The 56,431-nt window shown below is 72.6% G+C and carries 50 protein-coding genes and 1 tRNA gene (2 of these 51 only partly in view); 25 read left to right on the top strand and 26 right to left on the bottom strand.

All coding sequences use genetic code 11. From position 1 onward, the window contains the following. A protein-coding gene (locus ACFYUS_RS28570; RefSeq protein WP_388858082.1) for a phospholipase D-like domain-containing protein crosses the window boundary here: on the bottom strand, positions 1–78 show its beginning. Its footprint begins 1,509 nt before the window's first position; 78 of the gene's 1,587 nt are visible here — the first part of the coding sequence; the start codon lies at positions 76–78; the stop codon falls past the left edge of the window. 451 nt (positions 79–529) lie between these two features. Between ACFYUS_RS28570 and ACFYUS_RS28565 the strand changes: the two genes are divergently transcribed. Then, the gene (locus tag ACFYUS_RS28565) at positions 530–1,030 is read left to right on the top strand and encodes an STAS/SEC14 domain-containing protein (RefSeq protein ID WP_388858079.1); all 501 of its coding nucleotides are present in this window, start codon (positions 530–532) and stop codon (positions 1,028–1,030) included. On the opposite strand, the gene ACFYUS_RS28560 is transcribed toward ACFYUS_RS28565, so the two are convergent. From ACFYUS_RS28560 to ACFYUS_RS28535, 6 genes are all read right to left on the bottom strand, one after another. Beyond that, on the bottom strand, positions 1,011–1,532 hold the full coding sequence (locus tag ACFYUS_RS28560; protein ID WP_388858076.1) for a DUF6529 family protein: 522 nt from the start codon (positions 1,530–1,532) through the stop codon (positions 1,011–1,013). The genes ACFYUS_RS28565 and ACFYUS_RS28560 overlap by 20 nt on opposite strands. Before the next feature lie 64 nt (positions 1,533–1,596). After that, complete coding sequence (locus ACFYUS_RS28555; protein ID WP_388858073.1) at positions 1,597–2,142, bottom strand: hypothetical protein; 546 nt, start codon at positions 2,140–2,142, stop codon at positions 1,597–1,599. A gap of 193 nt (positions 2,143–2,335) precedes the next feature. Next, on the bottom strand, positions 2,336–3,547 hold the full coding sequence (locus tag ACFYUS_RS28550) for an MFS transporter (protein WP_388858070.1): 1,212 nt from the start codon (positions 3,545–3,547) through the stop codon (positions 2,336–2,338). Positions 3,548–3,781: 234 nt separating this feature from the next. Beyond that, positions 3,782–6,631 (bottom strand): type 2 lanthipeptide synthetase LanM family protein, encoded by a 2,850-nt coding sequence (locus tag ACFYUS_RS28545; RefSeq protein WP_388858067.1) that lies wholly within the window; start codon positions 6,629–6,631, stop codon positions 3,782–3,784. Between the two features lie 154 nt (positions 6,632–6,785). Further along, the gene (locus ACFYUS_RS28540) at positions 6,786–6,989 is read right to left on the bottom strand and encodes a DUF6229 family protein (RefSeq protein ID WP_086827200.1); all 204 of its coding nucleotides are present in this window, start codon (positions 6,987–6,989) and stop codon (positions 6,786–6,788) included. Positions 6,990–7,376: 387 nt separating this feature from the next. Further along, complete coding sequence (locus tag ACFYUS_RS28535; RefSeq protein WP_388858062.1) at positions 7,377–8,837, bottom strand: purple acid phosphatase family protein; 1,461 nt, start codon at positions 8,835–8,837, stop codon at positions 7,377–7,379. A 272-nt stretch (positions 8,838–9,109) separates the two neighbouring features. Between ACFYUS_RS28535 and ACFYUS_RS28530 the strand changes: the two genes are divergently transcribed. The 3 genes from ACFYUS_RS28530 (at position 9,110) to lanL (ending at position 12,193) form a co-directional block, all read left to right on the top strand. Next, the gene (locus ACFYUS_RS28530; protein WP_388858059.1) at positions 9,110–9,346 is read left to right on the top strand and encodes a hypothetical protein; all 237 of its coding nucleotides are present in this window, start codon (positions 9,110–9,112) and stop codon (positions 9,344–9,346) included. Positions 9,347–9,482: 136 nt separating this feature from the next. Next, positions 9,483–9,665, top strand: a complete 183-nt coding sequence (locus ACFYUS_RS28525; protein WP_388858056.1) for an SflA family class IV lanthipeptide — start codon at positions 9,483–9,485, stop codon at positions 9,663–9,665. Between the two features lie 2 nt (positions 9,666–9,667). After that, a complete protein-coding gene (gene lanL, locus ACFYUS_RS28520) occupies positions 9,668–12,193 on the top strand; it encodes a class IV lanthionine synthetase LanL (protein ID WP_388858053.1) in 2,526 nt (841 codons plus the stop codon). Between the two features lie 359 nt (positions 12,194–12,552). Here the strand turns inward: lanL and ACFYUS_RS28515 are convergent, their stop codons facing one another. Then, positions 12,553–13,791 (bottom strand): pyroglutamyl peptidase, encoded by a 1,239-nt coding sequence (locus ACFYUS_RS28515; protein ID WP_388858050.1) that lies wholly within the window; start codon positions 13,789–13,791, stop codon positions 12,553–12,555. Between the two features lie 243 nt (positions 13,792–14,034). On the opposite strand from ACFYUS_RS28515, the gene ACFYUS_RS28510 reads away from it, so the two are divergent. Then, positions 14,035–15,555: an MFS transporter gene (locus tag ACFYUS_RS28510; protein ID WP_388858047.1), complete on the top strand. Its 1,521-nt coding sequence runs from the start codon at positions 14,035–14,037 to the stop codon at positions 15,553–15,555. Continuing rightward, positions 15,552–16,145: a TetR family transcriptional regulator gene (locus ACFYUS_RS28505; protein WP_388858043.1), complete on the top strand. Its 594-nt coding sequence runs from the start codon at positions 15,552–15,554 to the stop codon at positions 16,143–16,145. The genes ACFYUS_RS28510 and ACFYUS_RS28505 overlap by 4 nt, the downstream gene beginning before the upstream one ends. 124 nt (positions 16,146–16,269) lie before the next feature. Here the strand turns inward: ACFYUS_RS28505 and ACFYUS_RS28500 are convergent, their stop codons facing one another. Together ACFYUS_RS28500 and ACFYUS_RS28495 are read right to left on the bottom strand one after the other, a co-directional pair. Continuing rightward, positions 16,270–16,974 carry a response regulator gene (locus ACFYUS_RS28500; protein ID WP_388858040.1) on the bottom strand — a complete coding sequence of 235 codons (705 nt, stop codon included), beginning with the start codon at positions 16,972–16,974 and terminating at the stop codon, positions 16,270–16,272. A gap of 17 nt (positions 16,975–16,991) precedes the next feature. Next, a complete protein-coding gene (locus tag ACFYUS_RS28495) occupies positions 16,992–18,170 on the bottom strand; it encodes a sensor histidine kinase (protein ID WP_388858037.1) in 1,179 nt (392 codons plus the stop codon). 324 nt (positions 18,171–18,494) lie between these two features. On the opposite strand from ACFYUS_RS28495, the gene ACFYUS_RS28490 reads away from it, so the two are divergent. Continuing rightward, positions 18,495–19,280, top strand: a complete 786-nt coding sequence (locus ACFYUS_RS28490) for a DUF4232 domain-containing protein (RefSeq protein WP_388858034.1) — start codon at positions 18,495–18,497, stop codon at positions 19,278–19,280. Positions 19,281–19,380: 100 nt separating this feature from the next. On the opposite strand, the gene ACFYUS_RS28485 is transcribed toward ACFYUS_RS28490, so the two are convergent. Next, positions 19,381–19,908: a DinB family protein gene (locus ACFYUS_RS28485; RefSeq protein ID WP_388858031.1), complete on the bottom strand. Its 528-nt coding sequence runs from the start codon at positions 19,906–19,908 to the stop codon at positions 19,381–19,383. Positions 19,909–20,044: 136 nt separating this feature from the next. Here ACFYUS_RS28485 and ACFYUS_RS28480 point away from each other — a divergent pair, with 136 nt between their 5' ends. Continuing rightward, a complete protein-coding gene (locus tag ACFYUS_RS28480) occupies positions 20,045–20,503 on the top strand; it encodes a group II truncated hemoglobin (protein WP_388858028.1) in 459 nt (152 codons plus the stop codon). 129 nt (positions 20,504–20,632) lie between these two features. On the opposite strand, the gene ACFYUS_RS28475 is transcribed toward ACFYUS_RS28480, so the two are convergent. Beyond that, entirely contained in the window at positions 20,633–21,271 is a 639-nt protein-coding gene (locus tag ACFYUS_RS28475; protein ID WP_388858025.1) for an SMI1/KNR4 family protein, read from the bottom strand. Between the two features lie 110 nt (positions 21,272–21,381). Beyond that, entirely contained in the window at positions 21,382–23,151 is a 1,770-nt protein-coding gene (locus ACFYUS_RS28470; RefSeq protein WP_388858022.1) for a lysyl oxidase family protein, read from the bottom strand. 413 nt (positions 23,152–23,564) lie between these two features. Between ACFYUS_RS28470 and ACFYUS_RS28465 the strand changes: the two genes are divergently transcribed. The 7 genes from ACFYUS_RS28465 to ACFYUS_RS28435 all read left to right on the top strand — a co-directional run bounded on the left by ACFYUS_RS28465 (position 23,565) and on the right by ACFYUS_RS28435 (position 31,236). After that, positions 23,565–24,839 carry an extracellular solute-binding protein gene (locus ACFYUS_RS28465; RefSeq protein ID WP_388858019.1) on the top strand — a complete coding sequence of 425 codons (1,275 nt, stop codon included), beginning with the start codon at positions 23,565–23,567 and terminating at the stop codon, positions 24,837–24,839. A 320-nt stretch (positions 24,840–25,159) separates the two neighbouring features. After that, the gene (locus ACFYUS_RS28460) at positions 25,160–26,041 is read left to right on the top strand and encodes an alkaline phosphatase family protein (RefSeq protein ID WP_388858016.1); all 882 of its coding nucleotides are present in this window, start codon (positions 25,160–25,162) and stop codon (positions 26,039–26,041) included. A gap of 1 nt (position 26,042) precedes the next feature. Continuing rightward, positions 26,043–27,347 carry an MFS transporter gene (locus ACFYUS_RS28455; protein WP_388858013.1) on the top strand — a complete coding sequence of 435 codons (1,305 nt, stop codon included), beginning with the start codon at positions 26,043–26,045 and terminating at the stop codon, positions 27,345–27,347. Next, on the top strand, positions 27,344–28,369 hold the full coding sequence (locus ACFYUS_RS28450; RefSeq protein WP_388858010.1) for a TolB-like translocation protein: 1,026 nt from the start codon (positions 27,344–27,346) through the stop codon (positions 28,367–28,369). Before ACFYUS_RS28455 ends, ACFYUS_RS28450 begins: the two co-directional genes overlap by 4 nt. A 55-nt stretch (positions 28,370–28,424) precedes the next feature. Further along, entirely contained in the window at positions 28,425–29,015 is a 591-nt protein-coding gene (locus ACFYUS_RS28445; protein WP_388858007.1) for a YdcF family protein, read from the top strand. A 115-nt stretch (positions 29,016–29,130) separates the two neighbouring features. After that, a tRNA-OTHER gene (locus tag ACFYUS_RS28440) sits at positions 29,131–29,249 on the top strand. Positions 29,250–29,418: 169 nt separating this feature from the next. Further along, positions 29,419–31,236, top strand: a complete 1,818-nt coding sequence (locus ACFYUS_RS28435) for a glycoside hydrolase family 15 protein (RefSeq protein ID WP_388858004.1) — start codon at positions 29,419–29,421, stop codon at positions 31,234–31,236. A 63-nt stretch (positions 31,237–31,299) separates the two neighbouring features. On the opposite strand, the gene ACFYUS_RS28430 is transcribed toward ACFYUS_RS28435, so the two are convergent. Both ACFYUS_RS28430 and ACFYUS_RS28425 read right to left on the bottom strand, forming a co-directional pair. After that, entirely contained in the window at positions 31,300–32,415 is a 1,116-nt protein-coding gene (locus ACFYUS_RS28430; RefSeq protein WP_388858001.1) for a MerR family transcriptional regulator, read from the bottom strand. Between the two features lie 74 nt (positions 32,416–32,489). After that, positions 32,490–33,269 carry an NAD(P)H-dependent oxidoreductase gene (locus ACFYUS_RS28425; protein ID WP_388857998.1) on the bottom strand — a complete coding sequence of 260 codons (780 nt, stop codon included), beginning with the start codon at positions 33,267–33,269 and terminating at the stop codon, positions 32,490–32,492. A 138-nt stretch (positions 33,270–33,407) separates the two neighbouring features. Here ACFYUS_RS28425 and ACFYUS_RS28420 point away from each other — a divergent pair, with 138 nt between their 5' ends. Next, on the top strand, positions 33,408–34,301 hold the full coding sequence (locus ACFYUS_RS28420; RefSeq protein WP_388857995.1) for a helix-turn-helix transcriptional regulator: 894 nt from the start codon (positions 33,408–33,410) through the stop codon (positions 34,299–34,301). Here ACFYUS_RS28420 and ACFYUS_RS28415 read toward each other — a convergent pair. Together ACFYUS_RS28415 and ACFYUS_RS28410 are read right to left on the bottom strand one after the other, a co-directional pair. Then, positions 34,271–34,549 (bottom strand): hypothetical protein, encoded by a 279-nt coding sequence (locus ACFYUS_RS28415; RefSeq protein WP_388857992.1) that lies wholly within the window; start codon positions 34,547–34,549, stop codon positions 34,271–34,273. The genes ACFYUS_RS28420 and ACFYUS_RS28415 overlap by 31 nt on opposite strands. Before the next feature lie 62 nt (positions 34,550–34,611). Further along, positions 34,612–36,264: an acyltransferase gene (locus ACFYUS_RS28410; RefSeq protein WP_388857989.1), complete on the bottom strand. Its 1,653-nt coding sequence runs from the start codon at positions 36,262–36,264 to the stop codon at positions 34,612–34,614. Between the two features lie 131 nt (positions 36,265–36,395). On the opposite strand from ACFYUS_RS28410, the gene ACFYUS_RS28405 reads away from it, so the two are divergent. Beyond that, positions 36,396–37,016: a phosphoribosylanthranilate isomerase gene (locus ACFYUS_RS28405; RefSeq protein WP_388857986.1), complete on the top strand. Its 621-nt coding sequence runs from the start codon at positions 36,396–36,398 to the stop codon at positions 37,014–37,016. 12 nt (positions 37,017–37,028) lie between these two features. Here the strand turns inward: ACFYUS_RS28405 and ACFYUS_RS28400 are convergent, their stop codons facing one another. Next, positions 37,029–37,544 carry a hypothetical protein gene (locus ACFYUS_RS28400; protein WP_388857983.1) on the bottom strand — a complete coding sequence of 172 codons (516 nt, stop codon included), beginning with the start codon at positions 37,542–37,544 and terminating at the stop codon, positions 37,029–37,031. Then, positions 37,544–37,789 (bottom strand): helix-turn-helix transcriptional regulator, encoded by a 246-nt coding sequence (locus ACFYUS_RS28395; RefSeq protein ID WP_388857980.1) that lies wholly within the window; start codon positions 37,787–37,789, stop codon positions 37,544–37,546. Before ACFYUS_RS28395 ends, ACFYUS_RS28400 begins: the two co-directional genes overlap by 1 nt. 306 nt (positions 37,790–38,095) lie before the next feature. On the opposite strand from ACFYUS_RS28395, the gene ACFYUS_RS28390 reads away from it, so the two are divergent. Then, complete coding sequence (locus tag ACFYUS_RS28390) at positions 38,096–38,959, top strand: D-alanyl-D-alanine carboxypeptidase family protein (protein ID WP_388858249.1); 864 nt, start codon at positions 38,096–38,098, stop codon at positions 38,957–38,959. Between the two features lie 66 nt (positions 38,960–39,025). On the opposite strand, the gene ACFYUS_RS28385 is transcribed toward ACFYUS_RS28390, so the two are convergent. Genes ACFYUS_RS28385 through ACFYUS_RS28375 form a run of 3 tightly spaced genes read right to left on the bottom strand, consistent with a single transcriptional unit; the run spans position 39,026 to position 40,268 of the window. Further along, positions 39,026–39,280: a DUF6332 family protein gene (locus tag ACFYUS_RS28385; protein WP_388857977.1), complete on the bottom strand. Its 255-nt coding sequence runs from the start codon at positions 39,278–39,280 to the stop codon at positions 39,026–39,028. A gap of 29 nt (positions 39,281–39,309) precedes the next feature. Then, on the bottom strand, positions 39,310–39,852 hold the full coding sequence (locus ACFYUS_RS28380; RefSeq protein WP_388857974.1) for an anthrone oxygenase family protein: 543 nt from the start codon (positions 39,850–39,852) through the stop codon (positions 39,310–39,312). Then, the gene (locus ACFYUS_RS28375; RefSeq protein ID WP_388857971.1) at positions 39,849–40,268 is read right to left on the bottom strand and encodes a nuclear transport factor 2 family protein; all 420 of its coding nucleotides are present in this window, start codon (positions 40,266–40,268) and stop codon (positions 39,849–39,851) included. Before ACFYUS_RS28375 ends, ACFYUS_RS28380 begins: the two co-directional genes overlap by 4 nt. Positions 40,269–40,353: 85 nt before the next feature. Here ACFYUS_RS28375 and ACFYUS_RS28370 point away from each other — a divergent pair, with 85 nt between their 5' ends. From ACFYUS_RS28370 to bla, 3 genes are all read left to right on the top strand, one after another. Continuing rightward, positions 40,354–40,977: a TetR/AcrR family transcriptional regulator gene (locus ACFYUS_RS28370; protein WP_388857968.1), complete on the top strand. Its 624-nt coding sequence runs from the start codon at positions 40,354–40,356 to the stop codon at positions 40,975–40,977. 106 nt (positions 40,978–41,083) lie between these two features. Beyond that, the gene (locus ACFYUS_RS28365; RefSeq protein ID WP_388857965.1) at positions 41,084–41,548 is read left to right on the top strand and encodes a GNAT family N-acetyltransferase; all 465 of its coding nucleotides are present in this window, start codon (positions 41,084–41,086) and stop codon (positions 41,546–41,548) included. A gap of 133 nt (positions 41,549–41,681) precedes the next feature. Next, positions 41,682–42,671, top strand: a complete 990-nt coding sequence (gene bla, locus ACFYUS_RS28360; RefSeq protein ID WP_388857962.1) for a class A beta-lactamase — start codon at positions 41,682–41,684, stop codon at positions 42,669–42,671. A 96-nt stretch (positions 42,672–42,767) separates the two neighbouring features. Here the strand turns inward: bla and ACFYUS_RS28355 are convergent, their stop codons facing one another. After that, on the bottom strand, positions 42,768–44,369 hold the full coding sequence (locus ACFYUS_RS28355) for a M4 family metallopeptidase (protein ID WP_388857959.1): 1,602 nt from the start codon (positions 44,367–44,369) through the stop codon (positions 42,768–42,770). Between the two features lie 369 nt (positions 44,370–44,738). Next, positions 44,739–45,722 carry a LysR family transcriptional regulator gene (locus tag ACFYUS_RS28350; RefSeq protein ID WP_388857956.1) on the bottom strand — a complete coding sequence of 328 codons (984 nt, stop codon included), beginning with the start codon at positions 45,720–45,722 and terminating at the stop codon, positions 44,739–44,741. Positions 45,723–46,192: 470 nt separating this feature from the next. On the opposite strand from ACFYUS_RS28350, the gene ACFYUS_RS28345 reads away from it, so the two are divergent. From ACFYUS_RS28345 to ACFYUS_RS28330, 4 genes are all read left to right on the top strand, one after another. Beyond that, positions 46,193–47,587, top strand: a complete 1,395-nt coding sequence (locus tag ACFYUS_RS28345) for a rhodanese-like domain-containing protein (RefSeq protein WP_388857953.1) — start codon at positions 46,193–46,195, stop codon at positions 47,585–47,587. A 99-nt stretch (positions 47,588–47,686) separates the two neighbouring features. Then, positions 47,687–48,271, top strand: a complete 585-nt coding sequence (locus ACFYUS_RS28340) for a rhodanese-like domain-containing protein (RefSeq protein WP_388857950.1) — start codon at positions 47,687–47,689, stop codon at positions 48,269–48,271. Then, on the top strand, positions 48,268–49,158 hold the full coding sequence (locus ACFYUS_RS28335; protein WP_388857947.1) for a sulfite exporter TauE/SafE family protein: 891 nt from the start codon (positions 48,268–48,270) through the stop codon (positions 49,156–49,158). The genes ACFYUS_RS28340 and ACFYUS_RS28335 overlap by 4 nt, the downstream gene beginning before the upstream one ends. Before the next feature lie 98 nt (positions 49,159–49,256). Continuing rightward, positions 49,257–52,718: a hypothetical protein gene (locus ACFYUS_RS28330; protein WP_388857944.1), complete on the top strand. Its 3,462-nt coding sequence runs from the start codon at positions 49,257–49,259 to the stop codon at positions 52,716–52,718. A 27-nt stretch (positions 52,719–52,745) separates the two neighbouring features. On the opposite strand, the gene ACFYUS_RS28325 is transcribed toward ACFYUS_RS28330, so the two are convergent. Both ACFYUS_RS28325 and ACFYUS_RS28320 read right to left on the bottom strand, forming a co-directional pair. Continuing rightward, positions 52,746–53,432 carry a DUF4232 domain-containing protein gene (locus ACFYUS_RS28325; RefSeq protein WP_388857941.1) on the bottom strand — a complete coding sequence of 229 codons (687 nt, stop codon included), beginning with the start codon at positions 53,430–53,432 and terminating at the stop codon, positions 52,746–52,748. Positions 53,433–54,313: 881 nt separating this feature from the next. Beyond that, positions 54,314–56,431 carry the 3' portion of an HAD-IIB family hydrolase gene (locus ACFYUS_RS28320; protein ID WP_388857938.1) on the bottom strand. 6 nt of this gene lie beyond the right edge of the window, so only the last 2,118 of its 2,124 coding nucleotides appear in the window; its start codon lies off the right edge, out of view; it ends in the stop codon at positions 54,314–54,316.

Here is a 56,431-nt window from a genome sequence, read left to right as displayed (position 1 = left end):
GGCGAACGCCGGGGCGGCGGACAGCAGGAGGGTGGAGAGGGCGAGCGGAAGGGCCGTCGTACGGATGGTGCGGGCCAATGCGGTTCCTTGCTTTTCTGGGGGGGGGTGGCTCGGGCCGAGGGCTCCGCGGAGGGGACCTCGACCTTGATCAACTCACGTAAGTTACCAGCGCGTATCTCCTGGTTCACCCCAACCCACGCTGCTTTCAGCCGTAATCGCGCCCTGCACCGTCGTCGAGGCTTCCCGGCTATGGCCCCTGTCGGGGCGCGGCCGTGGAAGCCGGTCTCCTCGCCGACCTCCTCCGACGGCTCGCCCGGGGCGGCGGCGTAGCCGTGCGGGTACGGGCGGGCAGCCGGTGGCCCTGCGGCAGGCTGGTCTCGCGAAGGCCGAGCTGCCGGTACACCAGGTCGCGCAGCAGCGACTCGTGCGGGCACCCCACGGCCTGTTCGGCCGTCAGCGCGACCGCGACGTCGTCCGAATGCGATCAGCCGTGGCGGCTGTCGGACCGAAAGGCGAGGTCCTGGTCGGCATGGATGCCGCCGCCGAACCGGTCGGCACGGCTCCGGCCGCAGGGGCCGCGGCCAACGCCCGCCGGGCGGTACGCCGACCGATCCGGACCGTGGGGCGGATGCGGATGTGGGCGCGTGTCGCCTCCTCGAGCACGGTGATGGACGCCCGCGGGGCGCGACGGGGGCCGCTGCACCCGGCATCGGCGCCCTCCCCCACCGTCTCGGTCATGGACGCGGCGCAGGGCAGCGACATGCGGTTCCTGCTCGTCGTCCGCGACTTCGGCGGCATGACGAGTGGCGCCGTGCGGCAGGACCTCAAGGTCGGCGTCGAGCGTCTGCGGACCTGGAAGCGCATCGCGCTGGTCACCGATCTCGACCGGATGACCCGTCTCAGCGCGTTCTTCGGCTGGATGACGCCCGGCGGAACGAAGGCCTTCCCGCTGGCGGCGCGCGAGGAGGCGTCCGCCCGGGCGTCCGGCCGGGATCCGGACGCCCGGCCGGCTAGAGGCCCGGCGCGTTGAAGGTGTTGAGGTACCAGAAGGCCGCCGAGTACCAGAGCAGTGCGATCGTCAGGACCAGGGCGCCGCCGGCCACGGGCAGGACCCAGCCCGGCAGCCGGCGGTGCCGGACGACGATCACCTTGGCGACGAAGGCGCCGTAGAGGAAGCAGCCGCTCAGCGAGTGCAGGGCGGTGCGGGCGTCGGTCAGCTCCACCCCGTAGGCGACCAGGCAGTGCCGGGCGATCGGCAGGGAGAGCAGGAAGGCCGCGAGGCCGACGAGTCGGTGGATCCGCCCGACCGGCCGTGGCGCCGTCCCCAGGCCGGGCAGCCGGCCGTACAGCCAGAGCGCGAGCAGCAGCTGGACCAGCGCGAGGCCGAGGAGGGCGGTACCGAGCTCGGCCTTCAGCTGCTGGGCGTCGCCGAAGCGGGCGCCGAAGAGGCTGGCGGTGTAGGCCGGAGTGTGCGCGCGTCCGAACCAGTACACGCCGACCACCGTCGCGACCGGCAGAAGCGCCCAGAGCACGACCCGTACCGCCCGCCCGCGCCGCGCCCCTCCTCGCACCGGGCGTTCGTCGCCGGTCACCGGATCAGTCGCCCTCGACCTTGTTGCCGGCCGGGTTGACCACGTACCACTTGGCGCCGAAGGCGCTGGATTCCTCGCCGTTGGTGTCCCCCTTGGCCTGGTCGCCCTCGAAGTAGTACAGCGGGTGGCCGTTGTAGACGATCTGGGTCTTGCCGTCGGTGCGCGCGGTGGTGGACAGCTTGGCCTGGTCGGCGCCGTTGACGGCGGTGGGTGCGCCCGTGGTGAGGGCGGGCGGCCAGGCCGTGGCGCAGGCGTCGTAGCAGGTGGAGGTGGTCGAGGTGTCCTTCTCGAAGAGGTAGAGGGTCTTACCCTGGGAGTCCACCAGGATGTCGCCGAACTTGCCGACGGACGCCACGGCGACGCTCGCCCCTCCGCCCGCCGCGGTGGAGGCGCTGGGCGACGCGCTCACGGACGTCGTCGCGGACTGCGTGGTCGCGGGGGACGAGCTTGCCTGGCCGGTGCTCTTCGTGCTGCTGGAGCAGCCACCGCACACCGCGGTGCACAGGGTGACGGCGGCGAGCGAGACGGCCGCGAGGCGACGCTGGTGCATGGGGTTCTCCGGCAGATCGGGGATTGCCTGTCCCCCTCACTAGGGCCGCTACCGCCCGCCGCCGCCACGGTGGCGCGCCGCAGGGTCAGCGCGACGGGGGACACGGATGGGGCCGCCCGGGCGATGGCGTGTGCCGGACGGACGAGCACGGCTGCCGGGCTCGCGGCGTACGGGCCCCGCGGCATCGGCGTGATCAACGCCGCGGGGCGCGGGTGACGATCAGCAACACCACGGCGAGCACCTGGACGGCCACGACCACGGTGATCAGCAGGGGGATCGAGTAGCCGTACAGGCCGCCGATCAGCACGCCGCCGGCCAGGCTCGCGGCGCCGACCACGCCGGCGAACAGGCCGTACGCGGTCGCCCGCCGGCCGCTGGGCACCAGGTCCGCGACCGTGGCGCGCAGGGTGGACTCCTGGATGCCCATGGCCGCACCCCACACCAGCGATCCGGCGACCGCGATCCCCAGCGTGTCGGTGAACGCCAGCATCCCCACACCCGCCGTGAGCACCGGCAGGGCGATCAGGACGCGGGGGCCGTGGCGGTCGTACAGCCATCCGGTGGCCAGCGCCGCCAGGGCGTCCACGACCATCGCCGCCGCGTACAGCACCGGCACCCACGCGGCGGACAGCAGGTGCCGTTGAACCAGGTGGAAGGAGAGGATGCCGAAGGTGGCGAGCCCGGCCGTGGTGGTGGCCGTGAACGCGGCGTACGTCCAGAACTCCCTCGGCAGACGCCGGTCCCCCGCCTGATGGTCCGACGCCGGTACGGCCGTGGCGGCCGCCTCGCGCTCGTAGGCTTCCGGCTCCGGCACCCGGGCCCGCAGCCGGTACAGGAGTCCCAGCACCGCGAGGCCGGGCAGGGCGAGCACGCCGAGCGCCGGACCGTAATCGCCGCCGGTCAGCGCCAGCACCCCGGCCACGAGCAGGGGACCGATCAGTGCGCCGACCTGGTCCATCGCCTCGTGCACGGCGAAGCCCCGCCCCCGTCCCGTCGCCGCCGCGGCGTGGGACAGGAGGGTGTCCTTCGCCGGGGAGCGGACGGCCTTGCCGACCCTCTCGGCGATCACGAGGGCACACGCCACCCACAGCGCCCCGGCCGCACCCAGCAGCGGCACGGAGGCGACGGTCAGTGCGTATCCGGCGATGGTCAGGCCCCAGAAACGGCGGGTGCGGTCCGCCAGCGGGCCCGACACCAGCCGCAGCCCGAGCGCCGCCGCCTCACCGGCGCCCGTGACCACGCCGACGACCAGCGCCGAGGCCCCCAGCGACGCCAGCAGCGGCCCGGTGACCGAGCGGGCCCCCTCGTACACGACGTCGGCGAGCAGGCTGACCGTGCCGAACCACAGCACGAACCGCCACGGCCCCATCCCCACCGGCCCCGTCTCCACGGGCCGCGGTCCCACCGAGCGTCTCCCTTTCATGGTCCCCTCCCTCGGTGGAGCAGCAGGAGTGTCGGACAGGGTACGGAGCTCGGCCTCCCGCGCCGGCGGCGGGAGGATTCCATGCCGATGGTGCCGATGGTACGGCGAGGCCGCCGACCGACCACGGCTCTGTCGACGGCGGCCGGTCCGCGAGCGGGGCACTCCCACCCGCTCGCGGAGTCCGCCGCCGTTCGACATCCGAGGCGGGAGATCGCGTCAGGTGGTGTCCGGCCCCTCCGGGTGGGCCAGGAGGAGAGGCGAGCTCAGGCGTGCGTCGGGGTGCATCCGGAGCAGGTGGTGCACCACCCCGGACAGCCCGGGGAGCAGACCCGGTGCGAACGCCTCCTTGGCGAGGCCACCGACCGGACCGCGCTGCTCGATGCCGGTGATCAACTCTGCGTCGGCCCGTGCGGCGGACGGGCCCTCGTACCCCTTCAGGCCGCGCAGGTGGTGCAGGAGCTCCCAGAGTCCGAGGTCGCCGTGACAGAGGGTGTGGCTCCAGCCGAACCCCTCGCGCAGGCCGGCCGGCCCCGAGCGGAGCGCGGTGTCCAGGTGGCGGGGATCGCCCGTGCGCCGGTGGAGGTCGAGGGCGGCCAGGCCGATGCCCGTGCTGCCGTGGCACCACGCGGTGGGATGGTCGACGTCCCCTCCGATCCGCGCGTCGACCCAGGCGCCAGCCTCCGGCGCGTACAGCGACTCCTCGAAGTCGTGTGCCAGCGTGCCGAGTTCGTACCACCGGCGCCGATCGACCGGGCTCCCGGCGGACGAGAGGGCGAGCCTGGTGAGCGCCCACCCGGCGCCGGTGGCGCCATGGGCGAATCCGCCGATGCCCTCGGGGAACATCACCGTGGACCACCGCGCTCCGCGGTCGTCGACGACCGCGGTCCGCTCCAGATGCCGGCCGGCCTCCGCGGCGGCTTCCGACCACCGCTCCTCGCCGGTGAGTTCGGCGAGGTCGAGCAGGGGGACGACCACGCCGGCCGCGCCGCTGAGCACGTCGAGGGCGCGGTCCTCGGCGATGGCCTCCGGGGTCAGCAGCGCGGCCCTGGCGCGGGCGCGGTCGAGCAGCCCGGGCGCGCCGAGGAGGCGGTGCAGGGCGGCCCAGGTCCACACCTGCGAGGCGATGCCGGTGAACCCGCCGAGCTGACGGGTCGGCGTGGTGTCCTCGGTGGCGGACAACACCTCCAGGGTGCCGGCCAGCACGGACTCGACCCCGGCCACCGGATCGGCTCGGCCGGCCCGCTGCTCCCGCCGGTACTCCGCGAGGGCGAGGGCGACGCCGCCCTGCCCGGTGTAGAGGTCCGCGCCCAGCGGGCGGACGGCCCAGCCGTAGTCCGTGAGCACGGGACTGATCCAGGTCGCGGTGGCGTCGGCGCCGCGCACGGCCGCCTCGCAGACCGTCCGCACGGCCTCGGCCGCCAGCGTGCGGCGCCGCCGGTCCAGGTCCTCGGCGTGCGGCGCGCGGGCGGGCGTCCGTACCCGGTCGGGAAGCCTGCGTTCGTTCAGGTAGGCGCCGACCAGGGCGCTGCGGATGGTGTCGCGCTCACGGGTGAGGTCCGCCCGCCGCCACCCGGCGAGGAAGGCGTCAAGGCGCTGTCCGTCCACCCGCTCGCCGAACGCGGGGATGTCTCCGACCAGGAGGTCCGCCACCTCCTGGTCGATCACGGCCGGTTCGCGGGGCGCGCCCGGGGCGGCGAGGGCGTTGCGGTGGAGGATGTCCCTGGCCCGGGCCAGGGCGGCGTCGGGGTCGTGCAGCGAAGCCGGGTGCCAGAGCATCCGGCCGATGTCCGTGTACGTCTGCGTGGGCCGCCGGATCCTGCGGACCCGGCAGCCGTCGAACACCCGCAACAGCGCGTCGAGTCCACCCTCCGCGTCGAGCTCCGCCAGGGCCGCGGTGAGCCCGTCGAAGCCGGTCAGCACCTGGTCCCAGTGGCGGATCAGCACCGGCTCGGGGCTGGGGTGGTTGCGGGCCGGCGGCAGGTCCACCGCGGCGATCTCCATGCGGGCGGTGTCCCGTCCTCCGTCCGTGATGACCGGGACGCGGATCTGCGGCTGCTGACCGGGCAGACCACCGGCGGCCGAGAGGTCCACGCCGGCGAGGGCGTAGCCGTCGGTGCGCAGCGGGAGGATACCGGTGCGCAGCACGGTGTTGCGGATCGTCCGGGCCGCCCGGTCCACGGCGTCGCCGCGCCCGCTCGGCGGAACCTCGACATCGGGGGTGAACAGGGCCTCGGCGTCGACGACGGCGGGCACCGGGCCGTGGGCCACCAGGTTCTCGGCGTGCAGGTCGGTCCCGCCGAGGAGCCGCATCACCGCCAGCCAGCCGCCCAGGGCGCGGTAGAAGCGGGCGAGTTCCGCCTCGCCTCGGCAGTAGCGGTGATCGAGGTGCTCGGCCCAGCCGTAGCCGTCCCGTACCACCACCCTCGGTACGCCCAGGTCCTCGGCGCCGGGGACGGCGGCGACGAAGGAGCGCAGCGCGGCGTCCACCTCCACCGGTCGCGGCTTGTACATGACGCGGGCGGTCTCGAAGACCAGCATCGCCACCGCCCGGCCACCGTGGTGGGTGTCCCCTCGGGCGAGCTCCAGGGCGCGCAGCGGTCCGGGATCGCCCCCGAGCAGACCGGCGACGGCCCGCCGGTCCGCGGCGAGCCGCGCACCCAGCTCCAGGGCGCCCTCGGTCAGCAGACGTCCGGAGGCGAAGGCCCGTCGGCGCAGCGCCGGGTAGCGCCGGTGCAGGGTCTCGGAGAAGTCGGGCCCGGAGGCCTGCCGGAGGAAGGCGTCCCACCGCGCGGACGGGTCCGTGCCGGGCAGGTCGCCGGCGAGGGCGGCAGCCCGCAGCTCCAGCAGGAGCACCCGGTTGAGCCTGAGCTGGAGGGTGCGGCGGAGAGCCTCGCGCGTCGCCTCGCGCAGGACTTCCCGCTCGTCGGAGGCCAGCCCGGCCGTCCCTGGGATCCGGTCGTCCAGCTCCGCGAACAGCGGGGCCGCGAAGGCGTCCACGGGGCCCGCGAACCATCCCTCGGGCGGCGGTCCGTCGGCCGCGCGGGCCGCTGCCACCGGTTCCACCATGCTGAGTCCTCTCCTGACGTCTGGGTCGGGTTTCCGCACACGGGGGCCGGGCCTGCACATGGCCGGGCCTCGCCGGGCCTCGCCGGGCCTCGCCGGGCCGGGGAGCCCCTTGAGGGCTCCCCGGGTGGTGCGTCCGGTGCCGTACGGCGGTTCGTCAGCAGCAGTAGCTGTGCAGCGAGCCCGTACAGCTGCTGCACCCGGTGAGCAGCGCCTCGGTGCCGTCGGTCAGCGCGGCCTCTCCGGCCGCACCGCCCACGTAGAGCGGACCGGCCGGGTTGTCGGCGCCGAAGGCCGTCTCGGCGCCCTGGAGCCAGGCGGTGACGATCTCGTCCGCGCGGGTGGTGGACATGATGGACATGCGGTACCTCCTACGATTCGCCGGAAGTGCACGGAGCTACAGAATCCACCGGAGGTGGTCCGTCCGGGATCTGCCAGAACCGGCCAATCGTCGAGCGGGATTCCGGGCGCGTCCGGCCCGGTCCGGGGGCCGCCGGCGCGCGGCCGGAACGATGGCCGCCGGTCGGCGCGCCGCGGACGTCGGCCGTGGTCGCGGGCGATGTCGGCCCCCGGTGCGTCCGGGTCGGAGCGGCACCGCCGCGGGGCGCGAGGGGGACTGCGACGGCGTCCGTCAAGGGGCGCGGCCCCAGCCCATTCGGCCATTCCGCCCGTGGTGACGGCGCGTACGGGGCGGTGCCCGTCCGCGCACGACGGGCGCCACGGGCAACGGCTCGCGCCCCGGCCGGCGTCAGTCCCGGGCGTCCGCGCCGGGGCGTTCCAGAGTGAAGGTGTCGACCGGGGTCAGCTCTCCGTAGGGGCCGTCGAAGGTGTAGTACGTGACGTGCATCCGGGTGCGTCCGGTGCCGCGGGTGCCCGGGTCGACGTCGAAGGCGGCGAAGCCATGGGAGTGGACGCGGTCCTGGACGGCACGCCAGGGGGCGTCCTCGGTGGTGTAGACCGCCTTGCGGTGGCGGCCCTCGGGCACCTTGCCCACGTCGACGACGACGCGACCCTTGGGTTCCTCGAACAGGTCGTCCTGGGTGGTGGCGAAGTTGCCGCCCCCGCCGATGACCATGTGCACGGTGCCCTTCGCGGTGTCGGCGACATCGGTGCCGGTGGAGACCGGGATGGGGGTGCGGACCTCGTTCGGCAGGGTGCCGCGGAGCGGCAGCGAGCGCTCGTAGTAGTGCTCGTGGCCGCAGAGCACCAGGTCGACGCCGTACGCGTCGAAGAGCGGGCCCCACTCCTGGCGGACTCCGAGGTCGGCCCCGCCGCTGCGGTGGCTGGAGATCATCGGATGATGCATGAAGACGACGATCCAGTCGACAGCGGTACTTGCTCGCGCCGCCTGCAACTCCCTTTCCAGCCAGCGACGTTGCGCACCGCCGGAGTAACCGCGCAGATAGATGTCGCCGCTGTCCACGATCGCCACGTCGTCGTTGGCCAGGCTGATGAAACGGACCGCGCCGACGGTGAAGGCGTACCACAGACCACGGGTCTCGGCATCGGTGGCCGTCGTCGCGTCCGGCAGCGCGAAGTAGGTCTGGTAACCCGTGACGCCCAGGGGTCCGTTGCCCTTCTCGGTCTCGCCGTTGCCCACACAGGGCATCCAGGGGCGCAGCCGCGCCGAGCGGCTGTTGCTGATGAACCAGTCGGCCCAGGTCGCGACACGGTCCTCGCCGATGGCACCGGCCACGCCCGCGTAGCAGAGGTCGCCGTTGATCAGGTTGAACAGCGGACCGACCCGTTCCACCGCGGCCACGATGTCGGCGGACGCCTCGGTGCCGCCCTGGGTGCTGGTGTAGAGCGGGAAAGGACCGAGGGGCGGCGGCGTGTCCTCCGTGGGCCACTTGAGGGACCGGCGCAGGTTGGGCGTGCCCTGGTCGCCGAAGCTGGTGAAGGTGAAAGCGGCACGACCGCGCGGTGCCGTGGTGAAGGACCCGGTCTCCTGCGCGGTGCCGTCGTGGCCGGCCGAGTACAGGTAGGTGGTGTCCGGCCGCAGTCCTGTGATGCGGGCGTGATGGACGTACACCTCTCGCTGAGAGAGCCCGTCACGGTAGGTACGGGTCTCGGCGTCGACCACCCGCCCGGTGCCACCGTCCGGCGACCCCAGGTGTATCCGCGGACGCCGGACGGACTGGGGGCTGATCCAGGAGACGGTCATCTCGGTGGCGGGATCGGCGCCGAACTGCAGGTGCAGCCCGGCCACGCCCGGCACCCCGAGACGACTGGGCGTGCGCTGCAGCAACGGCGACGCCACGGCCGCCGACCCGTCGGCTGCTTCGGCGCTTCCCGCACCCCCGACGGCGGCGGCAGCCACGCCTGCCGTCGAGCCGGCGAGTAAGGACCTGCGCGGAATCGACATGAAGTTCCCTTTTCTCGAAGGAAGTTGATCGCGTGAACCCTAGGGCGCGCATCGAGCCGTGATCAATCCACGGGGCGCGCCTTCATGGCACGGCTCGTCCCGCCACACCGTCTGACGTGACGCGACGACAAATGACCGACGCGGAGCGGGAATTCATCGATCCACACCTGCCGATCGGCGCGTACGGCTCGTACCCGAGCGGCTGCGACAACAGTCCGAGGACGCCATCTGGCGGTTCGGGACGGCCGGGCGGTGGCGAGCCGCCGACCGAGTCCGGCGCCTGGTCGACCGTCCACGACCGCTTCCGGCAGCGGCGTGCCGCCGGGGTCGGTGCCGGGGTGGGAGTTCTCTAGAGCAGTCCCGCCCGCCCCCTTGTCAGCGGGTCCACCCCTCCCTACTTTTGTTCAGCGAGTCCCTGGCCCGGCGGGTCCACCGGCCCGCTTCGGCCATTGCCTGCTCCTCAGCGCACGACAACCCTGGAGGCGTCACATGCCCGTAGCCGTGCCCGAACTTCTGGAAGTCGACGGAATCCGCGACGCGGGTCCGCTGGAGATCGACGACGAGGCGATCGCGTTCGAGGACGACGACCGCAGCGACCGCGAGTACACCGCGTGTCTCGCCGACCCCTGGGTGACCGCCACCACCCGCTTCGCCTGTGACCTGAACTCGTAGCGGTGGCCGTTTCCATCGCCGGCCGCAGCGGTTGGTCCGATGACACATGGTCGTACCTGAACGATCCGCGGATGCCGGCGATGGAACACGGCTGGAAACTGCACGTCTCGGCGCGCCCCGGAGAGCTCGACGCCGTGACCCGGCTCGTCCTGCCGGTCCTGGCGCGGCACGTCTGCCACGCGAAGTTCGCCCGTGACCCGGAGACGCTGCGCCGCCTCAACTCCGGGGTGGTGAGCGCCGGAGCCGTCGGCAAGGCGGTCACCGTCTACCCCCTGGCCGACGCCGTGGTCGAGCTCGGCCGGGAACTCGCCGCCGTACTGCGGGACCGGGAGGGCCCTCGGATCGTCAGCGATCGGCGGGTCGACCGGAGGGCCCCGGTCTACTACCGCTACGGCCCCTTCACGGGCGACTACCGGACCGGCCGGAGCGGGCGGCTCGAATCCATCATGACCGGGCCGGACGGCCGGATCTTCGACGGCCTGGCCGTCGGCCGCTACAAGTGCCCGCCCTGGGCCGAGGACCCCTTCGCACGCGACTCCGGACACGGTGACGAGCCGTCCGCGGCCGGCTTCGGCGGCGGACGCTACACGGTCACCGCCGGCATCGCGCGTGCGCCCGGGGGCAACGTCTACCGCGCGGTCGACCGCACTCTCGGGCTGCCGGTGGTGGTCAAACAGGCGAGGGCCTTCGTGGGCGAGGACGAATTCGGTACGGACGCCCGCCACCGGCTGCGCAACGAGCGCACGGTCCTCACCGCGCTCGACGGCGTCACGGGTGTGCCCCGCGCACTGGACTACTTCGCTCACCGGTCGGACGAGTACCTGGTGATGAGCAGCTGCGGCGACCGGGACCTGCGCAGGGAGGTGCTGCGGAACGGCCCCTACCGGGACGACGACACCCGGCCGGCGCGCGCCCTGTCCGTCCTCGCCTCCCGGCTCCTGCGCGTCCTGGACGCGATCCACGGCCGGAACGTGGTGGTCCGCGATCTCAAGCCCGACAACGTCGTGCTCGACGACTCGGGCCCCGGCCACTGCCACGTGATCGACTTCGGGATCAGCGAGTGCGACGGCGCCGGCCCGGGTGGGGCGACCCCCGGATACAGCGAGCCGGTTCTGCGCGCGACCGGACCGGCCGCCCCCGCCGACGACTACTACGCCCTCGGCGCGACCCTCTTCTTCGCCGCCACCGGCATGGATCCGGTAATCGTCGACACCGACCACGGGGTCAACCGGGACCGGACCCTGGCCTGCCTGGCATCGGCGCTGCCCGGGCGCGCCCACCGGGAGATCCGGTCGTCGATCACCGGCCTCCTGAGCTTCGACCCGGCCGTACGGACCACCGCCGCCGACCGCCTGCGCACCGGCACGGCCGTCGCCGCGCCCCGGCCCGCGCGCCCCCGGATCGACAGCGACCTGCTGGACGAGATCATCGAGCACACGACCTCGTTCTGCGTCGGCGAAGCGCACGCGATCGTGGACCCGGTGCAGGCCGCACAGCTGAACGTCCCGACCTCGATCGACGTCTACGGCGGCAGTTCGGGACTCGGACTGGAACTCCTCCAGCATGCGCACCGGCCCCATGTGCGTTCTGCCGTCGACGAGTTGGCGCGGTGGACGGCGGAACAGTCCAGGAACCTGTCACCCGGCTTCTACACGGGGCGCACCGGCGTCGAGCTCTTCCTCGCGGAGGCGGGGCTGGAGGTGGGGTCGGATCACCCCGTCCTGCCGGAGCGCGCACCGGACGGCGGACCTCCGGAGGCAGACCTGATCGCGGGCGTCGCCGGAATCGGCCTCGGCCGGCTGCTGCTCGCCCGACACGCCCTCCGGTCCGGTCACCGACACGCCGCGGACCGGCACCTCGCCATCGCCGCCGACTGCGACCGGATGCTGGCGTCGGGCACCGCCCGACTGACCCCGACCGGCCCGGACACGGCCGGCAGCGCCGCACTCCGCGAGGGCATCGCGCACGGCGAGGCGGGCATCACCTGCTTCCTGCTCGAGTACGGCGACGCGACCGGGGACCCCGACGCGATCAGCCGCTCCGAGAAGGCCGCCGCGCGCCTGGCCGCCGTGACACCGGACATCATCGCAGCGGCCGCCGAGCCGGGGGCGACACGCCGCTACGGCTCGTGGTGCCGGGGCCTGGCCGGCATCGGGACCGTACTCGTCCGGGCCGCCGAACGCCTGGAGGAGCCCGGTTACCTCGACCTCGCCCAGCGGGCCGCGCGCGCCTGCGCCGCACTGGCACCGCGGATGCCGCTGGTCACGCAGTGCTGCGGACTGGCCGGAGTGGGCGACCTGATGGTGGACGTCGCGGAGGCGTCCGCGTCCGAGGAGTTCCGGGACGCGGCCGAGACCGTCGCCCTGCTCATCCTCAGCCGCAGCGGCGGCACCTGGTCCCGGCCCGTGTTCCCGGACACCGGTCTCGCCCGGTCGAGTGCCACCTGGGCCGGCGGCTCCGCGGGCGTGCTGGCCTTCTTCAGACGACTGCACGACCGGGGCGGTCCGCGGCTCGGCCTCGTCGCCTGACCGCCGCCACCGGCGGCGCGGTCGCCCCCGCCGCCCACGTCGTACCGGACACGCCCGACGTCCGGGCACGGCCGGCCCGGTCCGACCGCGGACCGTGGTGCATCAGCCCGGCCGTGGTGGCGCACGCCGCGGTGTCCTCCAGCAGGGTCGCGCAGACGGTGTCGTCCTCCACGGCGGCGTCGGAGAAACGGAGCCCCGGCGGCTCAGCCGACCACGGCGTCCGCGGCCCAGCAGCGGTCGTCCCCGGACGCCTCCCTCGGCGAGCGGGAGCCGTGGCCGTTCCAGGGCTGGGACCGGCCCGCCCACGTCGGACCACGCGGAGAGTCACCCGCTCCACGTCCGGCACGGCGCGCGAAGAATTACCGGGAGCCTGCGGCCACGGCGAGGATCGCCCGCACCTGGGCGATGATGTCGAGCCGGTTGCGTACGAACTCCGCGTCCGTGACCGTGCCCGTCGCCGGGTCGGTGTTTCCGGGGCCGAACTCGAGGACCGGCGTGTGGACATGGCCGCCGGGCAGCCGCGTCAGGCCGAGGCGGTCGCGCAGCAGGGTGGCCCGGTAGGCGATCTCGTTGGACAGGTAGTTCCCGCCGCCGCCCGCGCGGGCCGTGGAGCCGGGCGTCGGCCCGCCGGGGCGGACCACGGGGGTGCCGGCCCCGGCCGGCAGTTCGGTCACGGAGGTGTTGTCGTAGACGGGGAAGCGGCCGGTGGACGCGGCCGTGATCGCCTTGTACGGAAGGGTCGTCGACGTCCACTGGGGCTGCGCGGCCGGATCGGCGACGGGCACGGTCTCCGTACGCGAGAGGTTCTCGTTGTCGGGGAACCCGCCGCGCCAGGCCCCGTTGGTCCGCTCGATGTCGAACCGGCCGGGCCGGCCCTGGCTCACCGTGGTGAACAGGTCCACCTCCGGCAGGTGCGGGCGCAGGGTCCGCTCGACCGTGCCATCGGCGAAGTCCTGCCAGCGGACGGGGAAGACGGCCGTCTCGACCCGGGCGAGCGAGCCGTCGGAGGTACGCAGCCAGGTGCCGTCCAGGGCGAGCGCCGTGGCCCCGGAGGGGTTGCTGATCCGGGTGTCCCGGTCGAGCGTGAACGGGTCGAAGCCGGTCAGCAGGATCCGCTTCACGCCCTTCCCGGCCGGGTAGCGGATGGAGTCCTGGCCGCGCGAGGAGCGTTCGAGGCGGTCGAGCAGCCGGGCCCGGGCCTCCTCGGTGATCGTGAATCCGGGCCGCCAGGAACGGAGTTCACGGGTGAGCGCGAGTCGCGACCAGTACAGCGGCCGGTCGTCGTCCCGCGACAGGACGCCGCCCGCCTCTCCCCTGCCCTGCGCCCGGTCCACCGCCCGCCGCCAGAGCCCCGCCCCGTAGCGGGCGACCGTCCGCCCGGCCGCGGCGAAGGAGTCCGCGTCGGCGAGCGCGTCGGCGAACTCCGGTGCCAGGGAGGCGAATCCGCTGAGCCTCAGGATCTCCTGGGGCGCGGCCCGGTCGAGCCGGGCCTCTTCCGCGGAGACCGCGGTCGTCCCGGCGGCCGGGGCGGGCGGGGTCGCCAGGGCCAGACAGGCGGCGGCGAGGGGGAGGGCGAGTGCGCTGCGTATCGAGGTCACCTGGGTCCTCTCGTACGAACATGGCGTTCCGCCGGAAGCGGACCTTCGCAAAGGCGCCCAGGCTACGGCGCCACCGTCCGCGCCCGCCGGGTCTTCCACCGGGGATGGCCTGATCCGTACGCGGCGAGTCGGGGTACCGGGGACCCCGGCCTTGGCTGGGGGTGCACACTTGTTTACCCTGGGGGTGAACACATGTGCACCCCTCCCCCTCCCCTCCGCCTCCCGCACCGCCTCTGGAGCACGATGCCCTCCGCCGAATCCGAACCCGAATCCGCTCCCGCGCCCATATCCGGCTCGGCGTCCGGAGCCGCCCGCTCGCGGCTCGTCGTCCCCGTCCTCGCCTTCTGCGGCATGGTCGTCGCCGTCATGCAGACCCTCGTCGTGCCGCTGCTGCCCCACGTGCCCGAGCTGACCGGGGCGAGCGCGGGCGCCGCGGGCTGGCTCGTGACCGTCACCCTGCTCACCGGAGCGGTGTTCACTCCGGTGCTCGGCCGGGTCGGCGACATGTACGGCAAGCGGCGGGTCCTCCTCGCGTCGCTCGGGGTGCTCACCCTCGGTTCCGTACTGTGCGCGGTCAGCTCCGACATCGGCGTACTGATCACCGGTCGGGCCTTCCAGGGCGCGGCGCTCGCCGTGATCCCGCTCGGCATCAGCATCATCCGCGACGAGCTCCCCGCCGAGCGCGTACTGCCGTCGATCGCGCTCATGAGCTCCTCCCTCGGCATCGGCGCGGCGATCGGAGTGCCCCTGGCCGCCGTCGTCACGGAGAACTTCGACTGGCACACCATGTTCTGGGCGTCCGCCGCGCTCGGTCTGCTCGACCTCCTGCTCGTGCTGGCGATCGTGCCGGAGTCGGGGGTGCGTTCCCCGGGACGCTTCGACGTGCCGGGCACGCTGGGGCTGGCCGTCCTGCTGGTCGGTGTGCTCCTGGCGATCACCCAGGGCTCCGACTGGGGCTGGACCTCCGCGCTGACGCTCGGCGTGCTCGGCACCTCGGTGGCCGTGGGGCTGCTCTGGGGCTGGTACGAGCTGCGCACCCCGTCCCCGATCATGGACCTGCGGGTGTCCGCCCGGCCCGCCGTGCTGCTGACCAATGTCGCGGCCCTGCTCATCGGCTTCTCGTTCTACGCGAACTCCCTGGTCACCGCCCAGCTCGTACAGGAGCCCACGAGCACCGGTTACGGCCTCGGCGCCTCCATCGTCGTCAGCGGGCTGTGTCTGCTGCCCGGCGGACTCGCGATGGTGGCCCTGTCGCCCCTCTCGGCGCGGATCTCCGCCACGTACGGGCCCCGTACCGCGCTCGCCGGTGGAGCCGTGGTCATGGCCCTGGGCTATGTGGTGCGCTTCTTCACCAGCCACAGTCTCTGGCTGATCGTCGCCGGTGCCACCGTGGTCGCCTGCGGCACCGCCATCGCGTACTCCGCGTTGCCCGCCCTCGTCATGCGGGCCGTGCCGGTGAGCGAGACCGCGTCGGCCAACGGCCTCAACACCCTGATGCGCTCCGTGGGCCAGGCCTGCTGCAGCGCCGTGGTCGCCACCGTCCTCGCCCGTGTGACCTTCGTGGTGGGCGGCCACGGCGCGCCGACGCTCCACGCGTACCTGCTGATCTTCCTGATCGCCGCCGGAGCGGCCCTGGCCGCCCTCGTCGTCACCCTTCTCCTGCCCTCCGACCGGCCGGGCCGGGGCACCGCGCGCGACGGCGACCGGCCGGGCGGTACCGTCACGGTGTCACCGCCCCTCAGTGCCGCCCGAGGAAACGCATGAGAACCGCCGACGAACCCACCTCCCCGGCCACGCGCGGAGGGGAGGAGGGCCCGGAGACCGGGCGCGACGCCATCATCCGCGCCGCGCGGCGGGCGTTCACGCTCAAGCCGTACGCCGAGGTCACCATGCGCGGCATCGCCGCGGCGGCCGGGGTGAGCCCCTCCTTGATCGTCAAACGCTTCGGCACCAAGGAAGCCCTGTTCAACACGGTCGTCGACTTCCGTCCGGCCGCCGCCGAACTCTTCACCGCTCCGCTGCCCGGCCTCGGCCGGCACCTCGTCCTGACCATGGTCGACCTCCGCGACCGGCTCCGCGGCGACCCGCTCCTGCGCGTGGTGTTCTCCCTCGGCATCGAGGACGAGCGCACCCTGCTGCGCGCCCGCTTCCGCGAGCAGATCACCGACCGTCTCACCGGCATCCTCACCGGCCCCGAAGCCCGGCTGCGCGCCGAGCTGATCGCCGGTCAGCTCCTCGGTCTGGGCGCCACCCTGAGCCTCCACCGTCCCGACGGCGCCACCGCCCACGCCACCGTCGAACGACTCGCGGACCTCTACGCCCCCGGCATCCAGCACCTCGTCGACGGGCCCTGAGCGACGGCACGGCCGGGCACGCCCCGGACCGCCTCCGGACCACTTCTGGACCAGGGCCCCGCTCCGGCCTCTGGACGAGGGCCCTGGTCGGCCCTCCGGCCAGGGCTCCGCTTCCGGCCACCGGTCACGGCGCGTGGGGGCCGCCGCCTCCCGGTGCCACCAGTCCCGTCTCGTAGGCCAGCACCACGGCCTGGGCCCTGCTGGTCAGGTCCAGTTTCGCCATGGTGCGGTTGAGGTGCGTCTTGACGGTCGCCTCGGAGATGAACAGACGCTCCGCGATCTCCGCGTTGGACCTGCCGGTGCCGGCCAGGCGCAGCACCTCCGTCTCGCGGGCCGTGAGCTGGTCGATCTCCGGCCGCCGGCCGACGGGGACGGGTTCACCGGGTGCCGACGTGCGGGTGAAGGCCTCCACCAGTCTCCGCGTCACGCTCGGCGCGAAGAGCGCGTCGCCTCCCGCGACCGCCGCCACCGCGGCGAGCAGTCGCTTCGGGCCGGTGTCCTTGAGGAGGAAGCCGCTGGCGCCCGCGCGCAGTGCCCGGTAGACGTACTCGTCGAGGTCGAAGGTGGTGAGCATCAGGATCCGCGGCGGCGGGCCGGCCTCTTCGGTGTCGTCGGCGAGGATCCGCCGGGCCGCGTCGATGCCGTTCATCCGGGGCATGCGGATGTCCATCAGGATCACGTCGGGCCGCAGTCGGGCCGCCTGGGCGACGGCCTCCTCGCCGTCGCCGGCCTCTCCGACGACGGTCATGCCGTCGGTCGCCTGCAGCAGCCCCACGATTCCGGCGCGGATGAGGTACTGGTCGTCGACCACGAGTACCCGGGTCGTCATGGCCGGCCGCTCCCCCTTCAGCTGTCGGCCGGCGTCTCTCCTGCCGTGGCGGTGGAGGTCGGCAGTGTCAGCCGTACGCGAAAGCCCCCTTCGGGACCTGGGCCTGTCGTCACGGCACCACCGTAGAGCTTGGCGCGTTCCTGCATCCCGATCAAGCCATGGCCATCCCTGGCGTCGACTCTGACCGGATCGACACCCGGCCCGTCGTCCGTGACGCTCACCAGGAGGCGGTGCGGCTGATAGCGCACCTTCACCACGGCGGTGGCCGGCCGCGCGTGTTTCAGTACGTTGGTGAGGGCCTCCTGCACCACCCGGTACGCGCACAGTTCCACTCCGGGCGGCAGCGTTCGGGACTGTCCCTCCACGATCAGTTCGACGGGCACTCCGCCGGCGCGCATCCGGGCTGCCATGTCCGCGAGGCCGCCCAGCGTGGGCATGGGGGCGTACGACTCGGGGGCGTTGTCCCCCGCGCGGAGGAGGGTCAGCATCCGCCGCATCTCCTCCAGCGCCTCGCTCGACGTGTCGGCGATGGTGCCGAGTGCTCTGCGGGCGGTGCCGGGATCGGTGTCGAAGACGTAGTCGGCCAGGCCCGACTGCACGGAGATCACCGATATGTGGTGGGCGATCACGTCGTGCAGTTCGCGGGCGATCCGCGCCTGTTCCTCGGCCACGGCCCGGAGCGCCTTGGCGTCGCGTTCCTCCTGGAGCTGGGCGGCGAGTTCGGCCAGCCGCCGGCCGCGCCGTTCGGACTCGCGCGCGGACTGGCCGAATCTCACCAGCACCGCCGGGACGACGAAGCCCAGTCCCGCGGCGGCCGCCACCGAGCCGTGGGGGGCCGCGAACCCCCCGTACAGCCAGATGACGCCGAGCGCCGCGCCGGCGGTGACGGCCGTGCGCAGCGGGCGGGTGGACGCGACGGTGTAGAGGGCCAGTTGCGCGGCGAGGCTGTTCACGACCGGCCAGTGGCCGAGGGCGATGTACACCGTCCAGAGGGTGAGGATGCCGACCGTCACCGCGCTCGGGTGTCGGCGCCGCCCGCACAGCAGCAGGTGGATGGCGAGCGTCAGCAGGAAGCCGGGTGCGTCCAGCGGCGGATACCCCTCGCCGGTGTCCTGGCGGCCGAGCAGGAGCGCGCAGCCCAGGACGGCCGACGCGATGCCGGTGTCGACGAACAGGGGGGATCTGGGTATCGGCACCCGCGGACGCTGCATCGGCGCAGCCTATCGACGGACCGTCCCACCGGCGTCAACCGTACGCGGTACCGCGGGAGGTGGAGGCGACGGCCCTGCGGCCCTGCTCTCCCTGCCGCGCCGGGCCTACCGCCAGGGTTTACCCGGGGTCCACCGGCAGGTTGACGCCGGGGAGGACGGCTGCCGCGTACCGTCACGGCCATCGAGTCGGCGGAGCGCGGACGAGCAGTCGCTCGTGTCGGCGCCGAGCCGGGTCGACTCGCAGGCCGGGTCGACTCGCAGGCCCGCGATGTCGGCTCCGGCACCACGAGAAATCCACGGGGGAACACCATGCGCACCGCCCGCAACACCTGGAAGACCTACGTCCTGGGAGGCGTCGCCGTCGCGGCGCTCCTGTCGTCGACGGGCTGTCAGGAGAGCGACACGTCCCAGGGGGCGGGCGCTCCTGCGCCGTCCTCCACGAGCGTGTCGGACGGTCCGAGCGGGGCCGGCAGTCCGAGCGCGTCGAGTTCTGCCACCCCCGTCGACGGGGGTGACGGGGGTGGTTCGACCGAGACCGCTCGGACTCCGGCCGGTGAACCGCCCGCCACGAGTGCCGGTTCCGGGAGCGGGGGCTCCGGGAGCGGTGGTTCCGGGGGCAGCGGCTCCGGCAGCGGTGGTTCCGGGAGCAGGGCCAGGACCACGGCGTGCACCGACGAGAACATCTCGGTCACGTCGAGGGCCGAACCGCACGACGAGCTCCGGCACCTCACCCTCACGGCCACCAACATCGGCGACAGGACCTGCACCCTCTACAAGTACGCGCTCATCCGCTTCGACGAGGGCTCCTACGACGAGGTCGGCCCGCTCGAGTCCAACGCGAACGCCGTCGCCACTCTCGCCCCGGGCCAGAAGGCGTACGCGGGGATGCGGCTCTTCGTCGCCGGCGAGGAGACCCGCGCGGTGAAGACCCTGACCCTGGGCTTCCAGGGCCGCGACTCGGCCGACGAGATCGGCTCGCCCGTCGACGTCCCGCTGCCCGGCGACGTCCCCTTCCTCAACATCGGGCCCACCCCGGGGGTCACCTTCTGGGACACCGACCTCAAGTCCGTCCAGAGGTTCACGTTCGCCAGGTGACGGCCTCGGGGTAGGCCTCCGGCCGATGGCCCGGCGGACGGACCACCACTGGTCCCGGTGCAGGCCCGGTCGCACGGGATCCGCCGGGCGGGGTGGCCGCTCAGTCCCCCGTCACCCCGTCGGTCCGCTCCCGCAGGAAGTCGGCGTGGCCGTTGTGGCGGGCGTACTCCTGGATCATCAGCATGTAGACCCAGCGCAGGCTGAGCGGAACTCCACCGCGGGAGACGAAGGTCTCGTCGAGGTCGTGTCCGGCCGCCGCCGCGTCGCAGGCCGCGATCTCGGCGCGGAACCGTCCGAAGTCCCGCTCCGCGTCCGCCGCGTCGACCCCGGCGAGCCCTTCGTCGCCGTCCGACGGGCCGGTGAAGACGTCGCCGACGTCCTCGCCCGCGAAGCTCCGCCGGAACCACCACCGCTCCACCTCCGCCATGTGCCGCACCAGCCCGAGGAGGCTGAGTCCCGAGGGCTCCACCGCCGTCCGGGCCAGCTGGACCGACGTGAGCCCGGCGCACTTGGCGAGCAGCGTCTCCCGGTGCCGGCGCAGCCAGCCTTCCAGCATCTGACGCTCGGCCACGGTTCCCAGGTCGCCCAGCCGCTGGGTGCGCGCGACCGACGGTGCTGTCCATGTCATGGCCCCAACCTGCCCTCCCCTCCGTACGGGTTCAAGCAGGCGGGGGAATCCGCCGACCTCCTGAGCGAACATCCTTGGATCCGGGCCGTGTTGCGTGAAAGCTGGCAGGACACATCCCGGATCACGGAGGTCTTCCATGAGCGCCGAGCACACGAACACCCTGTACGAGGCCGTGGGCGGCGCCGACGCGCTGCGCCGGCTCTCCGAGACGTTCTACGAGGGGGTTCTCGCCGACCCCCTCCTCGCGCCCGTCTTCGCCGACTTCACCCCCACCCATGTGGAGCACGTGGCCGTGTGGCTGGCCGAGGTCTTCTCGGGGCCGGCCGGGTTCACGGCGGAGCACGGCGGGCATCAGGCCCTGCTCCGTGCCCATCTCGGTCTCGGCATCACGGAGGAACAGCGGCTGCGCTGGATGGAGTTGATGGCGGCGGCCGTGGAGAAGGAGCTGCCGGACGACGCCCTGCTGCGCCGCCGGGTGATGGAGTACTTCGACTGGGGGACGCGGATCGCCAAGGACGTCTCGGCCTCGGCCCCGGGGACGGACCTCGGCGAGCCCGGCCCCACCCCGCGCTGGGGCTGGGACGGCCTCGCCTGACCCCGCCACCGGCAGGCGCTGGAGCGGACCGGGGGTCCGGTCGGCCGGCCAGGACTGCCTTTCACGTTCACTCGATCGGCCCCGGAACGCTTCGTGCGGCTCCGGGGCCGGGGCCTCCTGCGGCCGCGCTCAGGTTCGGATCTGCCATTCGAGGAAGTGGTGGCCCGATTCGTCCCCGTAGGGGACGGGCCAGTAGTGCAGAAAGGGGCCGTCGGTCTCCAAGGCCTCGGCCAGGGATCGGAACAGTTCCGTCAGGCTGGTCGCCCAGAGCGTCCCGTCCAGGTCTCCTGATCCGATGCCCATCTCGTACACATGGCCGTACGAGGGGCCAGGGCGGTGATCGACGAAGGCGACACCGCCGTCATTGGGGAGGGCGAAAGGCACGCAGCGGTCCAGGTTCACGGCCAGCGCGTCCTCCTCCCACAGGTCGGCTTCGATGTTGTCCTCGCCGACGCCCACGAGTACGTCGTACATCGTCACGATGTCGTCCACACCGCTGAGCCGGTGTCCGGACGGGAGAAACGCACCGGCGGGCGGAAGTCCGCGGGGACCGGGGACAGCGGCGGGTTCGGCGACTCCGTCGTGCTGTTCGAGCAGTGCTCTGAGTTCCGGGTGCAGGGCGAAGCCGAGCCGTGCTTCCAGCGCGATGAGCCGCTCGCGCTCCGCCGGCCTTCGCAGGACTGCCTGGTCGGCGGGAGAGTTCGACCTGAGCCACGACTCGAAACGATCCCACGCACGACCGAACGCAACAACATCCACCTGTGTCATGAGCCGAAGGTAGACGGTCGCGCTGACAACACGGTCCTGCGAGGAGGCCGTGCGCGACCGGGGCCGACCCGGTCACGCACGGAGTCGCACGCGCGGTGCGGGGCGGGTGGTCAGTTCGCGTTCACGAGGTCGTGCGCGGGGACGGTGACGGTCCGTCGGCCGGGAGTGCCGCCGAGGACGACCTTGCGCAGGGCGCTGTTGTTGTCGAGGTTGGTCTCCTTGAGGCGCTTGGCGGGGTTGGCGAGCACCTGGATGTAGTAGGTGCCGTTGGGCACGTCGGTGATGTCGAAGGACTGTCCCGGCAGGTCCTGGGTGTAGGTGTCGCCGGAGCCGACGTCCAGGACCTCGCGGACGGAGATGGAGTTCTCCTGGCCGCAGGCGGTGGCGAGGTCGGTGTTGTACGGGTGCCAGTTGGCGTTCTTCACCGTGTAGTCGACGGCGTCGGTGTTGGCCAGGCAGAAGGCTTCCTTGCCGCTGCGGACGGCTTCCTTCTTGTCGGCCTTCAGCAGCCGGTAGCTGGCGAAGTCGGTGAAGTGCCAGTGCACGTGGCCGGGGCGCGGGTCCCACTCCATGGTGCCGGTCGGGGTGTAGCCGACCTGCTTGCCCCGGGCGTCGTAGAAGTACTGGTACGCGTCCATCTTGGCCTTGCCGGGCGAGCGGAAGCCGTCGACCACGAGCTGGGCCGGGCCCGCGTTCCACACGTTGGCGCTGAAGGCCAGGTAGTCCTTGCCGGGGATGTCCTGACCGCCGTCGCTGATGGTGATGCCGTAGGCCGGCAGCGACCGCAGGTCGGGCTTGGGGACGTTCGGGACGGAGGGGGTCCCGGTGGGCCGCTGGGCCCGCGGGGCGAGGGCGGGCGCCTGGCGCGAGCCGTCCGTCTGCCCCTCGGTGTCACCGGCCCGCAGGTCGGCGCGCGCGGCCTGCTGCCTCTTCAGCGCCCAGGGCAGGGCCGGGGGCGCGGCCTTCAGCGGTCCGTGGCCGACGTTGTACGAGGGGCCCGCGCCGCTCGTCTCGGGCGCACCGGCCTGGGAGGGGGGCACGGCGGCGTGCCCCGTCCCGTGTCCGGCGTGGCCCGCCGGGGCCTGGTGGGCGGCGTGCTCCCCACCAGCGGCGTGCCCGGCGTGCTCCCCCGCGGCGACCGACCGGGCGGGGGTGGCGCCCGTGCCCTCCTGCCAGCTGCGCTCCTGGACGGTGACCTTCACCGTCGCGGGCCTGTCGGCGATCCCGAAGAGGTCCCGGTACTTCTTGGCGACCCTCACCTTGGCCGTGTACGTGCCTGCGGCGAGCTTCACCGGCTGGGTGTAGGAACCGCCGTAGGTGTTGGAGGCCCACCCCTTCTCGACGCCCCACACGGAACCGAGGGTGAAGGGGTTGGTGGGACAGCTCTCCGGATACTTCGAGGTGGAGGGCGCGTCGGGGCGGACCCGTCCGCTGGCGTTGTTCGGGCAGAAGTTCTCCGCCCGGCTGACGACCACCTTGCCCGTGCCGTCGGTGACGGTGATCTCGGCGAAGCCGGGCAGTCCGGAGAAGTCCTTCACGGTGCCCCGGGGAAGTGTCTTCGCCTTGGTCCTGCCGCCCTCGAACACGGTCTGGGTGAGGGTCACCGGGTCCTTGTAGGACTTCCGGGTCGCCTTGAGCTCCAGCGGTGTCCCCTCCGCGGTGAGGTAGGTGCCCAGGTCCAGGTAGACGCCCGGGTCCTCCTTCCAGGAGGTGAGCGTGACGGAGCCGGTCGCCGCGACGAGGCTCAGTTTGGGCCCCGTCGCGGCCTTCGCCTGCTCCGGAGTGGCGGCCATGAATCCGACGGTCACGGCCATGGCGGCGACGGCCGTGGTCCCGGCGAGCAGCGGACGCCGTAGCCGGATGGTGCGCGTAGTGGTCATCGTTCCCTCGTCCTCCGGATGCTGTGAGAAATGAGCGGGCCGCGGCCCGACGGGACGGAACCGCCGTCCGGCCCGAGCGGTATGAGACGGGCGCCGTGCCCGTGGGGTGAGAGGAAAGGAGCGGATACCGGGTTGTCCGGAGAGTGGAAATCGTCACGATGTTGGCCGAATTACGCCTCTGTGGCGGCGGTCGCGGCGGACGGGTCGTCAATGCGCCTCGACGGAGTCGCTTGGGACACCGTGGAGAGTTCTACGCGCGATGAAATGAACACCGGTATATCGGAAGACACGATGCGGAATCTCCCGCATTGGATTTACACCCACAACTGTTCTACAGGGGGCGCCATATGCCCCGAACCGGGAGATGATTTCGGCCGCACTGTCCAGAAAAGCAAAAGCAAGAGGAACAACCCATGCGACCAAGACCCTTCGGCATGACCGTCTCCGTGGCCGCATTCGGACTGCTGGGCTCCCTCGTCACCGCCTGCGGCTCGTCCGGGAGCGACGCGACGACGCTGCGCCTGGTGGCCCCCGAGTACGGCACCGGCCCGGCCACCGGCTCCAAGGCGTACTGGGACGAGCTGACCGCCGCCTTCACCGCCGCCCATCCCGGCAAGAAGATCGAGGTGACGCTCTACCCGTGGGCCGACATCGACCGCGAGGTCACCCGCATGGTCGAGGAGGACGACGCCCCTGACGTGGCCCTGATGGGCGCGTACTCCGACTTCGCCGCGCAGGGCCGCCTGTACTCCGCCGACGAGGTGATGTCGGTCAGGGCGGAGGCGAACTTCCTGCGGCCGCTGGCGGCGGCGGGCTCGGTCGACGGCACCCTGTACGGCCTGCCCTTCGTGGCCAGCAGCCGGCTGCTCTTCTACAACGAGGAGCTGTTCGAGAAGGCCGGGGCGAAGCCGCCGAAGACCTGGTCGGAGCTGAAGGCCGCGGCCGAGGCGCTGAAGAAGGAGGGCGTGCCCTACCCGTACGCCCTGCCGCTCGGGCCCGAGGAGGCGCACGCCGAGGCCCTGATCTGGGAACTGAGCAACGGCGGCGGGTACACCGACGACAGCGGCGGGTACAACATCGCGTCCGAGCAGAACACGGAGACGTTCACCTGGCTCAAGGACAACCTGGTCGTGCCGGGCCTGACCGGACCCGTCCCGCCCGCCCGGCTCAACCGGGAGGACGCCTTCGCCGCCTTCCTGCGCGGCGACGTCGGCATGGTCAACGGCTATCCCTCGCTCCTCCACGAGGCGCGGGCGAAGGGCATGAAGGTCGGCACGCTGCGCATGCCGGTGTCGGACACGCTGGGTGACGGGCAGACCCCGCCGACGGCGGGCGTCGCCGACTGGATGATGGCGTTCAAGCACGACGGCAACCGCGATCTGGTCAGCTCCTTCCTGGACTTCGTCTACGAGGACAAGAACCTCAACGCGTTCGCGGGGCGCTACCACCTGCTGCCGTCGACGGTGACCGCCTCCGAGGCGTCCCAGTACGAGGAGAAGGACCGCAGCGCCGAGCAGTTCCTGACGGCGCTGCGCAGCGCGCAGCTCTACCCGGTCGACGAGCCGTCCTGGCTCCAGGTCAGCGACACCATCAAGCGGAACATCGGGAAGGCCGTCGCACCCGCCGCCGACCCGAAGGCCGTGCTGGAGCGGATCGCCCAGCAGGCCAAGGACGAGACCCAGCGGTAACGACGGCCTCCTGAGCCCGCGGGGACCGGCGCGGCGTCGACCGGACGCCCCTGTCGTCGCTCGCGAAGCACCCACAAGGTGTACGCGGGGCGACGACCGCACCCGTCCCGGTGTCTGCTTCGTCGGCTCTGGGGCACTATGGAAACAGTGGTGCTCGCCGGCGACGATCCCCAGCGGAACCGGCACCCCCTGGCGCTCGGGCAACAGGGCACGAGACGTTTCCCGGGTCTTCACGCACCACACCTTCAAAGTTGACATGCGCACTCCTAGCCTGCCGGTTGCACCGCTCCCGTAGTCATCACCCTCAACCGGAGGTAGCCGTGTCCGGCGCGCCCAGAAAACGCCGCACCGCCCTTCTGTCCACCCTCGGCCTCGCCGCCGCCTCGATCGGCCTCTGGGCCGGCATCGGCGGCACCTCGCAGGCCCAGGCCGCGGCGACCGTCCCCACCCCCGACCACGTGGTCGTCGTCGTCTTCGAGAACCACGCCTACAACCAGATCATCGACAGCTCCAGCGCCCCGTACATCAACTCGCTGAAGGCCGGCGGCGCCAACCTCACCCAGTCGTACGGCGAGACCCACCCCAGCCAGCCCAACTACTTCGCGATGTTCTCGGGCTCCACCCAGGGCATCACGGACGACAGCTGCTACACGCCCGGCTTCTCGTCCGCGCCGAACCTGGCCTCCGAGCTGATCGCCGCGGGCAAGACCTGGAAGAGCTACAACGAGACCCTGCCCAGCCAGGGTTCGACCACGTGCAGCAGCGGCAAGTACGCCCGCAAGCACAACCCGTGGTTCGGCTTCTCGAACGTCCCGACCTCGTCGGCGTACACCATGGCGCAGTTCCCCACGGACTACACCACGCTGCCGCAGGTGTCCTTCGTGGTCCCGAACCTGTGCAGCGACATGCACGACTGCTCCGTCGGCACCGGTGACACCTGGCTGAAGAACAACCTGGGCGCCTACGCGACCTGGGCGAAGACCCACAACAGCCTGCTCGTCGTGACCTTCGACGAGGACAACCGGCTCGCCGGGAACAAGATCGCGACCGTCCTCTACGGCCAGCAGGTGGTGCCGGGCTCGACGTCCGCGACCACGTACAACCACTACAACCTGCTGCGCACCATCGAGGACATGTACGGCACCACGCACGCCGGCCAGGCCGCCAACGCCGCCCCGATCACCGGCATCTGGACGCCCTGACGTGTACGTAGCGGACAGTCGCAGCACCCCCGCGACGGCCGCGACGGGCGCCGCCCGGGACCTCGGTCCCGGGCGGCGCGCCGCCGTCGCCCCGACCGTACTCGCGCTCGGGACCGTCAGCCTCGTCACGGACGTGTCCTCGGAGATGGTCACGGCCGTACTGCCGCTCTACCTGGTCGCCGGGCTCGGCCTCTCGCCGCTCGGCTTCGGCCTGCTCGACGGCGTGTACAACGGTTTCAGCGCGCTCGTACGGCTCGTCGGCGGCCATCTCGCCGACCGCGGCGGCCGGCACAAGACGGTGGCGGCGCTCGGCTACGGACTCTCCGCGCTGTGCAAGCCCCTTCTCCTGGTGGCGGGTTCGCTTCCGCTGATCGGCGCCGTGCTGGCCGCCGACCGCACCGGCAAGGGCCTGCGGACCGCGCCGCGCGACGCGCTGATCTCGCTGGCGTCGCCCGAGGAATCGCGCGGCCGGGCCTTCGGCGTGCACCGCGCGATGGACACCGCGGGCGCCCTCATCGGCCCCCTGGTCGCCTTTCTGATCCTCCGGCAGGCGGCGGACGGTTACGACGCCGTGTTCACGGTCAGCTTCTGCGTGGCGGCGGTCGGCGTGCTCGTCCTGCTGCTCTTCGTACCCTCACGCCCCCAGCCCCCGGCCGTGCCGCCGGAGGGCGCGCCGCGCGCCTCGCTCAAGGCCGCGCTCGGCCTGCTCCGGGTGCCCGATGTGCGCCGACTCGCGCTGTGCGCACTGCTGTTGGGGCTCGCGACGGTCAGCGACTCCTTCGTCTACCTGCTGCTGCAGCGGCGACTCGGCGTCACCGACCGCTGGTTCGCACTCCTGCCGATCGGGACCGCCGCCGCCTTCCTGCTGCTCGCCGTGCCGCTCGGGCGGCTCGCCGACCGGATCGGCCGCTGGCGGGTGTTCCTGGGCGGTCACGCCGCCCTGCTGCTCGTGTACGGGGCGCTGCTCAGCGGCTGGCAGAGCCCCGCGCTCCCCTATCTGGTGCTCGCCCTGCACGGCGGTTTCTACGCGGCGACCGACGGCGTCCTGATGGCGGCGGCGGCCGGCTGCGTACCACCCGAACTGCGTTCGTCCGGGCTCGCGTTGATCCAGACGGGGCAGGCGCTCGCCCGTTTCGGCTGCTCGATCGCGTTCGGCGCGGCCTGGACCGCGTGGGGCGACCGCTGGGCGGTCGGCGCGGCGACGGCCGTGCTCGCGGTGTGCGCGGCGACGGCGTTCGCCCTGCGGCCCACCGCGCAGGCCCCGACCCCGCCCACCGCCCCGGTTTCGGAGGAAACACCCGTATGACCCTGCGCAACAAGCTGCTCGTCCTGCTCGCGACGCTCGTCGTGCTCGGCGGTGTGGCCGCCGCGTCGCTGCTGCACGCGGCCGACCGGGCGGCCGAGAAGGACCGCCCGCAGGCGGGCGGCCCGGCGATCGGGTCCGGACGGGTCTCGCTCGCGGCCGGCGCCGACCGCCGGATCGTCTTCCGCAACATGGCCTGGGGTCCGCACCGCGACGAGCTGGTCACCGTGCCCGCCGGCTCCCCCGCCGGTCCGCGGACCTCGTCCGGGGTGAAGTGCCTGCGCTTCCACGCGGCCGGCGGCACCGGCATCTGCCTCCAGGCCGTGCGCGGCGCGGTGGACGACACCTACCGGGCGGTCGTCCTCGACTCGGCGCTCAAGGAGCGGGCCCACTACCCCCTGCCGGGCATCCCGACCCGCGCCCGGGTCTCGCCGTCCGGTCGACTGGTGGCGTGGACGGTGTTCGTCGGCGGCGACTCGTACGCCAGCGCGAGCTTCTCCACCCGTACCGCCGTCCTGGACAGCGCGACGGGCCGGCTCACCACGTCCCTGGAGGAGTTCCGGGTGGTGAAGGACGGCAAGGAGTACCACGCCTCCGACACCAACTTCTGGGGCGTCACCTTCTCCCGCGACGACCGGCACTTCTACGCGACCATGGCGACCGCCGGCCGGACCTACCTGGTGCGCGGCGACCTGACGGCCCGTACCGTCACCACCCTCCACGAGAACGTCGAGTGCCCCTCCCTGTCCCCCGACGAGACCAGGATCGTCTACAAGAAGCGCGTCGCGGGCGCCCCGGCCGACGCGCCCTGGCACGAGTACGCCCTGGACCTGACCACCCTGCGGGAGACCGCGCTCGCCGAGCCCCGCAGCGTGGACGACCAGGCCGTCTGGCTCGACGGCCGCACGGTCGTGTACTCCCTGCCGGGCGACTACGGCGCCGACCTCTACAGCGTCCCGGCCGACGGCTCGGGCGCCCCGAAGCGTCTGATGACGGCGGCGCTGGCGCCGGCGTTCCTGGAGTGACGCGCCGGAAGCACCGTCTTCACCGGTGTCCGCCGAGGCCCTAGGATCCCGTGGCATGCGCGCGTGGACGTGGCCGGCCGCCGGTGTCGCCCTCCTGGCCTGGGGCGAGTGGTTGAACCGGCGCTGGTCGAAGACCCTGGTCAATGACGACCGGCACGGTTCCAAGGCGGTGGTCGTGCTCGGCTACCGCAACCCGTCCGATGCGATCAACCTCGTCAACCGCTGGCGGGTCCGTGCCGGGCTCCGCTCCGTCGGCGCGGATGACGGGCCCGACACCGTGGTCGTCTTCAGCGGAGGACCGGTGGGCAGCGACATCGCCGAGGCGCGGCTGATGGCCGAGCACGCGCGGTCCGCCCTCCGCTTCGGGGGCCGCGTCCTCGTCGAGGACCGGAGCCGGACCACATGGGAGAACATCACCCATGTGATCCCGCTGCTGGCGGACGCGCAGCGCATCGTGATCGTGTCCCAGCCGGCGCACGCGCTCAAGGCACGCGCGTACCTGCGCCGGCAGCGCCCCGATCTCGCCGAGAGACTCGTCCGGGGCGAGGACTACCGCCTCGGCGAGTGGACGCTGCTCAAACCACTGCTGGCCGCGTACGGGCTGTGGGGACTGCGCGGCATCACCGCGGCCGAGCGCAAGCTGTGACTCCGAGGGTCCCGGGCGGACGGGGACGGGGCTCCTCCCCCGGATAAGCGTTCACCCCGAGGCGACGGCGTCCCTGCGCTCGACGGGAGCGGGGGCGCGCGTCCCCGCAGGCTGCGGTGCCGTGGCAGAGCGGCCCCTCGCGATCGCCGTGAGCGAGTCCCCGTTCACGGCGACTGACGGAGACGGGGCGGGCCTGCCCCCGTCCGTCCGCGGGTTCGAATCCCGTCGGCACCGCAGCCGGCTCGGCCTCGGTCGTGTGCCGCCGACTCGGTCACGGGCGTGCGCTGCCGGCACGTGACCGGGGTGCCTGTTCGGCGGAGTCACGGTGGCCCGGAGGACCGTGTCGTCGGAGGGTGGGGGTGAGGACCGTCTTCCGTCGCCCGAGCCCACGAGGACCCCGCCGATGCACCGCTACCCGCCGATCGCCGACCACGGCCTCATCGGAGACCTGCAGACGTGCGCGCTGGTCTCCGCCGAGGGGGTCGTGGACTGGCTCTGCTCGCCCCGGTTCGACTCGCCCAGTGTCTTCGGCCGGCTCCTGGACAGCGAGCGCGGCGGCCACTTCTCGATCACCGTCAAGACACCGGGCACGACGGCCCGTCAGCTGTACCTGGCCGACAGCGCGGTACTGCTCACCCGCTTCCTCACCCCTGACGGGGTCGGCGAGGTGGCCGACTTCATGCCGCTCGCCGAGGACCCGACCGTCCCCTCCGACCGGCACACCCTGATCCGGGTGATGCGGGTGGTGCGGGGCACGGTCCGCTTCGCGCTGGAGTGCCGGCCACGGTTCGACTACGGCCGGGAGGCCCACGAACTGGTCCTCGACGGCGCCACCGCGCACTTCACCGGCACCACGGCCGCCGCGCACCTCCAGGTGCTCGGCGCCGTCCCGCTGCGACGCGGCGGTGCGGACGTCCACGCCGAGGTGGAGCTGACCGCCGGGCAGCGCGCCGCCGCCGTCCTCACCCTGGACGTGCCCGGCGCCGAGCGGCCCCCGCCGGCGGACGAGGCGAGCCTGCGGGCCGCCTTCGACTCCGTGCGCTCCTTCTGGCACGGGTGGATCAGCCGCTGCCGTTACCGCGGTCGCTGGCAGCAGCAGGTCAACCGCTCGGCGATCACCCTGAAGCTGCTCACGTACGCCCCGTCCGGCGCGCCGGTGGCCGCCGCGACCATGGGCCTGCCGGAGCAGGTCGGCGGCGAACGCAACTGGGACTACCGCTACACCTGGGTCCGGGACGCCTCGCTGTCGGTGCGCGCCATGGTCGACCTCGGCTTCACCGAGGAGGCGGACGCCTTCCGCCGCTGGCTGGGCGCCCGGCTCCAGGCCGGTGGCACGGTCAGCGGCGAGCCCTTGCAGATCATGTACCGGGTGGACGGCGACCCCCACCTGCGCGAGGAGGTGCTGGACCATCTGGAGGGCTGGCGCGGCTCGGCCCCGGTCCGGGCCGGCAACGGCGCCGCCGACCAGCTCCAGCTCGACATCTACGGCGAGGCCGTCTTCGCCTTCGCGCAGGCCCGCGACCTGGCGCAGCTGGCCGGCTACGACGGCTGGCTGCGCTTCGCCGCCACCGTGGACTGGCTGTGCGAGCACTGGGACCGCCCGGACGAGGGGATCTGGGAGACCCGTGGCGGGCGCCAGGACTTCACGTACAGCCGGGTGATGTGCTGGGTCGCCTTCGACCGCGCCGTACGGATGGCCACCGCACTCAGCCGCCCGGCCGACCTGCCGCGCTGGACCGCCGCCCGGGACGCGGTGCTGCACCAGGTGATGGAGCACGGCTGGTCCGCCGAGCGGCGGGCCTTCGTCCAGCACTACGGCAGTGACGTACTGGACGCCTCGCTGCTGCTGATGCCGATCACCGGCTTCGTCGCGCCGCGCGACCCGCGCTGGCTCTCCACCCTGGACGCGATGGAGAAGGAGCTGGTCTCCGACAGCCTGGTCTACCGCTACGACCCGGCCGCCTCCCCGGACGGCCTGCGCGGCTCCGAAGGCACCTTCTCCCTGTGCAGTTTCCTGTACGTGGACGCCCTCGCCCGGGCCGGCCGCCTCGAGCAGGCCCGGTACGCCTTCGACAAGATGCTCACGTACGCCAATCACGTCGGCCTGTTCGGCGAGGAGATCGGCCCGACCGGCGAGCAGCTGGGCAACTTCCCGCAGGCCTTCACGCATCTCGCGCTGATCACCGCCGCGATGACCCTCGACGCGGCGCTGGACCGCTGAGGCCTCCCGCGCGACCGCCCCCGCACCGGCGGCCGCGGTGCGGGGGCGTGCGCCGGTTCGGGTTCAGGCCACGAGGAGGCGGAGGCCGAGCTCGGCCGCGTCGAGGTCGACGAGCTCGCGGTTGCGTTCGGCCCACCGGCCCGAGTCGAGGTCCTCGCGCAGCATGTCCACCGCCCGTCGTTCGGCCTCCGGACCGACTCGGGTCCATACCGACACCGCGCGGCGCACGTGCTCTTCCAGGTACGCCTCCGGCCGGCGCCAGTAGGCCTCGAAGAAGCCGTCGGCGCAGTCCCAGGGGATCAGCACCGGCTCCAGCCGGGCCCCTATCGCGTCCGCCAGTTCGTGCACCGAGGGGCGGCCGGTGACCAGGCCGGCGACCTCGGGCAGGTAGTCGCGGCTGAGCCAGAAACGGTTCAGCCAGCCGGTTTCGCTGTCGTCGTGGGTGAACACCACCACCCGCCGGGCCACACGCCGCAACTCGCGCAGTCCGGCGATCGGGTCCTGCCAGTGGTGGACGGTGCTGAACGCCATCGCGGCGTCGAAGGACTGGTCCTCGAAGGGCAGGTTCTCCGCCTCGGCGGCCACGCACGGCGCCGCACCGGCGGGGCGCTGCGCCCGCATGACGGCCGACGGTTCCACCGCGGTCACGTCGCGGTCCGGGGGCTCGTACGAGCCCGTGCCGGCCCCCACGTTCAGTACCGTCCGCGCGTCCCCGAGCGCCTCCCAGACCCGCGCGGCGATCCGCGGTTCGGTGCGTCGCGTCGCCGGATAGGCGGATCCGATGGTCTCGTACAACTGCCCGCCGAACATCTTGAGTTGCTCCTCCGGCGTCGTGTCGATCCCCATGGCCCGTGCCTCCAGTTCCCTGTCGATGGCCTTCACCATGGCGGCGGCGCGGTCGCGCTGGTCCCGCAGCAGGCCGCGGAGCCTGCGCAGGTGCGCGACCGCGTCGGTGGCCGGGTCGTCGACGAGATCCGCGATCTCGCGCAGCCCGAAGCCCAGCCGCCGGTAGACGAGCACCTCCCGCAGTCGCTCCACGTCGGCCGCCGAGTAGGCCCGGTATCCGGCCGAGGTCCGTGCGGACGGTCGTACGAGGCCGATCTCGTCGTAGTGATGCAAGGTGCGGACGCTGACGTCGGCCAGTTCGGCGACGCGTCCCACGGTCAGGTGTTCCTCCATGCCGGAGACAATGCGGCATCACGCCGCGTGAGGGTCAAGCGCACCACCCCCCGTGGACTGTCCCTCCGCGCTCCTCAGCCGCGTACGTGCAGCTCGAACCCCTTGCGCCCCGCAGGCTCCAGCCCCTCCTTCAGGTGCAGCGAGGGGATCTCGTAGTCGCCGAAGTTCTGCCGCCGGAAGGCGATCGGCTCGGTCGACTCCAGGGTGAGCAGGCGCTGTTCCCAGGCCTTGGCGGCGACGCCGTAGTCCTCGTCGGTCATGCGGTCGGTGCCGTACAGGACGAACGGGGGCAGGACGTCGAGGCCGGGGTAGTAGAGGATGCCGTGCTGGAACGGGAACAGCAGGTCGTCGATGGGGCCGTTGATCCCGCGGGCGGCGTAGTGCGGCTCCGGGCCGCCGACGGTCACCGACAGCAGGGCCCGCCGGCCGGCCAGGGTGCCTTCGCCGAACCGCTCGCCGTACTGGGTGTCGCTGTGTTCGCCGACGCCGTAGGCGAAGCGGTAGGTGAAGACGCGGTCCACCCAGCCCTTGAGGATCGCGGGCATCGTGTACCACCACAGCGGGAACTGGAAGACCACCGTGTCGGCCCACAGCAGCTTCTCCTGCTCGGCCAGGACGTCCGGGGCGAGCGTCCCGGCGTCGAAGGCGCGGCCCGAGTCCAGGACGACCTTCAGGGGGCTGGAGGCGTCGGGGCCGTAGTCAGCGGCGTCCACGGCCGCCTTCCAGTTCATCGCGTACAGGTCGCTGACGCGCACCTCGTGTCCCGCGGACTCCAGGGTGGACACCGCGAGGTCCTTCAGCGAGCCGTTGAGCGACCTGGGCTCGGGGTGGGCGTGGACGATGAGCGTCTTCATGGGGACTCCTTCGGATCGGATGCCTTCGATCCTGGGCGCCGCGGCGGCCGTCGTTCAGGGGCGCCACTTCCGTCGGACCGGGCTTCCTGGTACTGGCAGGGCCACGTTCGCGGGCGTGGCCGAAGCCATACTGGGGGCATGGACGATCTTGCGGGTTTTCTGCGGACCCGGCGTTCCCGGGTCGACCCGGTGGCGGTCGGCATCCCCGCGGACAGCCGGCGCCGGGTCGCGGGGCTGCGCCGTGAAGAGGTCGCGCACCTGTCCGGGGTGAGCGTCGACTACTACGTACGCCTGGAGCAGGGCCGGGCGACACAGCCCTCGGAGCAGGTCCTCGACGCGCTCGCCCGTGTCCTCGGCCTCGACGAGACCGAACGCGGGCACCTGTGCCGGCTCGCCCGGCAGCGGCGGCGTCCCGCGAGGACACCGGGCGCGCGCCTCCGGCCGGAGCTGCTGCGGATCCTCGACCTGGTCACCGACGCGCCCGCGCTGATCATGAACCACCGTCTGGACGTCCTGGCCGGCAACCGCCTCGCCCGTCTCCTGTACGGGCGGCCGATCCCCGGCCTGAACACCGCCCGGCACATCTTCCTGGAGGAGACCGAGCGCGGCCTGTACGCGGAGTGGGAGACGTGCACCCTCGACGTCGTCGGGCACCTGCGTCTGGCCGCCGGGAAGCATCCCGACGACCCTCGCCTGGCCTCGCTCATCGGCGAACTCGCGATGGGCAGCGAGCGCTTCCGCCGCCTGTGGGCCCGCGCCGACGTCCGCGCCCGCGGACACGGCCGCAAGGCGTACCGGCATCCGCTGGTCGGACCGCTGGAACTGCACCACGAGAACTTCGCCCTCCCCGACGAGTCGGGTACGGAGCTGCTGGTGCTGTCCGCGGCCCCGGGCAGCCCCTCGGAGGACGGACTCCGCCTGCTCGCGGGCCTGGGAGCGGACGGAGGCGCCGAACGCCTCCCGGCGGGTCCGCCGGAGTCGGACGGGGGCCGCCGGGGCGGTCAGGCTCCGATGCCGACGGAGGTGACGTAGGCGTAGGCGGCGTAGGCGGAGCCCAGGTCGGAGATGACGTCGTCCCAGATCTCGTCGACGAGGTTCTGGTCGCGGTTCGCCCAGGCGTTGACGAGGTCGGTCCAGATGTAGCGGACCGTGATGGTGCGTTGGCTGTCGAGGGAGCGCAGGCGGGCGTTCAGTCCTCGTCCGGACGTGACGGGCGAGGCGATGCCGGAGGTGTGGACGATCCGGTTGAGCTCCAGGACCAGTGCCTCACCGCCCTTCATCCCGTCCGCGTCGGCCTTCCGCCACTCGCCCCAGCGCGACCACAGGTCCGGTGAACCCGCCCTCAGCCCTTGCCTCCGAGAACGTAGGTGCTCTTCTCCTTGACCTGGTTCAGGTCCCGGCCCTCAGGGAACACCGTGCGCCAGTCGCCGGCGACGTGGAGTTCGTCGGTGCCGGAGATCTCCACCACCTGAAGTCCGGCCCGGCGTGCCTTGTTCGCCTTCATCCACAGATTCGCGAACGCCTTCGCGCGGATGATGTGCATCCAGTCCGGGCGGCGGATCTCCCGGTTCGCGCTGGACTCGCCGATCGTCGACACGAACTTGGAGTACATGGCCTTCACATAGGCCACGGTCAGTTCGTCGCCCTCCTCCAGGGCGTTCTTGCGCGTCTCGGCAAGCGCGCGGCGGAGTTTCTCCAGCAGCGCCTCCGAGGCCCCCGACACGAGCGACCGATGGATCACCGGGGCGTCGGCCAGGCCCTGGCGGGCGCAGTCGAGCAGGAGGCGGAGAGTGGACTCGCTCACCCACAACTCCCCCGGCTCCATGCGGTTTCCGAGCGGATCGGGCAGGTCGGTGTGCTCCCAGGCGGACGGCGTGACGAGGTGGACACCGGCCGTCTTCGGGTCGTGGACGCCGCTGGTGACCTCGCGGAGCTGCCCGATCGGCAGCCAGCACTTGAGTGCGGAGAGATAGGCGGCGTTCATGTCGAGCGCGGTCACCTCGATGCGTTCACCGCGCTTCGCCGCAGCGAACAGAGCGGCGTTGCGCCATTTCGGGCGGCCTTCCCAGATCTCGTCCGCGCCCTTCTGCGACTTCTTCCTCAGAATGTCCCGCGTCGGCGGGAACTCGGAGTGCTCGTACCGGCCGCCGACCCGCGAGGCCTTGAGAAGGGCCATCACGTCCGGGATCGCGGCCTTGACCAACGCGGCCTGCGCGGCGTCGACGTCACCGGCCCATTCGTCCAGCACCTCGTGCACGCGTCCGGTGATCTGCTCCACCAGCAGACCGGAGGCGTACGCGGGGGTGCCATGGCCCGCGCCCGGGGCGGGGGGCTGCTGCGCGGGGAGCGGCTGCTCCGGCGGGACCGGGGGCTCTTCGGGCGGATTCACCGGCTCGGGCGGAATCGTCGGCTGTGCCGCGGGGGTCGGCTCGGACGTGGACTCCGGCTGCGCCACGGGGATCGACTCGGGCTCGGGGGTCGACTCGGGTTCGGGCTCCGGCTGTGCCGCAGGGGTCGGCTCGGGGCGCGTCGTCGGCCGCGGGGCGCTCGCCGCCGCGACGGCGGCCGCGCAGTCGGCGGGGTCGAGGTGCTGCGGGTAGCCGTCGACATCGTCCACGGCCGGCTGCCCGCACAGCACGCACGGCCTCGGCTGCGGGGCGTGTTCCCCGGTCGCCTGCCGGGCCGGTCCGGCGGCTTCCGCGGCGACGGGGCGCCGGGGGGCCGTCGGCTCGCCGGACGGCTGGAGGGCGGATACGGCTCCGTGCAGGACGCCCACCGCGTGGGTCGGCCCGGCCAGCAGGTCCAGGACGTGCAGGCGGTAGTGCGCGGCGAGCAGGTCGACGTCCTCCAGCGACCAGTGCTGCTGGCCGCGCTGCTTGCGCGACACCTGGGCCTGGGACTGGCCGATCCCCGCCGCAAGGTCCTGCTGCCGCTCTCCCGTCCGCGCCATCAACGCGGAGACGGTGGTCCTCAGGAGCTCCTCCACACCCATCATGGCGCCAACCTAGCAATTCGCATGCGGATTCCGCATACGGCATGCGACTGCGGGGGGTGCGTCGTATCGGCGGGTGGTCGGGGGTGGGTAGGCTCGGGGCGCCGCGTCAGAGGTCAGCAGAGGAGAGACACGTGTTCGTCAAGGTGTGCGGGCTCGGGACCACCGCCGACATCGACGTGGCGGCCGCCGCCGGCGCGGACGCGGTCGGCCTGGTGATCAGCGGCACCAGCGTGCGCGGGCTCGACCGGGACCGGGTGGTGCGGCTCGCCGCGCATGTGCCGCCGGGCGTCCTGTCCGTCCTCGTGGTCAACGACACCCCTGCCGCCGACGCGGCCCGCATCGCCGGCGAGCTCGGCTTCGGCGCTCTCCAGCTGCACGGCACCGCGTATCGCGAGGAGGACTTCGCGGCCGCGGCCGAGGTCTTCCCGCGGCTGTGGCGGGCCACGTCCCTGAACGACCGGCCCGACACGCGCGTCGGCGCGTACGGCGAGGAGGTCCTCCTCCTCGACTCGCCCCGGGCGGGCTCCGGCGAGCCGTGGGACCTTTCCCTGCTCGACACGGCCCGCCCCGAGGGCGCGTGGCTGCTCGCGGGCGGGCTCGCGCCGCACAACGTCGCCGAGGCGATCGGAAAGGCCCGCCCCTGGGGCGTCGACGTGTCCAGCGGCGTCGAGTCCGCCCCGGGCGTCAAGGACCACGACCTGATCCGCGCCTTCGTCACCGCCGCGAAGCAGGCCGCCCCGCACGGGGCGTGACGGCGGCGGGGCTCAGGACTCCCCGCCGAGGTCGTCGGCCAGATCGTCCTGGACCCGTAGCCCCGCCACCCACAGCGGCATCATCCAGTGCACGGCGAGCACGCCGACGAGGACCGGGGCCACGGCCGCCTGCAGGGGTGCGTCCGTCAGGACGCCGTAGGCGCCGAAGCCGAACACCCCGGCCAGGAGCAGCCACAGGGTGACGCGGTGGGCCAGGGCGCGCACCCGGTCGCGTTCGGCCAGTTGGCGCTCGTCCAGCATCCGGCCGCGCAGTTCGAGCAGTCCGCGCGTGGATCCGTTGAGCATGCCGGTGAGCAGCATCCAGGGCAGCATCACCACGGCGACCACGCCGAGCAGGCCGTATCCGGGTCCGAAGACCGTGGCGATCCATGCGCCCACCCCGGTGAGGGTGAGGGCGATGTGAGCCCCCACCAGAAGGCGGCGCCGGGTCACGGTGGCGTAGGCGGCCGCCGCCCGGCGGTCGTTCATCACCGCGTACATTCGTCGGTCGTAGCGCGTCGCGGCCATCACTGCTTCCTCCCGTAGACCTCGTCGGTGAGCGGCTGGAACGGCTCCAGGGAGAACAGCGCCTCCACCGGCAGTCCGAAGAACCCGGCCACTTTCAGGGCCAGGTCGAGGCTGGGGTTGTACTGGCCGCGTTCGATGTAGCCGATGGTCTGGTAGTGGACGCCCACTGCCTCGGCCAGTGCCTGACGCGACACTTTCCGCTCTGCTCTGACAACGGCCAGCCTGTTGTGTACCTGCTCGCTCATGTATAAGAAGTACTACATCTGAATGCAGGTGCACAACATCTTTGGTCCCCGATGGGTCTCGCTCGCGCGTGCGGCGCGCGCTCGCCGAACCCGAGACGCGGGACGGGCGCACCGACGCGCGCACGGGCCGCCCCCCGCGGGGCGGCCACCGGCGAGAACGCGAGGAATTTCACGGCCTTCACCGTGCATCCCTGGAGCCGTCTCGCGCGTCTTCTATGCGCCGGGCCCGCCTTCGGACTCGAACCGGACCCGGAACACATCGATTCCTACCAAGGACAGAAGACTTTGCTGACTCCGACACTCGGCCTGCGCAGTGCCGTGACCGTCTCGCTCACGGCCTCTGCCGTACTCGCCGGTGGCTTCTTCGCGGGCCAGGCGAACGCCGTGACCGCCCCGTCGATCACCGCCCCCGGCGCCTTCGTCATGAACAACGGGACGGGTACGACGCTGTACGGGAAGGCCGCGGACACCCGCCGGTCGACCGGCTCCACCACGAAGATCATGACCGCGAAGGTGGTGCTGTCCCAGCCGAACCTCAACCTGGACGCCAAGGTCACGATCCAGAAGGCCTACAGCGACTACATCGTCGCCAACAACGCTTCCTCGGCCCGGCTCATCGTCGGCGACAAGGTGACGGTCCGACAGCTCCTCTACGGCCTCATGCTGCCGTCGGGGTGCGACGCCGCCTACGCGCTGGCCGACAAGTTCGGCACCGGCACCACGCGGGCGGCCCGGGTGAAGTCGTTCATCGGGAAGATGAACACCGAGGCGCAGAGGCTCGGCCTGCGGAACACCCACTTCGACTCGTTCGACGGCATAGGCAGCGGGCAGAACTACTCGACTCCGCGTGATCTGACGAAGATCGCGAGCAGTGCGATGAAGAACTCCACGTTCCGCGCCGTCGTCAAGACGAAGTCCACGTCCCAGAAGGTGACCACGAAGAGCGGTGGTTACCGGTACATGTCGTGGACGAACACGAACAAGCTCCTGAGCACGTACAGCGGCGCGATCGGCGTGAAGACCGGTTCGGGTCCGCAGGCCAAGTACTGCCTCGTCTTCGCGGCCACCCGCGGTACCAAGACGGTCATCGGCACGGTGCTCGCCGCGCCGTCCGAGGCGAACAGGGCGGCCGACGTCAAGAAGCTGCTGGACTACGGCTTCGCGAGGTGACCGACGGCGGGCCGGCGCGCACGACGGCGCCGGCCCGCCCCCACCCGCCGCGCCGGTGGACCGTGCTCAACGCCCCTGGCGCCGACTCGCGTCGAACCGGAGCAGCACCCGCACCACACGCCACACCGCGGCGCAGGCGGCCAGCACGGCCCCCACCACGAGCAGGGCTTTCCCCGCGGGCTCGGAGACACCGACGAGCACCGCCGGCACCAACAGCGCTCCGAACACGATCGCGGCCGGGAAACCCGCCGTCACCAGGGCGAACATGATCTCCACCGTCATCGCGTCCTTCTCCCACCGCGACTCCCGCCCGCCATCCATACGGCGAGTCTCACACAGCTCCCGGCCCGTCAGGTCCTCGCACGCGCCGCGAGGGTGTCCCGGAGGGGCAAAGGGGCAGCGGGCCGGGGCCGGCGCAGCGCGAGGGCGATCAGCAGGGCGAAGGCGCACAGCGCGGCGAGGGTGCGCAGGTCGTTGAAGAGATCCCAACGCCGCAGGATCTCCGCGTGATCGGCGGGCGCGGAGGTGACGGCCCACCGCTTGATCCGGCCGTTGATCGGCACGTTGCCGAAGCGGGTGATCAGGAAGGACGAGACGGCCAGCAGTCCGGCCCCGCCGGCCAGTCGCCGCGCCGTGCCGCGGGTCATGGCGGCCAGGGCCAGCGAGCTGAGCGCCGACGCCGCCATCGTCGTCTGCATGGTGATGCCGTTCATCTTCATCAGCTCGGCGTGGAACGACAGCCGCATGTCGAGGGGTACCGCGTGGAAGGTGGGCGCCAGGTTGACGGCGCCGTAGCCGAACGCGCCCGCGAGCAGCCCGGTGGAGAGCAGGGCGGCACCTTCGGCCAGTCGTACGGGCACGGGCCGGTCCGCGGCGGAGGCCGACTCGGTCACCGCTGCTCCTGCTCGGGTCGGACGGCGGTGGCGGGCAGGGTCCGGGAGAGCTGGGTGACCCGGCGCAGCCTCCCCTCCGGGGTGAGCTCGCCGAACATGTGCACCTCCCTGGCGACGGCCGGTCCCTTGCGCATCCGGGCGTGGATGGTGAACCGTGCGGCGATCCGGCCCTCGGCCGCCAGGGCCTCGTGCACCTCGAACCGGCAGTCGAGGAGGTTCTTGCGCAGCGTCCGGGCGTGAGCGAGCAGCCCTTCCCGGTCGAGTTCCATCCCATCGCTGATCTGCACGATGTCGGGCGCGTAGTAGCGGTCCGCCAGCGGTCCCGGGTCGTCGCCGCTGTGCACGACGTCCTGGACGTAGGAGGTGAAGAAGTCGGCGACGAACTGCTCGGGGGTCGTGCCTTCGAGTGGTTTCACGGTCGTCCCTTCCGGACGCGAGACTATGATCTCTGACACGCTTGTAAGATATGCCGGGCCTCTAACTTTGACAAGGGTGTAAGAATTGACTTCTGCCGGGACTCCGGGGCGCCGCCTGCGGGCCGACGCCGAACGCAGCAGGGCGGCCATCCTGGATGCCGCGACCAGCCTTCTGAGCGAGCAGCCGGACGCGGGCCTGGCCGCCGTCGCGACACGGGCGGGCGTGACCCGGCAGACGGTCTACGCCCACTTCGCCTCGCGGGAGGACCTGGTCGGCGCGGTGATCGACCGGGTCACTCAGGAGGCGATGGCGGCGATGGACGCCGCCGAACTCGACGCGGGTCCCGCATCGGCCGCGGTACTGCGGCTGCTCGACATCGGCTGGCAGACGTTCGAGCGCCACACCGCGCTCCTCCGGGCCGCCACCCCGACAGCCGCCGAGCACGGTGGGGACCGGGCCGGAGCGGACCACGAGCCCGTCACCGACCGGCTGCTGCGCCTGATCGAACGGGGGCAGCGGGCCGGCGAGTTCGACCCGGACCAGTCCCCGGCCTGGCTCGTGGCCGCGACGATCGCCCTGGGCCACGCCGCCGGCGAGGAGGCCGCCGCGGGCCGCGTCCCCCGGGACGAGGCCGCCGCCTCCCTCCGTACGAGCGTGCTGCGCGCCCTCGGCGCGGGAGGCGCGGCAGGTCGAGGCCCGAGGGACTGAGGACGGCCGGCCCCGCTCACGGATGGGACCGGCGTTCACCAGCTGGAACACGGCATGATCCACTGGGTCGGCACCGCAGGGAGCGGTGCGTGAGGAGTGTGCAGTCATGTCCGACACCGCCGCCGTCGTGGTCCGTCCCGTCCGCGAGGGCGATTTCGACCAGTGGCGTGCCCTGTACCGGGGGTACGCCGACTTCTACCGGGTCGAGCAGACCGAGGAGGCCGCGCAGACGGTCTGGTCCTGGATCCACGACCCCGCCCACGAGGTGGAGGGTCTCGTGGCCGAGGCCGCGGACGGGCGGCTCGTCGGGATCGCGCACTTCCGGCCGTTCGCGCGCCCGCTGTCCGCGACCGTCGGCGGCTGGCTCGACGACCTCTTCGTGGACCCGGAGAGCCGTGGCTCCGGCGTGGTGGACCTGCTGCTCGGCGCGCTGCGCGGGATCGGGGCCGAGCGCGGCTGGAGCGTCGTCCGCTGGATCACCGCCGACGACAACCACCGCGCCCGCTCCAAGTACGACCAGGTCGCCACCCGCACCATGTGGGTCACGTACGACATGGCCCCCGACGCCTGACGTCGACGACGTCCTCCGGGGCGCGGATCACCCCCGGGCGCACGGCGTACGGAGCCGCCTGCGCGGGCCACGGGGGTGACGAGGCGTACGAAGGGAGCGTACGAGAGCAGTGCCCCCTTCGGAAGGAATCGCCTTGCACTCCCACGGACCAGGACCGTCCCGCCGTACCGCGCTCGCCCTGGGCGCCGGCACGGCACTCACGACCGCGCTCGCCCTGGGCGGCGGAGCGGCGCAGGCCGCGCCGGAGACCGGCGGCGTCGTCGCGCGGCTGAGGCGGCTGGAGCGGGAACACACCGCGCGGCTCGGCGTGTTCGCCCGTGACATGCGGACGGGGAGGACCGTGGCCCACCGGGCGGGCGAGCGCTTCCCGATGGCCTCCGTGTTCAAGACGCTCGCCGTCGCGGCCGTCCTGCGCGACCTCGACCGCGACGGGGAGTTCCTCGCCCGCCGCGTCCGCTACACCCGGGCGTACGTCGACGGGTCGGGCCTCTCCCCGGTCGCGGGGGCGGCCGAGAACGTCTCGGGCGGCATGACGGTCGCCGGACTCTGCGACGCCGCCCTCCGCTTCAGTGACAACGCCGCCGCCAACCTGCTCCTCAGGGAACTGGGCGGCCCCACCCGCGTCACCCGGTTCTGCCGCTCGATCGGGGACCGCGTCACCCGGCTCGACCGCTGGGAGCCCGAGCTGAACTCGGCGGAGCCCCGGCGGGTCACCGACACCACCACCCCGCACGCCATCGGCCTCTCCTACGCCCGCCTCGTGCTGGGCGACGCACTGGATCCCCACGACCGCGAGCGGCTCACCGGCTGGATGCTCCGCAACACCACCAGCACCGAGAAGTTCCGCCGCGGCCTTCCCGCCGACTGGCTCCTCGCCGACAAGACCGGCTCCGGGCGCCACGGCGGCGCCAACGACGTCGGCATCGCCTGGCGCCCGGACGGCACGCCGATCCTCCTCGCCGTCCTCACCACCCAGCCCGAGGAGGACGCCCCGACCGACAACCCGCTCGTGGCCCGGACGGCCGCGCTCCTCGCGGAGGAGTTCGGCCGGGGAGCCGCGTGGAACGGCGGCGCGAGCGGCGTCCGTCGCCGGGGACGGCCGCCCCGACCCGCTCGCCTCTGACGCTCGGGGGTTCGGCGGGCCCGCCGCCGCACGCGGGTCGGGCCCCGTCCATGCGGACGGGGCCCGAACTCGTGACCTGGGGTGGGACCGGCCGCGTCAGAGGACGTTGACCGCGCTCCAGGCCGCTGCCACGGTGGCGTACTCGGGGCTGGTGGCGCCGTAGAGGTCCTTCGCCGCGCTCAGGGTCGCGGTGCGGGCGCCCTTGTAGTCCGTGGTGGAGGTCATGTAGACGGTCAGCGCCCGGTACCAGATGGCGGAGGCCTTCTGGTTGCCGATGCCGGTGACGGTGGAACCGTTGTACGTCGGGCTGTTGTAGGTGATGCCGTTGATCGTCTTGCTGCCGCTGCCCTCGCTGGCGAGGTAGAACCAGTGGTTGCCGACGCCCGAGGAGTTGTGCACGTCCAGCCGGGCGACGGACTTCGACCAGTAGTCGGCGGAGCGGCCGTCCAGGGAGGGCTTGTCGAAGCGGCGCAGCCACGGCGGGGTGGACTGGTCGCTGAAGAGGTAGTCGGGGGTGTCGATCGGGTTGTTGGCGTACCACTCGACCATCGTGCCGAGGATGTCGCTGGTGGCCTCGTTCAGGCCGCCGGACTCGCCGCTGTAGCGCAGGTTGGCGGTGGCCGAGGTGACGCCGTGGGTCATCTCGTGGCCCATGGTGTCGAGGTCGACCTGCTCGGGGTCGGTGGTGCCGTTGCCGTCGCCGGTCATCATGCAGAAGCAGGAGTCCGACCACTGGGCGTTGTCCCAGTTGGTGCCGACGTGGACGAAGACGGTGGCGCCGCGGCCGTCGTTCTTGATGCCGTTGCGGCCGAAGGTGGCCTTGTAGTAGTCGTACGTCATCGCGGTGTTGGCGTGCGCGTCGACGGCGGCGGTGGCGCGGTCCGTGGAGAACTTCTTGCCGTCGCCCCAGGTGTTGTCGGCGTCGGTGAACAGGGTGCCGGAGGAGCTGTTCAGGGACGAGGACGAGACGTTGTGCGCGTCCTTGGTGATGTGGCCGCGGACCGGGTCGATGAGGGCGAAGGTGCCGTTCGACTGGAGGGTGGTGTCGAGGGTGATGTCACCGGTGTACTCGGAGTGGCCGGTGCCGGTCGCCTCGTGCTCGACGTCGTAGTTCTCGATCGCGACGCCGGTGGTGGCGTCGGTGACGAAGACCTCGCCGTGCGGCTGGCCCTTGTCGCCCAGACCCTGCACGGTGGTGCGCCAGGCCAGGCGGGGGGCGCCGTCGGCGGCCCACACGATCAGCTCGGGGGTGGACTCGGCGTCGCTGACGAGGCCCCGCGCGCGCTTCAGGGCGCCGGCCGCGGTGCCCTTGGCGTCGGTGGCGGGGGTGACGGACTTGACCGCCACGCCGTGGGCCTTGGCGTGGCTGGATCCCTTGAGCGAGCCGTCGGCCTTCTGGTGGACGACGAAGTCACCGCCGACGACGGGGAGTCCGCGGTAGGTCCGGTCGAAGCGGACGTGCTGGGTGCCGTCGGCGTCGATCACGACGTCCTTGACCTGGAGCGCCTGGCCGGCACCGAAGCCGAAGGTGTCGGCGTGACGGGTCACGTTCGCCTCGGCCCGGGATATCGCCGTGTCGCGGGCGGAGGTTCCGTGCTGCACCGCGTCGGGCTGCGAGTACGCCGGTACGGCGACCACGCCGGTGGTGATGACGGCGGCGGCGACCATCGTGGAGAGGGCAAGAAGGGGACGGGACATGACGGGGTGTTTCCTTCGCTCGTCGTGGGGGGTGACGACGTCCTGGGACGTTGACGCGAAGTGTTCACCAGGTGACATGTGCCTGACGTGATCCCATGTGGGATACAACTGTGGAGTTATACGGTGGGGCGCACGGCGGCCAGGGCTGGCGGCCGCGGAGTCGTACGACGCGAGGGGACACGGTCCGGCCGGGCGCTCGTGGCGCTGTACGACGTGAGGAAGCACGGCCCGGACGGTCGCCCGTGGAGCTGTACGGCACGAGGAAGCACGAACCAGACGGTCCGCCCACGGAGCTGTACGGCACGAGGAAGCACGGCCCGGACGGTCGCCCGTGGAGCTGTACGGTGCGGGGCACCGCGGTCCGGACGGTCAGCCGTCCGCGGCGCCGAGGGCGAACTCCTCGCCGCCGCCCTCCCACCAGGCCAGGTACTGCGGCCGCTGCCGCACCAGCGAGAGGTACGCGGCCAGCAGACGCTCGCCCACCGCGTCGGCGAGTCCCGCCGGGACCGATTCCGTGTTCCAGGCCAGCTGGAGCCGCCGGTGGAACGGGACGTCCACGAGCGGCCGCTGCACGGTGCCCTGGGCGGGGACATCGGCGGTCGGCCATACGCCGCAGACGGCGCGCCGGCCCGCGACCAGGATCTGCGCCACGGACAGGTCCGGCGTCACGTGCGCGATCCGCGGCGTGAATCCCGCCGACTGGCAGGTGAGATGGAGGTACGCGTGCACACCGCTCTCGTCGGCCTCCGGCATGACCCACTCCTCGCCCCTCAGGTCACGCAGGCTGACCATCTCCTGGCGTGCGAGCGGGTGGTCCTCGGCGAGCAGGACGAAGACCGGCTCGCGCAGCAGTGTGCGCGTCACCACCGAATCGCCGACCGGAAGGGGGAATCCCGGGAACTCGCCGAAGACCGCTATGTCGCACTTCGACTGGCTCAGCGCTTTCACCAGGGTGTGCACGGAACGGCGGGCGTCTATGCCGAGCCGGCGTTCCGGGACGAGCTCGAAGAGGGCGGAGATCAGCAGCGACACCAGGGGGCCGGCGGTTCCGCCCGCCCGCAGCGGCGAGGCGGTCCCCCCGTCCGCCTCGGCGGCCGAGCGCGCGTGCTCGCGCAGCCGGTCGAAGCCGACCACGAGGTCGCGGGCGCAGCGCAGGACGTACTGACCGTTCTCGTTCGGTTTCACCCCCTCGGCGCTGCGGGTGAAGAGGGGGCCGCCCAGCTCGTGCTCGATCCGCTTCAGCTGAGCGCTCGTGGCGGGCTGGGAGAGCTGCAGGCGTGCCGCGGCTCTGCGGATACTGCCGGCCTCGGCGACGGTGAGCAGGACACGGAGGTGGCGGAACTCGAGGTGCATGAACATTCCCCCACTCAGGGCGGAGGGCCCCTTGCACCCCCCGTGACCAGCAGTACCAGTTGCCCGAGGGCATGGTGACCAAGATTCTGACGGACCCCTCGGAGCGGCAACCACGGGACGGCAAAATCTGCGTGCGCATGCCACGTTTTTACACCGGCATCGCGCGATCTCCACCCCTCCACGAGACGCGCACCCACAGCCCCGAATACCCCTGCCGGCATTCGGGACCGGACATCGAGAGGCGCACCCCTGTGACCCGCGATACCCAGGGGGGTATTTGACTTCCCCTGGAGACCCCCTTACGGTCGAGTACGTAAATACCCAGGGGGGTATCGAAGCGGGAGGTGCTTCGAGGCGGACACCGCCTCCGTCGCAGGCAGAACCGCCGGCCGGACGCCCGCACGCACGCGGTACGACCGCCCCGCACCCCCGCACCCACCTCGGCGTGTGCTCCTGATGAAGGGATTGCCGTGTTCTTCACCCAGTACTACCTGGACTGCCTCTCCCAGGCGTCCTACATGATCGCCGACGAGCGCACGGGCCAGGCGGTCGTCGTCGACCCCCGCCGGGACGTCTCGGAGTACCTGGCCGACGCAGCCGCCCACGGGTTCACGGTGGTCGGCGTCATCAACACCCACTTCCACGCCGATTTCGTCGCCGGCCACCTGGAGATGGCGGACGAGACCGGCGCCTGGATCGGATACGGTCGGCGCGCCGAGACCGAGTACCCGATCCGCGAGCTCGCGGAGGGCGAGCGGATCTCCCTCGGTGACGTCACGCTGGAGGTCCTGGAGACCCCCGGGCACACGCCGGAGTCGATCAGCGTCCTCGTGTACGAGCGGGCCGGGGACGAGGTGCCGTACGGCGTCCTGACCGGCGACGCGCTGTTCATCGGGGACGTCGGCCGTCCCGACCTGCTCGCCTCGGTGGGCGTGACCGCCGAGGAGCTCGGCGCGATGCTGCACGACAGCGTGCAGAACAAGCTGATGGGGCTGCCGGACGAGGTACGGGTCTTCCCCGCGCACGGCGCCGGATCGGCCTGCGGCAAGAACCTGTCGACGGAGAAGCAGTCGACCATCGGCGAACAGCGGGCCACCAACTACGCCTGCGCGCCGATGAGCCGCGAGGAGTTCGTCGCGCTGGTCACCGCCGGCCAGTCGGCCGCGCCCGGCTACTTCGCGTACGACGCCGAGCTGAACCGCAAGGACCGCGCCCGCTACGACGCGGCCGCCCCCCGCCCGCTGGCGCTCGCCGAGTTCGGCGAGCTGCGGGCCGCCGGCGCGGTCGTGGTGGACGCACGCGACCCGCAGGAGTTCGCGGCCGGGCATCTGCGCGGGGCGGTGAACGTGCCCGCCGACGGGCGTTTCGCCGAGCAGGCCGGCACCGTGCTCGACCCGGCCGCCGAGCTGGTCGTCATGGCGCCGCAGGACCGGGAGGAGGAGGTCGTCACCCGGCTCGCCCGGATCGGCTTCGACCGGGTCGCCGGCTACCTGCGCAACCCCGAGGACGCCCTGGAGGCGCTGGCCGACGAGGTCTCCCCCGCCAGTCGGGTCACCGCCGCGCACCTGCGCACCGCGCTCGCGGGAGAGCGGCCGCCGGTCGTCGTGGACGTGCGCACCTGCGGCGAGCGCCAGGCGAACGGCTTCATCGAGTCCGCCCTGCACATCCCGCTGAGCGAACTCCCGCACCGCGCGGACGAGCTGCCCGCCGACCGGCCGCTGGTCCTGCACTGCGCCGGCGGCCACCGCTCCTCCATCGCCGCGAGCCTGCTGCGACAGCGAGGCCTCCAGGACGTCTCCGACGTCCTCGGCGGATACGCCGCCTGGGCGCTGACGGAGCCGACGGCCGGGCCCGTCGACGCCTGACCACCCCACCCCTCTCCGTTCCTCACTCGGGGCCCCGCACAACCTTCTGAATACCCCCCTGGGTATATTCTTCCGACTCGAAGTGGACTTCCGAATCCCATGAGCAGCACCCCCGCACCCGTCTCCTCCCTCACTCCCGCCGCACTGCACCGGCTCGTCCAGGAAGGGCGCTCCCCCCGCCTGCTCGACGTGCGCACGCCGGGCGAGTTCCGTACGGCGCACATCCCGGGCTCGTACAACGTGCCGCTCAACACCCTCCGCGAGCACCGCGCCGAGCTGCTGGCCCACCTCGACGAGGACGTCGTCCTCGTGTGCCGCTCCGGACAGCGCGCCACGCAGGCCGAGAAGGCCCTCGCCGAGGCCGGCCTGCCGAACCTCCGCGTCCTGGAGGGCGGCATCGTCGCCTGGGAGACGGTCGGCGCGCCCGTCGAGCGGGGCCCGGAGCGGTGGGACATGGAGCGCCAGGTCCGGCTCGTGGCCGGCTCGATCGTCCTGGCCACCGGCCTCATCGGGGTGTTCGTCCCCGGCGCCCACCTGATCGGCACCGCGGTCGGCGCGGGCCTGACCTACGCGGCCCTCAGCAACTCCTGCGCCATGGGCGTGCTGCTGTCCAAGCTGCCGTACAACCGCGGGCCGCGTACCGACATCCGTACGGTGATCGCGGAGCTGCGGAGCACGCAGTGACCGCTCTGGTCATCGCGGCGTCCCTGCTCGTCGGTGTCACCCTCGGGGTCCTCGGGGGCGGCGGCTCGATCCTGATGGTGCCGATCCTGGTCTACCTGGCCGGGCAGGACACCAAGGAGGCGATCGCCACCTCCCTGTTCGTCGTCGGTGTCACCAGCCTCGCCGCGCTGGTCCCCCACGCCCGGGCCCGCAGGGTCCGCTGGCGGACCGGGCTGCTCTTCGGCGGGTTCAGCATGGCCGGCGCGTACGGAGGCGGACGGCTCGCCGAGTACGTTCCGGGGACGGTCCTGCTCGTCTCCTTCGCCCTGATGATGCTCGCCACCGCGGTGGCGATGCTCCGCAGGCCCCGGCCCGGCGGGGAGAAGCCGCGGCGGGTCCATGACGATCCGCCCCTGAGGCACATCGCGGTGGAGGGTCTTCTCGTCGGCGCGGTGCCGGGGCTGGTCGGCTCCGGCGGCGGTTTCCTCGTCGTCCCGGCGCTGGCCGTCCTCGGCGGGCTGCCCATGGGCATCGCGGTCGGCACGTCCCTCCTCGTCATCGGGATGAACTCCTTCGCCGGTCTCGCCGGGCATCTCTCGGGCGTCGGGATCGACTGGGGTCCGGCGCTGACCGTCACCGCGGTGGCGGTGGCCGGCAGTCTCGTGGGCGGCCGGTTCGCGGGCCGCATCCCGCAGGACACCCTGCGCACGGCGTTCGGCTGGTTCGTCGTCGTCATGGGGGTCTTCGTGCTCGCGAAGCAGCTCGACACCTCTGTGTGGACCCACCCGGCGACCTGGGCGGTGCTCGGGACCGCACTGGCGGCCACGCTCGCCGTCCGGCTGTGGCGGACCTCAAGGCGAGCGGAATGCGGCAGCGCCTCGCCGACGGCTCCGACACCCCGTCCATGACGCGGGAGGAGCGGCGGAAGCTCCTCCTCGCCCCGCCCCCGTCCGGCCGGTCCGATATCCGGTGGGACGGGGGCGCGCCATCGGGCACAATGCCCGCGATGATCTCCACCGCCGCCCAGCTGCTCGCCGCCCTCGAACCCCTGCCGCACGCCGCCCGGCTCCGGTTCACCGCCGTCACCGCCCACCGGCTCGCCGCCCACGGCGGACTCCGTCCCCTGCTCGCCTCGCTGGACGCGCTCGGCCCGTACGAGCGCCGGCTCGCCGCGCTCGCGGCCCTGACCGCCGGGGAGCTCGGACACCTGGCGGCCCGGCTCGGCGATCCGGACCCGGTGGTCCGCCGGTACGCGCTGCGCGGCGCCCGGCGGCTGCCCGTCCCGGACGCCGCCGTCGAGGCCGCCCACGACGACGCGCCCGCCGTGGTCCGCGCCGACCTCGCACGGCTGCTGCGCGACGGGCGGCGGCCCGCGCTCGCCGAGCGGCTGGTGCTCCGGGTACGCGGCGAGTACGGCGACCGGGACGCCGCCAGGCTGCTGCCGGGCTGCTCGGCGGAGTTCACCGCGCGGCTGCTGCCCGAACTCGCCGGGGCGCTCTCGTACGAGGACTGGAGCACCCTGGCCGTCCGCCATCCCGTCGCCGTCCTCGACCAGATGGAACGGGAACTCGAAGGCCTTCCGAAGCAGTCGCGCGATCTCCGGTGGCGGCGGCACGCCACCGGGATCGCGGCCGCCCTGCCCGCCGCGCCGGAGCGCGTGCTGGACCTGCTCGAGCGGTACGGCCCCGACAACCTTCCCGGTCCGGTGCTCGACCGGCTGGGCGATCTCGTCGCGGTCGACGCCGAGCGCGTCGCCCGCTGGTTCGCCGACCCCGTCCGGACGGCCGCCCGGTGGGAACGGACGCCCGGCCGGACGGTCATGCGGCAGCTGGCGGCGGCGGACCCGCCGTCCCTGCCCCTGCTGGGAGCCCGGTGGTTCCACCGGGAGGCCTTCGTCGTCCTGCTGCGGTCGGTGCCGCCCGCTCGCCGCCCCGGTTTCGTGGACGCGGTCGTCACCATGGGCGCCCCGTACCGGAACGTCCGCGCGCACGCGGGGGTGCTCGCCCTGCTGCCGGCCGCCGAGCGGCACGCCCGCGCCCGTACCGAGATCGAGCGGATTCGCGCCGGCGCTCACTCCGGCTGGGACCTCTGGGCCCTCCTCGCCCTGCTGCCGACCGCCGAGGCCCGCCCACAGCTGCTGGCCGGCCTCCGCGGCAACGACCCCGAGGAGCGCGGGACGATCTGGGACCGGCTGGTCGCCAACGCCGGCCACACCCGCGATCCGGAACAGGTCGCGGAGGTCCTCGCGCTCGCCGCCGGCCGGCTGACCAACGAACGCGACCCCGTACGCGGGGAGGCCCTGTCAGCCCTCGCCGGGCTGCCGGCGCCCTTGCTCACGGCCGCCCTCGGGGCCGGCGTGTCCGCCGGGGATCGCACCGGGTCCGCGTCCCTGGAACGGCTGTGCCTGGACGGCCTGAGGGCCCGGGACTGCTCGCACGGGACCCGGGACACGATCCGGTCCCTGGCCGTGACCCTGCTCTCCACCGCCGTGAACGGTACGGACGCTGTCGCCGCCACCGCCCTGCCGACTGCCGTGCGCCTGACGGAAGCGCTCATCGCCCGCATCGGAACGGTGGAGCTGAATCGTTTCGGCGAGGCGCTGCGCGGGAGCGGGGCCGACGCCCTGCTCGACGTGCTCGGGCCGTGGCTGGACCGGGCTGCCGTCGACGGCGACGTCGCGCCCTTGCTGGCGCTGGTCAGGTCCGGCGGGCGCCGCGCGTACCGGATCCCGGGACTCCGGGATCGTCTCGAACAGGCCCTGCGCGTCTGTCCGGACGGGGTCTTCGGCGAGGTCGCGGCGGCCTGGCTGGCCGATCCGGCGCCCCGGGGCGACCGCGTGGCCCGGTTGCTGGAGCGGGAGCCGTCCGCGGCCTTCGTGCCCCAGGTGCTCGCCGTACTCGCCATGGAGCGCACCGACCTGCTGGACCGCGCCCTGAACGGGACACCGTTCCCGGGCGGCCGGTTCCCCGCGGCCGGCGCTCCCCGGCCGTTGCCCCCTTTCCGGTACGCCGACCGGTGGCTGCCCCGACAGCAGGAGGCCGCGGTCCGGCTGGCCGCGGGCGTCATCGCCGATGCCGGCCGCGGTCTCGACGAACGTGCCGCGCTGCTCCGTGCGGTGGCCCCGGTACCGGTGCACGGAAGCGCCCTGCTCCGGCGGTACACCACCCCGGCGCCCGCCGTGGCCGGGGCCGAGGACTCGGCCGGTCGGGGCGTGTCCCCTCTGACGGCGGCCGCTCTGGACGCGGCCGCCCACACCGACGACCCGGCCTCGGCCCTCGACACCCTGATCGACCGTGCGGGCGACGACCGCACGGCGGCCGCCTGGTCCGCCGCCGCTCGCGCCGCGGCCCACGCCCGGCCCAGCCGGGTGGCCTCCCTGCTCCGTGACGTCCTGACCCGCGAGACGGGGGTGAAGGTCACCGTCAGGAAGGCGGCGGCCCGGCTCGCCGCCCGCCATCTGCCCCCGGGTGCCGCGACCGCGCTCCTGTCCGGCGTGGGCCGCACTCCGGGCATCCATCCGGACGTACACGCCACCGTCGTCGGTCTGGCCGCGACACTGCTGCCGGACGAGGGGATGTGGGCCCTGCTGGACTCGGCGGCCGCCGAGGGACCCGACACCGCCCGGCTCGCCCTCCTGGGCCCGGGCCCGGCGGACCTGGCCCCGGCCCACCGGGCGCGGTACGGCGAGCTCGTCGCCCGGCTGGTCTTCGCCCCCGAGGAGCGCGTGGCGGACCAGGCCCTGTCCGCCCTCCGCGACTGGGCGCCGTACACGCCCGCGGCCGGCACCGCCCTCGCGGACGTCTACGCGGACCTCGCCTCGCCCCTGAACACGTACCGGGCCGGTCACGCGCTGACGGAACTCGCCCAGTCCGAACTGCCCCACCCGATCGGCGGCGTGGCACCCGGCAGCCTTCTGCACGGCGTCGTGGACCGGCTTCTGGCGCTCATCGCGGCCGGCGAACCGGAGGGCCGCGGGCGCGGTGGGGACCTGCCCGCACGCCGTCGCCTGGAATCCCTCGTCGGCTCCTCGATCAGGGACCACCGGATGTGCGCCGCCCTGGCCCGGCGGCTGGCGGCCGAACCGGCGGTCACCGGGACCCGCACCGCGCTCCTCGTACGAGCGGTCGACCTGGAGGCGACCGGGCCCGAACTGCTGCTCTCGCTCCGCGAGCTGACCGCGGCGATCGAGGGCCGCCCCGTCCTGGCCGTCCGGGTGGCCGAGGACGTGGAGGACGCGCACCGGTACGGCAGGCCGCTCGCCGACCCCACCGCCGCCCTGGCGGCAGTGGGCACCCTGGGCGACGACGGCGGCCTGGTGGAAGGCCTCCTCGCCGTCGGTCTCGCCACGGCCCTCGGAGACCGCCTCAACTGGCCGGAGAGCTGCCGCGCGGCCGTCGCGGGCCTGCGCCGCCACCCGGATCGGGAGGTCCGGGAGGCCGCGTACATCACGGTCCTGGGCGGAGGCTGAGCCCGTCCGGAGGCGCTCCGGCCCCGGCTACAGGCTCAGCGCGTCCTCGGCGTTGTCCATCCAGGTGGTGACGGAGTTGTCGTCGGAGACGTTCAGGCCCGGCGTCGCTGCCTTGAGCGGCACCTGCTCGAGGTCCGACTCGGTGTCCATCGTCATGGCGATCGAGGAGACCGTCCTGCTCTTGGCACTCTTCGGGCCCCCCATGAGTCCCGCGTAGGCGGACTCGCCCGGCGCGAGCCGGATGGCCCCCTCGATGCCGGGGGCCGTGCCGCGCCGCGTCGCCTGCCCGTCGAGGTCGCCGAAGGTCACGACGGGGTGGCCGAGCACACGGCACGGCTTCCCCGTCTTGTTGGTGATCTTCAGCAGGTAGCTGCTGGTCGTGGGCTCGGCCAGAGTCGCGGTGAACTTCAGGTCGTAGGTGCTGCACGGGAAGACGTCGTAGTCCGGGTCGGTCGACGGCGAGGACGGCGTGGTCGGCTTGGCGGATGCCGACGGCTTCCCCGGCTTCGACGGCTCGACGGACTTCGAGGGCTTCGCCGGCGTCGTCGGCGTGGTCGGCGTCGTCGGCGTGGTCGAGGAGGAGGGGGCGGCGGGAGGAGTCGTGGCCGGGACGCCGGTCCCGCCGGCGGCTCCGTCCTCGGACGGCCCGCAGGCGGTCAGGGCCAGCGCGGACACGGCGACGAGGACGACGGCTGCTCTGCGAACGGTGCTCATGGCGGTACTCCCCCGAATGGCAGCGCACGAACTGCGCTGTGGTGAACACCAGCTTCACGCGCGTGTTTCACAGTTCTGTGACGATGCCTCGCCTAAATCACCACGGTTCGTCGTCCGCGTGATCGCGCGGGGGCCGGCCGATGGAAAACCCGTTCGATCAGCGAGGGCCTCTCGTTCCAAGGCCGGCGACGTGGCAACGAAACTCAAGGGCCTCGACGCCGTCAAGAAGATCGCAGGCCGCAGCGCCATCTTGACGTCGCCCCCCAGCCTTCTCCTGACCGTGCTGGTCACCTCCGCCAGCACCTCTGGCAACGCCGGCCTCGAAGCGGGGGGCGTTCCAAGGTCGTCACGCTGACTGGTGCGGCGGGCCCCGCGGCCCAGCTGTGCCCTGGAGGCAGCACAGGTGCAGAGGACGTCGAGGGCGACGAACAGCGGATGCTGCCGCCGAACTCTTCCTCCTTCGCCATGGTCAGGTCGACGTAGATCTCGACGGTCGACAGGATCGGGTCGCAGGCTCCGGAGGCAGCCCGCTCGAAGGTGGTCTTGGACGGCATCCCGTTCGCAACCCGGGACATCTCTCGGTAGGTCAGGCCCGCCGTGGCCCTGCGCGCGCCGGAAGTCCGCGAGTTCGGCGCGGGCCGGGACGGGACGGTCCACGGGCGGCTCGGGGCGTGCCATGGCGATCACCCAGTTCCCCGAGCCGAGGTACGTACGTACGAAGTGGCCGATCCGGCCGACGCGCCTGCTGCCGGTCACCGCCGTGACGACGATGGCGGCCCCGATGCCGCCAGCGCCCGCGATGGGAGTGCGGCCGTCCCCTCCGCTGTGGCCGGCGCACTTGCCTGCGGGCGGCTTGCGAAGAGCTGAACGGCCCGGTGCGCTCAGGTCGTTGTATGGGCAAGGAAGCGGCCGGTCTGCAAGGGGGCTCTGGCGCGTTCGATGGCGGTGATGCACGCACGGGCCCACAGATCGGGGGCTGGGATATCGAGCAGGTCTTGCAGCTGGTTGATGTGCCTGGTGCGTTCACGCACGGGCATGGTCAGCGCGGTGCGCAGGGTGGCGACGAGGTCTTGCGTGCTGAGGGGGTCGGTGAGCAGGGCCGCGGATCCTATGTGCTGGGCCACTCCCGCGTACTGGGACAGCACGAGCGTTCCAGGGCGGTCGGTGGCGTGATGTGTGGTGATGTACTCCTGGGCGGTGAGGTTCATGCCGTCGGCGAGTGAGGTCACCCAGAACACGTCGGCTGCCAGGTAGTGGTCGACGACCTCGGGGAACTCGAGGTTGTGGGGGATGTAGTCGACGGGCTCCCAGGCAGGTGTGCCCCATCGGCGATTGATGCGGCTGATCGCTCTTTCGAGTTCCTCGCAGGTGGTGTCGTAGGCCTCGATGCCGGGTTCCGGAGGCGGGCAGATCAGACGGTAGGACACCTTCCCCCGGAGCGCGGGTGTTTGTGTCAGGAGCGCATCGAGTGCGTGGATCTTGTGGACGGGCGCTTTGGCGTAGTCGAGCCGCTCCACGGACAGAACGAGCTGACTGTCGTCGCCACCGCTGTCCTGACGCCGATGTCCGAGGCGGGCCCTGGCCATGTCGGCGACGGCTCGTCGGTCGATGCCGAGGGGGTGCACGCCCAGGCGGGGGACAAGCCTGGAGGCAGAGGCGAACAGCCGGCGGAAGTTGTTGGCGCTGTCCGCGGTGTGGAAGCCCGCCCAGTCCAGGTGCGCGAGTGACTCGATCAGTTGCTCGGCCGCTGGAATCCGACGGAACACTTCGGGCCTGGGGAACGGCGTGTGGTGGAACAGCCCGATGGCCAGGTCGGGCCGCTGAACCTTGAGAGCTGCCGCAACGAGCCACAGGTTGTAGTCGTGCAGCCAGACTGTTCCCCCCTGCGCCGCGAGGGAGGCGATGTGATGTGCGAAGGCGAGGTTGACGCGCTCGTAGTCAGGCCAGTGACGGGGCAGATCGCGGATGAGGTCGGGCTGGGACATCAGGGCCGGCCAGAGTGTCTCCTTGCATACGCGATGAAAATAGCCGGCCCATCGCTCGGGGCTCAGCGGCAGGAGGGAGAGCGGAACCCCGGCAGCCGTCGCAGCGGTGGCGGTTGGTGCCCTCTCACCGGTGTGGGCTGCCGCCCACACGGCGTTCAGACGCTGATCGGCGAGCGCGCTCTGCAAGGTCGGCAGGATCCCGTTCGGACTGCACGGCGAACGCCAGCCGCCGTCGATCCAGCGTACGGGAGGGCGGTGATAGCCGACCGTCACCGACCGGCTCGCCAGCCAGCCCAGGCGCTCCATCCCCTCCAAAACGGCAGCAGCGCCCTCCCACACGGAGTGATGCACTTCCTCTCTCACGGGAGCGGCAGCAGCCAGGGCCGTCTCGGCGTTCGCCACGACGACGGCGTGTGTGCCCCGCGAGAGCATCGAGAGGTCGTTGAGCGAGTCCCCCACCGCCAGCACCGCCTGCCGCGGCCAGCCCATGCCGCGCCGGAGAAGCTCCAGCGCGTTGCCCTTGCTCGCACCGGCCGGTAGCACGTCGAAGAACTGACCGGACGAGTAGGACCAGGAGCACCCCAAGGCCTTGACCGCGAACCTCAGCGCACCGGTGAGATCCGCCGGGTCCAGATGGAACGAGCACCGGCCTTCCTGCGCCACACCGTGCTGATACACAAGCTGCGGGAATGCCTTCAGCCGAGCCCGTACGAGTTCCGCACCGGGCCAGCCCTCCCGCAGCTGTTCCTCCAGGCCGTGGACATGCAGCATCCGCGGGGCGTCGATGACGCTCGCACCGACGTCGGCGATGATCCAGCGCGGCACCGGTACGAGGGGATCATCACGCAGAAGCGCCTGCACAGAAGGAAGACCGCGTCCCGTGGCGAATACGAGCGTGATGTGCGGATGCCGGGCCAGGGCGTCGCGCAGGCGGCGCCGTTCCTGTGGTTCGCCTCCCAGGAGGGTGCCATCCAGGTCGGTCACCAACACCCTGGCAGCTGAAACTGCTTGCCG

This window comes from Streptomyces sp. NPDC004284 (genome assembly GCF_042874035.1).
Taxonomy (GTDB): domain Bacteria; phylum Actinomycetota; class Actinomycetes; order Streptomycetales; family Streptomycetaceae; genus Streptomyces.
This window is presented reverse-complemented; position numbering and strand designations above follow the sequence as displayed.

Coding starts and splice junctions, on each gene's coding strand:
- ACFYUS_RS28485 (WP_388858031.1), bottom strand. CDS start 19,908: ATGACATGGACAGCACCGTCGGTCGCGCGCACCCAGCGGCTGGGCGAC.
- ACFYUS_RS28465 (WP_388858019.1), top strand. CDS start 23,565: ATGCGACCAAGACCCTTCGGCATGACCGTCTCCGTGGCCGCATTCGGA.
- ACFYUS_RS28555 (WP_388858073.1), bottom strand. CDS start 2,142: ATGCACCAGCGTCGCCTCGCGGCCGTCTCGCTCGCCGCCGTCACCCTG.
- ACFYUS_RS28500 (WP_388858040.1), bottom strand. CDS start 16,974: ATGACGACCCGGGTACTCGTGGTCGACGACCAGTACCTCATCCGCGCC.
- ACFYUS_RS28525 (WP_388858056.1), top strand. CDS start 9,483: ATGCCCGTAGCCGTGCCCGAACTTCTGGAAGTCGACGGAATCCGCGAC.
- ACFYUS_RS28450 (WP_388858010.1), top strand. CDS start 27,344: ATGACCCTGCGCAACAAGCTGCTCGTCCTGCTCGCGACGCTCGTCGTG.
- ACFYUS_RS28475 (WP_388858025.1), bottom strand. CDS start 21,271: ATGACACAGGTGGATGTTGTTGCGTTCGGTCGTGCGTGGGATCGTTTC.
- ACFYUS_RS28410 (WP_388857989.1), bottom strand. CDS start 36,264: ATGATGGGTGTGGAGGAGCTCCTGAGGACCACCGTCTCCGCGTTGATG.
- ACFYUS_RS28540 (WP_086827200.1), bottom strand. CDS start 6,989: ATGTCCATCATGTCCACCACCCGCGCGGACGAGATCGTCACCGCCTGG.
- ACFYUS_RS28435 (WP_388858004.1), top strand. CDS start 29,419: ATGCACCGCTACCCGCCGATCGCCGACCACGGCCTCATCGGAGACCTG.
- ACFYUS_RS28340 (WP_388857950.1), top strand. CDS start 47,687: ATGAGCAGCACCCCCGCACCCGTCTCCTCCCTCACTCCCGCCGCACTG.
- ACFYUS_RS28430 (WP_388858001.1), bottom strand. CDS start 32,415: ATGGAGGAACACCTGACCGTGGGACGCGTCGCCGAACTGGCCGACGTC.
- ACFYUS_RS28415 (WP_388857992.1), bottom strand. CDS start 34,549: ATGAAGGGCGGTGAGGCACTGGTCCTGGAGCTCAACCGGATCGTCCAC.
- ACFYUS_RS28480 (WP_388858028.1), top strand. CDS start 20,045: ATGAGCGCCGAGCACACGAACACCCTGTACGAGGCCGTGGGCGGCGCC.
- ACFYUS_RS28445 (WP_388858007.1), top strand. CDS start 28,425: ATGCGCGCGTGGACGTGGCCGGCCGCCGGTGTCGCCCTCCTGGCCTGG.
- ACFYUS_RS28365 (WP_388857965.1), top strand. CDS start 41,084: ATGTCCGACACCGCCGCCGTCGTGGTCCGTCCCGTCCGCGAGGGCGAT.
- ACFYUS_RS28565 (WP_388858079.1), top strand. CDS start 530: ATGGATGCCGCCGCCGAACCGGTCGGCACGGCTCCGGCCGCAGGGGCC.
- ACFYUS_RS28330 (WP_388857944.1), top strand. CDS start 49,257: ATGATCTCCACCGCCGCCCAGCTGCTCGCCGCCCTCGAACCCCTGCCG.
- ACFYUS_RS28355 (WP_388857959.1), bottom strand. CDS start 44,369: ATGTCCCGTCCCCTTCTTGCCCTCTCCACGATGGTCGCCGCCGCCGTC.
- ACFYUS_RS28505 (WP_388858043.1), top strand. CDS start 15,552: ATGAGAACCGCCGACGAACCCACCTCCCCGGCCACGCGCGGAGGGGAG.
- ACFYUS_RS28395 (WP_388857980.1), bottom strand. CDS start 37,789: ATGAGCGAGCAGGTACACAACAGGCTGGCCGTTGTCAGAGCAGAGCGG.
- ACFYUS_RS28545 (WP_388858067.1), bottom strand. CDS start 6,631: ATGGTGGAACCGGTGGCAGCGGCCCGCGCGGCCGACGGACCGCCGCCC.
- ACFYUS_RS28425 (WP_388857998.1), bottom strand. CDS start 33,269: ATGAAGACGCTCATCGTCCACGCCCACCCCGAGCCCAGGTCGCTCAAC.
- ACFYUS_RS28490 (WP_388858034.1), top strand. CDS start 18,495: ATGCGCACCGCCCGCAACACCTGGAAGACCTACGTCCTGGGAGGCGTC.
- ACFYUS_RS28350 (WP_388857956.1), bottom strand. CDS start 45,722: ATGCACCTCGAGTTCCGCCACCTCCGTGTCCTGCTCACCGTCGCCGAG.
- ACFYUS_RS28400 (WP_388857983.1), bottom strand. CDS start 37,544: ATGGCCGCGACGCGCTACGACCGACGAATGTACGCGGTGATGAACGAC.
- ACFYUS_RS28325 (WP_388857941.1), bottom strand. CDS start 53,432: ATGAGCACCGTTCGCAGAGCAGCCGTCGTCCTCGTCGCCGTGTCCGCG.
- ACFYUS_RS28510 (WP_388858047.1), top strand. CDS start 14,035: ATGCCCTCCGCCGAATCCGAACCCGAATCCGCTCCCGCGCCCATATCC.
- ACFYUS_RS28385 (WP_388857977.1), bottom strand. CDS start 39,280: ATGGATGGCGGGCGGGAGTCGCGGTGGGAGAAGGACGCGATGACGGTG.
- ACFYUS_RS28470 (WP_388858022.1), bottom strand. CDS start 23,151: ATGACCACTACGCGCACCATCCGGCTACGGCGTCCGCTGCTCGCCGGG.
- ACFYUS_RS28420 (WP_388857995.1), top strand. CDS start 33,408: ATGGACGATCTTGCGGGTTTTCTGCGGACCCGGCGTTCCCGGGTCGAC.